We start from the raw sequence: 46,687 nt of genomic DNA on the forward strand, positions 1-46,687 counted from the left end.
GTTGAAGGAGAGGACGAAGCGTTTCTGGAATAATTTCAGGGGTAAAGACTGGAGGAGAGTTCATAGGTTTGTTTTTCTGTTTGCCTTCTGGTATAATTTTGTCAGAATTCATTCTAGGTTTGATAGGCCTCCGGGTGATGTGACTGAATGGCTTCAGGAGGTGATACCCCAGTTATCCTGACAGTATCAGAATAGGCAGAGAAAAGAAGAAAAGGTCACCCTATCTGGAAAGCTGTGCTTCTGAGCTCTCCCCTCTCAAAGCGGTGTGGGTCATACCATTCCCAGTCAAGCGGTACATGAGTTTTTCCTTTGACAATCAGCTCTGCTATTGCTTCTCCAACTCCCGGAGCCATCATGAAGCCGTGTCCGCTGAAACCAGCCGCAATATAAAACCCATCTATGTAGTTGATCTTCCCAATTGCGGGGTTGCTGTCTGGAGTCTTTGCATAGAAACCAGCCCACTGCCTTAGTACGTGGACGTATTTCAGTGCCGGGATTATTCTCGTTGCCCATTTGAGCACTTCCCTCAAGAAATCATAAGTGGGCGTCATGTCGTAAGTTGGCCCGTATTCTAAGCCCGTTCCGCAAAGGATTCCCCCATCTTCTCCGTCCTGAATTACGTAGGAATCGTTCCATGCCGGCGGACAAACAAGGGGCTCTATCTGTCCCTCCTTAATAGGCTCGGTTTTGACAAGCTGGTGCTTATAAGGCTTTATTGGGATAAACTCCCTATCCAACCCAGCCATCTCGTTTATTATCGGTGCCCAAGCGTTTGCAGCGTTAACAACAACGTCAGTTTTTATGGTCCCCCTGTTTGTTTTCACCCCTTTGACTTCGTTGTTTTCCACTATAATGTCAGTTACTTCCGTATACTCACAGATCTCCGCCCCGAGCTCTTTGGCTTTCCTTGCAAAGGCAAAGACTGTCTTGAAGGGATTTGCCTTCCCATCCGTTGGGTTCCACTGACCAGCTAAGAACTCATCCGCATTCAAAAGAGGTACTATCTCCTTAGCTTCTTCCGGTGTTATAAGCCTTGTTGGAGCACCAAACTTGTTGTGGAGCTTGATGTTTTGCTTAAACGCTTCAACTTCCTCCTCAGTTGTTGCGAGGAAAAGATAGCCGGTCTGCTTGAAGTTTATATCGTATCCAAGCTCTTCGCTGAGCTTTTTCCATCTTTCAATGTTATACTTCATGAGCTTTATGTTTGCTTCATCGGTAAATTGCTGTCTGATTCCAGTGGCGCACCTAAAAGTTGAGCCATTTCCAAGATAGCCCTTCTCAACGAGAACAACATCTGCACCGAGCTTTGCCAGATGGTATGCTATAGAAGTCCCCGTACTTCCTCCGCCTATGACAACTACATCCGCTTTACTCTTCATCCATCTCACCTACCAGAACTCCTATTGGGACTGGTCTAACCGGAATCCTCGTTGCGGGAAGTTTTATCTCGTCCGGGCTCTTTCCGGTTTTCCTTGCTATTATGCTTATCACCATTGGAATGCATGTTCTTCCCTGACAAGGCCCCATACCAATCCTCAAAAGGCGCTTTATCATCTCTATATCCGTAATTCCCTGCTCAATAAGTGCCTCAATTTCCTCAACGGTTACCTCGTTGCATCTGCATATTATCTTCTCGCCTCTTTCACTCATTCTCTCACCACCTTAACGGCTCTAACCTCCCATGCTAATTCAACTGGCATCTCCACGGTTATTATCGGCGTATCACCCTTGCTCTTTTCCCTTGGAATTACCGTGACCACTTTGCCCGTTCCAACCTCTTCACCAACCCTATTGAGCAGAATTACCTCTTCACCAACCTCTGGAACCGGAAGAACTTCGTGGGGCATTGTCACTCTAGCTTTATCTCCGATGTAGTGCACCATGAAGAATGCCAGTCCGGGACAAATCTGCACGCAGAGAGAACAGCCAATGCACTTTTCATAGTCCACAAGGGGGACAGCATTTGGATGCTCCATAAGAACAGCATTGGTGGGGCATACCTCCTTACACGGCGTACACGGGATTTCCTGAGGGCACTCTGGAACAGCCACCGGTCTTTGTCTCAGCCTTTCTTCGCTTGGCAGACCAATATACTTCTTCAGCTCTTCAACAGTCAGGTAACCTTCCCTTAAGTAGTGGGGAATCTCGTTCATTCTACCACCACCTTCTTAAGCCCTTCAAGAACCTTTCTTCCGAAGGGCCCGCTCCTGAATTCTTCAAGCTCCCTCTGGGTTTTTTCTACTTCCTTAAGCCATCCTGGAGAAGCCACTCCAGCAGCTAAAGCGGCACTTATCCCGGCTATCTTCCCCTCAAGCATAGCTGTGGTAGCCTCCTCAATTTCTGCAGAATCACCTGCAACAAAAATTCCCTTTATTGTCGTCTCCATCCTTGAGTCTCTGATTACAACATGCCCTCCAAGCTCCGGGACGTACTTTATCTGGCACCCAATTTGGTGGAGAAGCTCTATACTTGGTCTCAATCCAACGGCCAAAGCTATCACGTCAACTTCGAAAACTTTTTCACTTCCCGGAACAACGTTCCAGTTCTCATCGAGCTGGGCAACAACTGCTCTTTCAACTTTTTCTTTGCCCTCTGCCCGTAAAATTGTGTGTCTAGTCAGTATAGGAATACCGAGCCTTCTAACCTTAGCTGCATGAACGAAATAGCCCCCTATCTTCGGCATTGCCTCCACTATTGCTTCAACTTTCACTCCTGCTTGATACAGCTGGTAAGCCAGAATTAGCCCGACGTTGCCAGCCCCCACTATTAAAACCCTGTCTCCCGGTTTTACCCCATAGGTGTTCATTAGTGTTTGAATCGCCCCAGCTCCATAAACTCCGGGCAAATCGTTGTTCTCAAAGGGGATCATCCTTTCCATTGCTCCTGTTGCGACAACAACGGTCTTTCCTTTGAATTCTACCAGCTCTTTGTTCTTTCTAACTCCAACCACGAGCTTCTCGTCTCCATCTTGGAGGAGCATTATCGCAGAAGTCTCCAAGAAAACCTCTATATCCCTCTTTTTGAGCTCTTCGCTCAATATTTCAGCTATCTTTATTCCTCTAACTCCAGCAAACTGCTCTCTCTTTCCGAAGAACTTGTGAGTCTGCTTAACCAGCTGTCCTCCAAGCATTGGATTTTCATCCAAAAGAACAACCTTTGCCCCAGCATCGCTTGCGTTTATAGCGGCCATCATTCCTGCTGGTCCTCCTCCTATGACGACAACATCCGCTTCAATCCTCGGAGGCTCCTTCCATTTAGGCGGCTTGGACGTCTTGGGTAAAACCGGCTTTTCATCCTGCCTCTCTATCTGCATGCCCTCTTCAACAAGTGTTATACAGGTTCTTACGTTTGGGATGCCGTTTACCTTCATTAAGCAAGAGGAGCACTTTCCAATTGCACAGAAAAGTCCTCTCGGCCTGTGTTTCTTTGTGGAATGCTGAAAAATCCTTATGCCTGCAGCATGAAGTGCCGTTGCAATCGTTTCGCCCTCATATGCCTTTATTGGCTTTCCTTCGAAATAAATTGTGACTTCTCTTCCGCGGACTCTTTCGAAATCCAGAATAGGATGTTCAGTAAATCGCATAAAGTTTCACCGATGTAAACTAAAGTACAGCAATTTATGAAGATTTTTTCATAAAAAAGTTATACACCTTTGGTTAAAGAAAACAAAAATAAAAACATAGAGTAGAGAAATCAACCCATTTGCAAAGCTTTTTGTCTAAGCTCTCCACGTTCAAAGCGGTAAGGGTCATACCATTCAATCGGAAGCTTGCTCTTTCCTTTTGTTATCAAATCCGAGAGCATTTCCGCAACTGCTGGAGCCATCATGAAGCCGTGTCCACTGAAACCAGCCGCAATGTAATATTCATCTATTTCATTTATCCTGCCAATTGCGGGGTTGCTGTCCGGAGTCTTTGCATAGAAACCCGCCCATGTTCTCAAGATCAACAGCTCTCTAATTGCAGGAACTATCTTCGAGAGGTAGGTTGTAACTTCACGCAGGAATGTATAAGACGGGCTTAAATCGTAAGTTGGGCCCACCTCGTAGCCCACTCCTCCAATTATTCCACCGTGGTCAGTTTGAGTTAAGTAGGAGTCTTCATACTTGAAAGAAATCACCATCGGGTTTATTGTATCCCTCTTTATCGGCTGAGTTATTATCGCCTGGTGTTTGTAGGGCTCTATGGGAATACGTATGGGCACCTTGGCCATTGCATTGATGAGCTTGGCCCACGCATTGGTCGCGTTGACGACTATTCCCGTTTTTATAGTCCCTTTGTTGGTCTTTACTCCCTTAATTTCGCCTTTTTCTATAATTAGGTCTTTGACTTCGGTGTATTCGTATATTCTCGCTCCCATCTCCTGGGCATGTAAGGCAAAAGCTGTCGTTGCATGGAACGGGTCAGCTTTTCCGTCGGTTGGATTCCATGAAGCCGCCATGACTTCACTTACATCCAAAAGAGGTACTATCTCTTTTGCTTCTTCGGGGGTTATGAGTTTCGTAGGGACGCCAAAGCGGTTTTGAATTGAGATGTTCTCTTTGAATTGGCTTATTTCCTCTTCACTATATAACAGGAAAAGATAACCCGTCTGCTTAAATGGGAACCCATACTCTTCACTGTACTTTTTCCACAGCTCCACAGAGCGTTTCATAACTTGGACGTTTGCCTCATCACCAAACTGCTGTCTGATTCCAGTTCCACACCTAAAGGTAGATCCTGAACCTATGAACCTCTTTTCGAGAACCACTACGTCTTCTCCTCTTCTGGCCAGCTCATGAGCCAAAGCAATGCCTGTTATTCCCCCACCGATAATAACAATATCACCCTTCATAATATCACTCCCTTCTGGCAAGAGATTTCACTCTAACATTCTTAAGCGGAGGTCTTGCAACTGGAAGGTCTATCTTTGCCATGTCAACTCCAGTTCTCTGGCTAACAAGAAGTGCACCGTTGAACAGGCAAAACCTTCCCTGGCAGAAGCCCATTGCCAGGTGAGTGAGGCGCTTCACAATCTGCAGATCCGTTATTCCCTTCTTTACCACGTCATCAACTTTCTTTAAATTAACGTCACAGCCGCATATCTGCACGTCCTCTAGATTCATGTCCTTGAACTCTATCCTCTGCATGGGCATTGATTCGGGCTCATACTCCTCAAGCTTTTCTCTGTAAACGGCGGGGGTGACATCATGGCCAAACTCCTTCAGGATGTACGCCCCTACAAGTCTGCCCTCCAGATAGTTTGCGTAGTGAGGTTTTATTCCCGTTGCACTTCCAGCTACATATATTCCCTCCCTTATGCAGTTCTGTTCATCAAGAACCGGAACATAGTAGCCCCATTTGAACCTGAGCTTCCCCCCCGCTTGAGTGATTGGGTTTATGTCAGGCAAGCGGTAATCGCTCACAATAACAGCGTCAACCTCATACACATTGCCGTTAGTGTCTATAAGCCTCTCAACTTTCTCTTCTCCCTCAACGCGCTTTGGGTTCGGCACTACGATGTATTCAATGCCCCATTTTTCGAGCTCCGGTATTATTCTTTCGGGCTTTCTTCCAACGAGGGCAACCCTCTTGCCCGGTGCAACTCCCCACTTGTTGACGACCTCAAGGGCGAAGTCAAGTCTAAAGACACCCGGGAACTCGTTGTTCTCAAAGAGAAGTATGTTCTCCACAGCCCCTGTAGCCAGCACAACCCTTTTTGCCATGATCTCTATTAGCTGGTCTTTCTTAACTGCAGGAACTAAGAAGTATTCCCCTTCATCAAAAACCCCAAGAGCTATTGTGCCGGTAAAGACTTTAACGTTCTCGTTGAATTGGGAAGTCAGCTCCTTGATAACTTTCTTAGGTTCTCCCTCAAACCCTTCTTGCTGGATGCTCTCTAGGGACATTAAGCCCCCAAGCCATCCCCTCTCTTCGATTAGGGCCACTGTTAGATAATCCTGAAGCTCCAAAGCTGCACCTATTCCAGCGATTCCTCCGCCTATTATAGCGACGTCAACAACCTCCCTAAGAACTCCCTTACTTCCGTCTATTTCCACAGTTTCTTGAAACTCACCGTAGTTCTGCCTCTCTATCTTCATTCCGTCCTTAACGAGGGTTTTTCTTCCATCCATGTTTTTGATGCCATTTACAATGACCGGCAACGGGCCAAAAGTGAACGCACCCCTTTTCCTTCCCTGGAGACTGGTCGTTATCCAGTAAATACCATTTGCAAGCAGTGCCACTGGAAGTTTTTCTCCTTCATATGCTTCCAGAGCTTTGCCCTCAAAATATATCGTGACTTTCTTAGAAGCGTCTTTCTCATACAGATCCAGCGGACGCATGTTATCACCCATGAACAAGTTTTATCATGAAAGTTTACACATGTAAACTATTTAAACCTTTTGTTTAAACACAAAATTGTTGAACTTATGGTTATATAAATAACCTCCTCGATATTTTCATGTTGAAAGCAGAGAATATTTATACAACAAAGAACATTACAATATGGTGTTCGGCATGTTGCTCCTCAGCAGAAGTGATCTTGAGAAGTTGCTCTCAATGAGAGAAGTCATAGAATCCGTTGAAAGAGCATTCTTAGAGCTTTATAACGGAAAAGCAAAAGTTCCGTTAAGAACCATAATAGAGGTTGAGAAGCAAAACGGATTCATTCTATACATGCCAAGTTACTTAGAAGATTCTGAAGCCTTAGCTGTAAAGGTGGTTTCTTTATACCCTGAAAACCCCAAGAAAGGTCTGCCAAGTGTTTTAGCTTCAATTCTTCTTAACGATCCAAAAACGGGTGCTCCATTAGCATTGATGGAAGGTACCTACATAACTGCCATGAGAACTGGGGCTGCAACTGGTGTTGCCACAAAGTATCTTGCCAGAAAAGATTCAAAAATCGCGGGAATTATTGGCGCAGGAGTTCAAGCAAGAACTCAGCTCTGGGCAGTTTGCGAGGTTAGAGACATAGAAAAGGTGCTTGTCTATGACATTAACCCGGAAAATGCCAGAAAATTTGCCGAAGAAATATCTAAAAAGCTTGGAATCGAGATAAAAACAGTTGAATCTGCAAGGGAAGCTGTTGAGAAGTCCGATATCTTAATAGTGGCAACAACGGCAAGGGAACCAGTAGTTAAGGGAGAATGGATTAGGGAAGGCACACATATTAACTCTATAGGTTGGGTAGGCAGATATGCTAGGGAACTCGATTCCGAAACAGTAAGAAAATCTAAGCTGGTTGTTGATTCAAAAGAAGGCGTTCTAAACGAATCAGGGGACATAATAATTCCCATGAAAGAGGGAGTAATTGACGAGAGCCACATCTATGCTGAGCTCGGCGAAATTGTTGCGGGAGTTAAAGAAGGAAGGGAAAATGACAAGGAAATAACTCTTTTCAAGAGCGTCGGTTTGGCAATAGAAGACGCAATAACAGCCAAGTTAGCATATGAAAAAGCCCTTGAACATGGAGTTGGTACTAAAGTGGAGCTTTAGGAACTTTTATATACTTCTTTGCTTCTTTTGATACACTGGTGTTCCATATGTTTGCAGATCATGTCTTCCATGTTGTGGATACCCACACAGAGGGTGAACCTACAAGAATAGTCCTTTCTGGAGTGAATGTAAAAGGAGAGGACATCATAGAAAAGAGAGAATATTTTAAGGAGCATTACGACTGGATTAGGACTGCCCTGCTCCATGAGCCCAGAGGACATTCGGATCAATTTGGGGCAGTTCTAGTTCCTTCAGATATAGCGGACTTTGGAGTTATATATATGGACACCTCTGGCTATCTCGATATGTGCGGACATGCAACCATGGGAGTTGCCACAGTGCTGGTGGAACTGGGGATCATAGAGAAAAAAGAGCCATACACAACAGTAAAGCTTGAAACTCCTGCAGGACTCGTAGAGGCTAAAGCTAGGGTAGAGAATGGAATAGTTAAAGAGGTCACCGTTGTTGATGTGCCAAGCTTTTATGTCGGAGAATTTGAGATAGAATATCCAAGAAGAGGGAAGATAAAGGTAGATGTAGCATTTGGTGGCAACTTCTACGTTATTGCAGATGCCAGAGATTTGGGACTTAGAGTCAGACGGGAGTACATAAGGGAGTTAATTCCCACAGCATTGAAGCTCATTAAAGTGGCAAATGAACAGATAGACGTCCATCATCCAAGAAAAGGTGTCCAAAATAGAATAAATTTAGCAATGCTTACTGACGAACCTGAAAGAGAGAGTTCTGATGGAAAGAACGTTGTGATTTGGGGAGAGGGCAGTATTGATAGAAGCCCCTGTGGGACTGGAAGTGCTTCAAGGGTCGCAACTCTTTATTCCAAGGGGGTTCTTAAGGTAGGGGATACCTTTGTTCATGAAAGCATTCTCGGAACACAATTCAAGATCAAAATCGTTGACACGGCGAAAATCGGCGAATATACGGCAATAATCCCCGAAATAACGGGAAGCGCATACATAACAAAGATCTCTCAGGACATAATTTCTAAAAATGATCCCCTTTGGAAAGGCTTCCTGCTAAGATAAAGATAAAACAGAAAAGTGGAAAAAGTATCTGTCTATATTTCTGTTCATTTTTCTTCTGACGCTTCTGATATGTGATAATACTTTTTTGCATAGTATTCAATGCTGTATGCCCAAAGGAAAGTTCCTATAACAACTAAGACAAAAACCACCCAAGTTGGGACGGTTGGCAGAGCCATCTTTCACTCCCCCAATGCCCTTATTATTTTTTCTCTTTTTATTGCTGCATACCAGGTGTAAAAGCCCAGAATCTGGAAGACGAAGGTCAGGACAAGGAAGATTACCCAAACTCCCATCTCATTCACCTCCGCCTGTCATGTAATTAAGCACTCTGTTTACTGACCAGTAGATTATTGCACCTCCAATGATCAACATCAGGAATCCTGGGAAGGTGTAGTAGGCGTGCAATCCAGCTCCCCATCCTTGCATCCACTCTTTGTACCCTATCCACCAGAAGAAGAACACCGCAGCTATGATGGGTAGTAGCTTCAGCTCTATATCCCACCATGAACCCAAGCGTATTAAGGGCTTTGGCTCCACGGAGTTTATCTTTTCTCTTACTTCCCTTGCATTATGCCAGTAAGCCACAATTAGGGCAATGAACACTAGACCAACAGTAAGCCCTGCAATTCCCCACACTGTGTCATAGTAGTCAAGCCAGTCTCTTGTACCTGGCATTGTTGTTGGAAGACCAACTATTGTCCAGATTAGACCGAAAATAAGGGCTGCCTTAGCCTTAGGCACTCCAAGATCCTTGTAAATCTTCGAACCGACATCCCAAATGGTTATATAGCTTGTGAACGCTGCAAACCAGAAGGCTGTGAAGAAGAGGACTGCAAATGGCCATCCCCATGATTTTGGTGCTGTTGAAAGGAGCCTTGGGAGAGATACAAACGCCAATCCAGTTCCAGCCGCTTTGATATCCTCAAATGGAGTTGCCGAAAGGGCAAATATAATTGGGATAATAGCTAGCCCTGCAGTCCATCCAACTGCCGAGTCATTAGTTATATTCCCAAATGCCGCTAAAGTAACGTCATCTCTCTTTCTCATATAGGCGCCAGCGGTTATGAAGAACCCCCAAGCAATACCGGCACTCCATATAACCTGTGAGAGGGATTGCATCCAGGTGCTTGGATCCTTCAAAGCTTCAACTCTTGGGGTGTAGTAGAACTCTAAACCTTCCCTTGCCCCGGGCACTGTTAGGGCGTAGATACCCAAGATGATGGTGAATATATAGAGCAGCGGGAACATGGCTTTTGCAACTGTTTCAACTCCGCGAACTCCCTTTGAGAGAACTACCAGTCCCATAACAAACATAAGGATAAGGGCTACTAAAGCTGGTGTCTGATTGTAGATACTGTTCCAGAGGGCTAAAGCATCAAAGTCCGGTCTCCAGAAATATCCCGTCCATGAAAGTAGCATGTAAATGAATATCCATCCCACTACAACTCCATAGTAGGCATAGATAAGTGCTGTCGACCATGCCATCCACACGCCACCAAAACTTGCTAATTTCTTATGTCTCTTTGCGAAGTTGTAGGGACCAATTAAAACACCACCTTCACCATATTTACCAATAGCATACTCTGCAACAGCTGCTGCAAAGGCAAATACTATTAGCCAGACCAGGTATGTGAAGAGAAATGACCCACCACCGTAGTTTGCTGCCCTCCATGAAAAACGCCAGTAGTTCCCTGAGCCAACACTCCAACCTACTGCTGTCATTAATAGACCAAAAGTTGTAGCAAATTTCTCCAAACTACGACTTTTGAGTTCAACCATTGATACCCCCCGAGAGAGCTCAGGTCTTAAAATAAAATACCCAAAGTAGACAACATAACATAATTAAGTATTACGTTGATCTATATAAAGTTTGCTTCCGATAGTGCTGTGTTGATGTTAAGGAGAAAATAGAAAAAGAGTTAGAAAGGCGCAGAAGTTCTATAAGACCCATAAATGAGAGGGTTGCAAAGCTTAGAGAAGAAAGTGTAAATACTGCGGTCAAAATTTCCTCTGAAAGGGCCAAACTTATAACCGAATTCTATAAGAGTGATCTGGCAAAGGGAAAATCAATCCCAGTTCAGAGAGCCCTTGCTTTTAAATATCTCCTTGAACACTGTAGCTTGCCTGTTGAGGATGGACAACTTATTGTAGGGCTTAGAGGCACTGGAGTTAAGGAAGTTCCCACTTATCCGGAAATCTGCGTACACAGCATGCAGGATCTTGAAATTTTAAACTCAAGACAAAACATGCCCTACAAAGTTGATGAAGAAACTAAAGAACTCTATGAAAAAGAGATAATCCCCTTCTGGAAAGGGCAAGCAATGAGGGATATAATCTTTGAAAATCTACCGCAGGAGTGGATTGACTGTTATGAGGCAGGCATTTGGACCGAGTTTATGGAACAAAGAGCTCCAGGACACACTGCAGGTGGAGAGAGAATATTCAAGATAGGCGTTTTGGACATTAAGGAAGAGATCAGAAAGAAAATGGAAGAACTCGACCCTAGCGATCCGGATTATTACGAGAAGATGGAAGAGCTCAAAGCCATGGACATCGCTGCAGATGCGATCTTAATCTACGCCCAGAGATACGCTGAAAAGCTGGAGAAAATGGCAGAAGAAGAGACTGACCCCAAGAGAAAGGAAGAACTAAAGCAGATGGCTGAGATATGTAAGTGGGTGCCTGCACATCCACCAAGAACCTTCTGGGAGGCCTTGCAGCACTACTGGTTCATACACGTGGGAGTTACCTATGAGACGAACCCATGGGATTCCTTTAACCCAGGAAGAATAGATCAGCATCTCTACCCCTTCTATAAGAAGGACATTGAAGAAAGCAAGCTCACGAGAGAAAAAGCAAAAGAGCTTCTCCAGTGCTTCTGGCTCAAGTTTAACAACCAGCCAGCAGTTCCAAAGGTTGGGGTGACTGCGGAGGAGAGCTTCACATACAACGACTTCTCAAAGCTCAACGTTGGTGGACTAAAGGAGGACGGCTCCGATGGAGTTAATGAGCTCTCCTATTTGATCCTCGAAGTCCTCGGCGAGATGAGGACTTTGCAGCCAAACACCGCCGTGCTGGTGAGCGAGAAAAATCCTGACCGCTTTCTCATTGAAGCCCTAAAGGTCGTAGGGCCGGGATTCGGCGAGCCGCCGTTCTTCAACTTTGATGGAGTCATAGTAAAGATGCTCAGGCAAGGTAAGAGCCTTGAGGATGCGAGAACTTCGGGAGTTAGTGGCTGTGTAGAGAGCGGTGCCTTTGGAAAGGAAGCCTACATACTCACTGGCTACTTCAACCTGCCAAAAATCCTCGAGATAACCCTCAACAACGGTGTTGATCCAAGAACGGGCAAGAAGATTGGCCTTGAGACCGGCGATCCAAGAAACTTCAAGAGCTTTGAAGAGCTCTGGGAGGCCTTTATGAAGCAGGTGAAACACTTCATGGACATAAAAATGAAGGGCAACGACATAATTGAGACCCTATACGCAAAGTATCTGCCGGTGCCATTCATGTCTCTCTGGATAGAGGATTGCGTAAAGAACGCTAAGGACTACAACTGCGGGGGAGCTAGATACAACACTCAATACATTCAGGTAGTTGGGCTAGGAACTATAGCAGATAGCCTAGCCGCAATAAAGTACCACATCTTTGACAAGAAGACGTTCACGATGGAAGAGCTTCTTGAGGCATTAAAGAACAACTGGAAGGGTTATGAACTTATGAGGGAAATACTCCGCAATCCCGAGAAGACTCCAAAATTTGGAAATGACGATGACTACGTCGACGAGATAGCCAAGAGAGTCGTTGACGAAGTGGTCAAGCTCATCGAGAGTTATCCTCCTTCTCCAGTTAGGAAGGCCTCAAGAAGAGCCTACTTCCTCCCAACAACGGTTCACGTTTACTTTGGAAAAGTTACCGGAGCAACGCCCGATGGAAGGGAAGCAGGCTTTCCGGTTTCAGAGGGAGTGTCACCGGTCCAGGGGATGGACAGGAGGGGTATAGCTGCAGTGTTCAGGAGCGTTGCAAAGTGTGACTGGGATAAGACGGGAGGAGCATTGCTAAACCAAAAGCTGACACCCGACCTCTTTGACAGTGAGGAGAACATCAAAAAACTGGCGCAGCTGATAAGGACGTTCTTTAGGCTTGGCGGCCACCATGTGCAGTTCAACGTTATAAGCGCGGAACTCCTTAGGGAAGCCCAAAGAAGACCTCAAGACTTTCAGGATTTAATGGTTAGAGTGGCAGGTTATAGTGACTACTTCGTAAACCTGCCCAAAGGGCTACAAGAGGAGATAATAAGGAGGACAGAGCACAAAGAACTCTAAATTTCTCGATTTTTGATTTTTCAGGAAATTTGAGGTGAGATAATGTTCAAAAAGCTTGAGAACTATCATGTCCGAAAAAGAAATAAGGCACCCATTTGAGGAGGATTTAAGCTTTCTGTATGGGGCGATATTCATAGGAGAGCCGGAAGAGGAGGAGATAAGATAGATAAGGAGGACAAGCAATGGTCAAGGGTATAATCTTTGATATAAAGCGCTATGCAATCCATGACGGCCCGGGAATCAGAACTACAATCTTTATGAAGGGCTGTCCGTTGAGGTGCTGGTGGTGTCATAACCCAGAGGGGATATCCCCAAAGCCGGATATCATGTACTTCAGCTTTAAGTGCATCCACTGCCACACCTGCGTTAAGGCTTGCCCCGAAAATGCAGTTAGCTTTGATGAAAACGAAACCCAACACATCGATAGAGAAGAGTGCACAGGTTGTGGGATTTGTGCAGAGCTTTGCCCAACGAATGCCCTAAGGCTTGTGGGCAAAGTTGTTACTGTGGATGAGCTCATTCGTGAGATTGAGAAAGACATTAAGTTCCATGACAGCTCTAATGGGGGAGTAACGTTCTCCGGCGGAGAACCCCTTTTTCAGCCAGAATTCTTGGAAGATATCCTCAAGGAGTGCAAGAAGAGGTACATTCATACAACAGTCGATACCTCTGGATACGCCCCAACAAGAATTTTGGAGAAGATACTCCCTTACACAGACCTCTTCCTATATGACCTGAAACTTTTTGATGAAAAAGAACACATCAAATATACTGGAGTTCCAAATGAATTGATAAAGAAAAATTTAATTTTCCTTGTTGAAAAGAAAGCTAACGTAATCCTAAGGTTTCCAGTTATCCCAGGAATAACAGACACAGAATGGAACGTAAAAGGTTGGGCAAGATTCCTCTCGGAGCTTGACTTAAGTTCTATTCAAGAGATAGATCTGTTGCCATACCATGATGTTGGAGAGAAGTTCAACCGTTTGGGAAGGGAATACAAAATGGAAGTTCACCACGCGCCATCTGACGAGACATTAAAGTGGATTAAGGAAGAATTTAAAGGCTTAGGACTCCAAGTCAAAATCGGTGGATAAAAGAAAGTCTCTTTGCAGATGGAGATAATTTTTTCATTTGCGAGACTCCAATTCTGAGATGGTGTGTTTTTATGGAGAAAGAAACTGGTCTATCTAGCATGAATCTCAACTATATCTCCATCTTCAAGAACGTGATCTGCACCGACTCTCTGCCCCGGGAACTTTGCACTCTTTCCCCACACCCTTGCGTATTTAAAGTTCTTTGCTAGGTCTTTGTGAACTCTCTCCGCCACATCAAGAACGGTTGCACCTTTTTTGAGGGCTATGGGTGGATAAGCTGGCTCTTCACCCGGCGACTTTGTGAAGACTCTAATTATGCCAGCGAGATCATAAAGAGCTTCTTTAAGGGCTTCAAGGTTTGCCTTCTTTTCTGCCGAAACGGGCACTATTTTAAACCTATCCCCATAAGCCTCAACGAGCTTTTCATAGTTCTCTTTGCTTCCCGGCGCATCGCCTTTGTTGGCAATAATTATGGCCTTCCTCCATACAAGGCTCTCATCGAGGGCATCTGAGAATTCTTCAAGAGTGACAGGTTCTTTTACTGTAATCTCAGCACTGTGAATGCCTTCCTCCCTAAGCATTTTCATGACTTCACTTATATCCCCCTGAATCAAGTCCTGCCCGTTGATTACAATTCCACCCATTGGCATTCTCTTTACTTCAACTTTTGGCTTCCTTTTGTTTATTTTTATTCCAGCACGCTCAAATTCCCTCAACAGTATCTCCATCTGCTTTATTGGGTCTTGGGAAAGATCAACGACAATGGCTATTGCATCGGCATTTCTTATAACGCTCAAAAGCTGTGTTCCCATACCTTTGCCCAATGCAGCCCCCTCTACTAACCCCGGTACCTCCACGAGTTGAATCTGGACGTCCTTATACTTCATCATGCCCGGAATTGGTTCAACAGTCGTGAAAGCGTAATCAGCGACGTCAACATCAACGTCCGTGAGGACTTTAAGAAGTGAGGATTTCCCAACATTTGGCAAACCCGCAAGAACTATCTGGGCAGCTCCTTCTTTTTTAACGCTAAATGAGTAACCCCCACCTTTTCGCTGGCTCTGCTGTTTTTCCAGTTCTTTTCTCAGCTCTGATATCTTTCTCTTTATTTGGAGCCTGAGCTTCTCTGTTCCCTTGTGCTTCGGGACTGTAGCATACATTTTTTCCAAGGCCCTTATTTTTTCGGGTATCGTTTTAGCCTGTCTGTATTCCTCTTCCGCCGCTAGATATTCTGCTGTTACGTTTGTTGGCATCTCTACTCACCTCTCCTTCTCCAGCCCATTAGAGGTATATAGAGAGTTTTTATAAATCTATGGTGTGGATGCATCATCAACTTTATATATTATCCCGAAAAATTTTAGGGCGGTGAGAGTATGAAAGGATTTTTGGATGAAATTGACAAGGAAATCTTAAAGGTACTCCAAAAAAATAGCCGTACTCCCTTAAGAGAGATATCCAAACAGGTAGGACTTGCAGAGTCAACTGTCTATGAGAGGATTAAAAAGCTTAAGGAAAGGGGAATAATAAAGAAATTCACGATTATCCCCGATCCAGAGTCCCTTGGTTTTCACCTGCTGGCTTTCATACTGATAAAGGCAAAAGCCGGAAAATATAGTGACGTTGCCGAGAAGCTCATTAAATATCCAGAAATAGTGGAAATTTATGAAACTACAGGCGATTATGACATGATAGTTAAGATAAGAACGAGGAGCAGCGAAGAGCTCAACGACTTTCTCGATAGAATTGGAGAGATAGAGGGCGTTGTCGCGACGCATACAATGGTTGTGTTGAAGATACACAAAGAGACAACCGAGCTTCCTCTTTAAATCTTTCCGTCTGCATAAAGTTTATGATATGCCTTCAAAAGGGCATCTCTTACTCTTTTTGGCCCATACCTTCTTACGGCCTCTTTTAACCCCTCGGAATAAACTTTCCTAATTATCAAATCCACGTCGGGAGAATCTTTTAAGTTGTTTTCTATGTAAAGTTTTGCTATCTCCTCTGGATTTCTGTAGTTCAGCCCTTTGAGCCACTTCAGAGGAATTCCGCTCTCGAACTTCTCCACAACCTCAAACTCAATTACTGTCACTTCATCCTCTCCGTGGAGCTCTCCGTATATTTTGTTCAACGCTTTTACCAGTTCTTTGACGTCTTTGAAGCCATCTTTTTTTGCATCTTGATTTGTAAGCTCCTTAACCTTTTTCTTCCTCACTTTTGTGATTTTTACCTTTGCAACAGCGGTGTCGCTTGGTGTTATTACGAGATAGACCTCGCTTCCGGGTTTTGCCTCATACTCTCCAAATCTGATTGTGGTGGTCTTTTCCCCGCGGAGTATTCTTGATTTGTATGCCTCATCTATCAGCATGAACTTCCTTATTTGAACCATCCTTAAGCCCCTCCAAAATTTCCGGAAGTTCTAAGATGTCATTGATTTTGAAGTCTGCGTACTCCTCATATTCGAGATCCCTATCTGCATATTTCCCATACCGGAACCATACCGTGTGCATCCCTACTCTCTTCGCCCCATAGATGTCCGAATAAAGTCTATCTCCAACCATTACAGCCTCTTCCGGAGCCACTTTAAATATCTTTAAGGCTTTCTGGTATATCTTCGGGTGCGGCTTTTTCACGCCCTCAAAGTCCGAAACCACTACATGCTCAAAGAAGTCATCTAAATCAAGCCTTAGAACCTTTTCCCACTGCTTTATTGGATCACCATCTGTGATTATACCCAGCCGATATCCCATCTCTCTTAGTTTGATGAGGGTTTTTCTCGCGTTTTTAACTTCCCTTATATGGGCAAATTTGGTGTTGTGATATGCTATAACTCCAGCGGCAACCCATTTTGGGTTGTATCCCAAATCAAGCCTCCTGAGAAGGTAATCAAAGTGATGAGGAAAATTGCTCCCGTATTCATTTATGAGCTCCAAAAGTTCGTTATAAGCAGTATCAAAATCAACGGGCATTCCGTGCTGGATCATGTTCTCTATGGCATTTTTTCTAGCAAGCTCGGCTAAACGAGAGGTATCCACAAGAGTATCATCAAGGTCAAAAAACACAACGCTTACCATCCCAATCCCCAAACTTAAATAAAAAGACAAAGGTATTTAACTTTTCCCTATATCGAGATAGAAGGACTTCATCTTTTGTTTTTCTTCTCTCAACTTTCTAAAGTACTCATCCTCCCTAATGAGCTCATTGAGAAGGTCTTCAAGCTTCCACGTTAGGGAGGTAGGCGTTGTGGTTGCGAAAATTGGACTGATTCCCTGAGAGCGAACCACCTTAATAACCTTCTTTACCTCCTCATTTGAGAGGTCGTGCATTATGAGGAACTTTCTCCAGTGCCAGTTGCCGCTTCCCTCAAAGGTAGGTGCCTTTGCCACAACTTCCTCAACTATCCAGTCCCTGCAGTATTCTGGGACTTCATAAACATCGAACTCGCTGAGAGCATTTTTTACTCTAGAGACCTCCTCCTGCTCAAAGCCTATTAGGAGTATCATAACACCACCCTTAACACCCTTTGTCTTTCAGGCATCTCTTAACCTTTGCCAAAAGAGTCTCCATAACTTCTCCGGCAGGCCCCTTTAGGAATATGTCCGCTATTGGGGTTATACCGCTCTCCTTTACGTTTATCTCTATCACATACCCTTTGTTATCCTTTACGATATAGGGGATATACGCCGCTGGAAACACCTGGCCACTCGTTCCGATAACCAGACAAACGTCAGCCCTTTCGGCAAGCTTAAAGGCTTTTTGAAGGGCTTCTTGAGGAAGAGGCTCCCCAAACCAGACAACATCTGGCCTCAAGAGAGAACCGCATTCCGGGCATTTGGGTAAGTCCTCCTCTTTCAAGAACTCCTCAATCCTTCCCGATTCAAGAAGGTTCTCAGTATAAGCACAGCCGGTGCATTTAACTCGATAAATATTCCCATGGAGCTCTATAACATTTTTGTTTCCAGCTTCTCTGTGGAGATTGTCAATGTTTTGGGTTATGACCGCTTTTAAAAGCCCCATTCTCTCAAGCTCTGCCAGCGCCAGATGGGCCTTGTTGGGCTTTGCTTCCTTCATACGCTTCATCCTCATCTTGTAGAATTCCCACACCAGTCGCGGATTCCGTTTAAAAGCCTCCGGGGTTGCTACTTCCTCCACTCTGTAGTTTTCCCATAGGCCGCCCCTGTCTCTAAAAGTTGGTATTCCGCTTTCGGCACTTATTCCAGCGCCTGTGAAAGCTATCAAAAAGCGGGAATGAGCTATTAATTTTGCTGCCTCCTCTATCATAGGGCATCGGTTTTTACTTCTCCTTTGAAACTTTTAAAGATATTCTAACGGCAAGATTTAAATTACATGGATGTAAAATATCACATGCAACAAAGTACTGGGGTGATACAATGAGCTACCAGATGTATAGGGACAAGGTTTTAGAGTTTATTGAGATGCATGAAAAGTGGAGGTCATCAACGATAAACTTGATTGCAAGTGAAAACGTAACCTCCCCAAGCGTTACGAGAGCTGTGGCAAGCGGGTTTATGCACAAATATGCCGAAGGATGGCCAAGACAAAGGTACTACCAAGGATGTAAGTACGTCGATGAAGTTGAACTCATAGGGGTTGACCTCTTCTGTAAGCTCTTCGGTAGCGATTTTGCCGACCTTAGACCAATATCCGGAACTAACGCAAACCAGGCAGTGTTCTTTGGCCTAACAAATCCCGGAGATAAGGCTATCGTTCTTCACACATCTCACGGCGGACACATAAGCCACATGCCCTTTGGAGCTGCCGGCATGAGAGGGTTAGAAGTTCACACATGGCCATTTGATAACGATGAATTCAACATCGATGTCGACAAAGCCGCCCAGATGATTAGAGAGCTCGAGCCCAAGATAGTCGTCTTTGGTGGTTCATTGTTCCCATTCCCACACCCAGTCAAGGAGCTCGCTCCGGTGGCTAAGGAAGTTGGGGCATATGTAATGTATGATGCGGCCCACGTCTTGGGACTGATAGCCGGAGGAAAGTTCCAAGACCCACTTAGAGAGGGAGCAGACGTCATAACCGCTTCAACACACAAGACCTTCCCCGGGCCACAAGGTGGTGTAATAATTTACAAAGACCTCGGAGAAGACACAGCAAAACTGCAGTGGGCAATCTTCCCGGGTGTTTTGAGCAACCATCACTTACACCACATGGCTGGAAAAGTCATTACAGCTGCGGAGATGCTCGAATTTGGTAAAGCCTATGCTGAGCAGATCGTAAAGAACGCAAAAGCCCTAGCCGAGGCTCTTGCAGAGGAAGGATTCAAGGTCATTGGAGAGGACAAAGGCTACACAGAGAGCCACCAGGTTATCGTCGACGTTAGCGAGCTCCACGAGGCTGGAGGAGGATGGGCTGCTCCACTCTTAGAGGAAGCGGGAATAATCCTCAACAAGAACCTCCTTCCATGGGATCCACTTGAGAAGGTCAACACCCCAAGCGGTCTAAGAATTGGTGTGCAGGAGATGACGAGAGTTGGAATGCTAGAAGACGACATGAAGGAAGTAGCAAGGTTCATAAGAAGAGTCCTCATTGACAAAGAGGATCCAAAGAAAGTTGAGAAGGAAGTATTCGAGTTCAGAAAGCAGTTCCAGAAGGTTTACTACTCCTTCGACCACGGCCTGCCAATGAAGGAGTGAACTCCTTTTCTTGTCTTTTTTTCTTCTGCCATCAGGTTTTCAAAAAAGAAAGAATATTAGAAGCTCAAAGCCTTGCCCTTTCAAACTCATCTTTTCTGCCCAGGGGCTTGGTAGCGTCTATACCCATCTTTGCGGTAAAGCCCTTTTCTCCTGATGGGTCTAGAGAGCTTCCCCTTGCGTTTGGGATTATTACCAGGTCTTTATCGGCTTGGAATCTCGTGGCTATTGCCCATTCAACTTCCCTGTCGTCGTAGATATTGATGTCATCATCAACAACAACCACGTGCTTCAGGCTTGGATGCCCTGTAAAAGCCGCCAAAATGGCATTTTTCCCATCTCCATCGTGTTGCTTTGTTATACTCACAACTGCGTGGAGCCACATGCAGCCCCCTTCTGTCAGCCTTACGCCGTGAACCTTTGGGACTACCTGCTTAACGCTCTTGTATATCTGGGGCTCCTTGGGAAGTCCCATGAGCATGTAGTGCTCATATCCGCTGGAAAGCAATGCATGGAAAATCGGTTTTTTGACGTGGTACATCTTCTCAAAAACCACAACGGGCTGCTCCCTTACAATGTCATATGTCCCAGTTATATCAACAAAGGGCCCCTCTTTGTCAAGCTCTGGCAAAATTTTTGCCTCGAAGACAAATTCACTTTCAACTGGAACCGGAATTCCATTGAGGTCTACAACCTCTAAGGGCTTTCCAAATGCCATCTCGCTCATAGATGACGCAATGCTGAGCTCACTAACTCCATAAGGCGGGCTTGTCGCTGCCGCTAGGAGGATATGGATTGGGTTGCCAACAATTATTCTAACATCAAGCTCTTCACCGTGTTCTGCCCTATCCTTCCACATTGCATACAGATGCCTGGGAACTAATCTAACAGTCCCGGTTTTTTCATCTCTCACCATTGTTCTGTGATATGAAAGGTTTACAAATCCATTCTCGTCCTTTGCTATGTAGATTGCTGAGGTAAAGTACTGTCCCCCATCCTTTGGAAAGTAATGCGGAACCGGTAACTCTTTGAGGGAGAAATCCTTTGTGGAGTTCTTAAAAAATTCAGCAGTTTTTGCCTCTTTATATGGTCTAGGATTTTCTATAGCTTCCATTATGAAATGAATGAGCTCTTCCCTTTTTATGCCGAGGTACTTTGCTATTCTCTCCCGCGTGCTCCATATGTTGCCTGCAACTTCCCATCCATCGACATCTTTAAACAGAACGGGCTTAGTTTTATGCTGAAGAAGATAGTTTGTTATCTCAAACTTCTTGCTAACAGGTTTATCAACGACAATGAGCTCGTCCTGAAATTGGTTTAATATCTCACGTATCATAACACCACCCACTCAAAATCCTCCCGTGCTGTGATAAACTTTTTGGAGGTTTTCATTTTTTTGTGTTTATTTTTGAATATTTTTCAAAATGATAGAGAAAGAGCTATAAAGGGGGAATTCCAAAAATCTCTTTTGAGTTGCCATGAAGACCGTGGTGTTGAGAATCCCGGATAAATCTGCATTGGTGTATATTGAGAAGGCTGATCCTAAGATATACTTTATGATATATGAGGAGCTAACTTACCGAAAAAGTTTCGGCAAATGGGAGAAGCCTGAGAGCCTATATGACCCTCACACAAAGTCCTTCCCCGTGGGGTTAATTCCCCGTGTAAAGCAACTTTTGAACTCAAAAGGATACAGGGTTAGGGTAATTGACGAAAGGAAAATTGAAGGAGTAGAGATAAATGCAACATGGAACGAAGAGTATAAGCTAAGAAAGTATCAAGAAAAAGCCGTTAAAAAAGCATTAAAATCCGGTATGGGAGTCCTAGCGTTACCCGTGGGGAGTGGAAAAACAATAATAGGGCTGAGAATTATCTATGAGCTTAACCTATCAGCCCTCGTTGTTGTGCACACCAAGGAACTTCTTTATCAGTGGGCTGAGAATATAAGGCGAGTTCTTGGGATCGAGCCCGGACTTGTAGGGGATAACAACTGGATAGAAAAGCCGGTAACGGTAGCTATGATACAAACCCTTCTCTCTAGAGGTGTTGATAAGCTCCAGCTCCCATATGCGGTGGTTGTGTTTGATGAATGCCACAGAACGTCCGCTGCAGAAAAGTTTTATGAACTCGGAATAAGCCTTCCACAGAGGTTTAGGTTTGGTCTCTCCGCAACTCCGTGGAGGAGAATTAAAGGAGAAGAGCTAAAGATAGAAGGGGCAGTAGGACCAATAATTTATGAAGTTAAAGCCGAAGACCTGATAAAAGAAAAGTTCCTGGCAAAGCCAAGGTTTAAAATAATTGAATATGAATCCTTCATGCCGCCGTTGGCAGAGCGCTACAAGGAACTTTATGAAGAAATAATCATGGAAAATGAAGAGAGAAACAAGGTTATAGTTGAGACTGCATATAAGCTTGCGAAACAAGGCCACCGGGTTCTAATAGACGTCAAGAGAATCGAGCACGGAAAAATCCTTGTAGAAATGCTCAAACAGAGGGGCATAAATGCCGAGTTTTTGAGCTCCAAGAGTCCAAACAGGTGGGAGATTCTTGAAAAATTCAAAAATGGCGAGATTAAGGTTTTGGTATCAACACTTCTGAAGGAGGGCGTAGATATTCCAGAGATCTCAGCGATAATACTGGCCGGCGGAGGAAAGAGCGACATAATGACAATTCAGACGATAGGAAGGGCACTGAGGCCCAAAGGTGGAAGCGGTGCTGTCATAGTTGACGTGAAGGATGAAGACCCCTTGCTCTTCACGCACTTCATAGAGAGGCAAAAAGCCCTGAAGCAGTACTACGGAAAATATTATGATAAGGAGCTTGAGAGGGCTATAAAGAAGTGAACCAGTCCTCAAAAATTCTTGCTGTTATCAGGTGCTGTGTAAACCTTTTGAAGAATTCTCTTTTTGCCTTTTCAACTGCATAAGGATCTTTTTCAAAGAATATTTCATCGTACTTAACTTCCCACAGGACAAGGTTTTCTGGAGGGGCAGGAGGGAGCTTTTTATTAACTTTTTCGTTTAGCATTCTCCTCACTTCCTCCCTTGATAAAACACCCAAGCCGCAAAGCCTAAGAGCCGTTACAATCCTTCTCACCATTTCCCAGAGAAAGCTTTCTCCCTCGATTTCAACTGTGATTACATTCCCCTTAGAGAAGATTTCAATCCGGTCTATCTTTCTTATAGGGTCTCTGTTCCCTTCAAGCCGGGCAAAGTTTGAGAAGTCGTGAACACCTACAAACATCTCGGCACAGGATTGCATTTTCTCAAGGTCAAAGCCTTCATCGAAGAGGTAGTATCTGTAGACTTTTCCCTTGCTCCAGAATCTCGGATGAAAATCCTCAGAAACCCGCGCCCTTCCTAGAACCCATACATCATGCAGGTGATGGTTCAGAATTCTCGGATATGTGAGTTCGGGTTTCGAAGTGTTAAACGCGATGACGTTTCCAAAAGCGGAGACTCCTCTATCAGTCCTTGAGGCGCCCTTAAAACCGGCATCTTTCGGATCTTTGATTATTCCAAGCTTAGTTAGCACTCTGATTATCTCACCCTCGACTGTTTTCAGCCCAGGCTGTCTTTGAAAGCCGTAAAACCTTCTCCCATCGTAGGCAATTTTTAGAGCTATCCTCATGAGTGGAAATTCGAGGAAGGTTATAAAAGGATTGTCCGCCCATTTGTCTTTACAAATATCAAGTGAATGTGTCCATATGCCCGAACTAATTGGACAGTATTTTTGAATGTTTGACAATAAAAACAGGAAAAAGGTTAAAATTTCCACCCCCTAGAAAAAAATCGAGGTGAACAAATGATCGCTGAGATAGATGTGGAGACAATGGAGTGCTTAATCAACTTTGATATCATGTTTACATTTGCAAAGAAATTTTTCAAAAAGAAGGGTTCTCTTAATTCTTTCTTATTGTCAAAAAAGAAGAAATCAGAGAAAACTTCCCTTATAGAAAGGCCTTAAGAAAACCTCAAATGCCGCTATCGGCATTTCTATTCCCCAGTTTTCAAGCACCTGTGGATGTATTTCGCCTATTATCCCAACGGTCTTTCCACTGACTATTATCTCTCCCACTCTACCCGGAATGAAGGAGCCGTGTTCTATCTCTTTAATCTCGTATTCAGCACCAAGGTGACGCATCAGGCTGTCAAGAATCTCCTTTGCTTCTGTGAAGGTCACCTTTGGATGGGCAAGGGCAACGGCAAGCTTGCTCTCGCTGACGGTCTTTGTTTCTCTGCTTTCGTCTATGAGGGTCACCTTACCAACCTCAAAGATCTTCTGAGGATATTCCTCATGCGTATTCTGGCTTAGGAATTCCATCAGGCTTGGAAGGAGCCATTTTCTCAACGCAGACCATTTCTGGCTTATCGGATTCTCAATCTCCACGATGTCTTCTTCCGGGATGTTCATCTTATCGAACTGTGCTTCCTTATTCGTGAGGTTGAATGTCATAACCTCTTGGAGGCCAAAGCCAACCATGAGGTCCCTTAGAGCATTTTCGAAATCTACAAAGTCGTTTCCTTTCCCTTGAACGGCAAGCTTGGGCTCTTCAGGAACAATGTTGTTGTAGCCGTAGGCAATAAGGACATCCTCTAAAACATCCCTTGCGTGCATTATATCGTCTCTGAACGCTGGATACTTCAGCTTTGCCTTTCCATCCACGATTTCAACATCATACATCATGCGCTCAAGTAGGTCTTTTATCTCCTCATCGCTGAGCTCAACTCCCGCAAGTCTCTTGATGTAGCTGAGATCAACCTCGAACTCCTTGGGGGTTAAGTCGGGAGACTCTATCTCGAAATCCTTGTAAACTACCTTGACGCTTCTTATTTTTCCGCCACGCTCGGCTAGAGCAGTTACAATTACATTCAAAGCAAGCATAATCTTGTTAAGGTCCCATCCCGTAATGTCTATGAAGATGCTCCTAGTCTCTTCTGTAACTTTTCCATGGGTTTCGGAGTTTATAACAGGGGGCATTGAGAGAACGTTTCCTTCCCTGTCAACAAGCAATGGGTAATAGGGTTTTCCTTTAATCAAGTGACCGTATTCCTTCCCCTTTTCGTGCTCCTCAAGTATCTCATCAGCACTCATTTCCCGGTCGCTGTTTAGCGGAACAAATCTTATCTTATCTGGCTCAACAGCCTTGTAATAGAAGGGAGGCTTGATCTTGTCAAAGTCAAACGTTCCTATGGCAACTTCCCTTCTTCTCCTTCCGAAGGTGAGTGCTATTTTCTCCTGAAGCTGGATTATCTGCCTCAGTGCCTCCTCATCAAGCTTGAGGTTCTCGACTATGGCGTATACTCCATAGGGCCTTATGTCCTTCAACTTTTCATCTACGTAAACGACAACGTCACTTTTTTCGATTTCATATCTCGGCAAACCCTTCGCCATTCCAAGGGCCCATTTTACCTGTCTCGCTATTCCTTCGGCGCTCCATAAATCAGGCCTGTTCGTATCTTTGGCATCTGCTTTAAAGTATATTTTACCGTTCTCTTCCCACACATCGTCAAGCTCGCATTTTGCATAGAGGAATAAGTCTTCCCACTCTTCGACCGTGAACTCCTTTCCGACTAATCTCTCCAAGTCATGCTTGGCAACATCGAACTTCGGCATCTTTCATCACCACACCAGCTTGGCTTCCCTCAACCACTTCAGGTCATAGCTGAAGAGGTATCTTATGTCGTCTATTCCCAGCTTAAACATGGCCAATCTGTCGATACCGATTCCCCATGCAATTACTGGCACGTCTATTCCAAGCGGTTTTGTCATCTCTTCTCTGAATATTCCCGCTCCCCCGAATTCCACCCATCCGAGCTCTTCGTGATAGGCACTCATTTGAACGCTCGGCTCTGTGAACGGGTAATAATCTGGAAGGAACTTTACTTTCTTTGCCCCAGCGATTTCAACCGCAAACCTCTTCAGGATTCCGAGGAGGTGTTTGAATGTTAAGCTCTCATCAACAACGAATCCGTCCACCTGGTTGAACTCTATTAGATGCGTTCTGTCCAAAACATCCGGCCTGAAGACCCTTTGAATAGCGAAGTATTTGCCCGGGATTTGAACGCCTTTGCCAAGCTGTCTTGCACTTAGAGCTGTTGCATGCGCTCTGGGCATTAAAAGCATGGCCATTCTCGGATCCCACTTGTAGCCCCATCCTCTCGAGCCCGTTGTCCAGCCGTGCTCATGGGAAGCCTTAACCTTCTCCACAAGCTCCTCATCCGGGAGAGAGCCATATTTTGGATACTTTAACTGGTAGGTGTCTGTCCAGTCTCTTGCTGGATGATTCTGTGGCTGGAACAAAGCATCAAAGTTCCAGAATTGAGTCTCTATTAGGCTTTCTGCAGTCATCTCAATAAAGCCCATCTCTATAAGTTTTCTCCTTATCTTATCGAGGAAAACCCTATAAGGTTGCTTTTTGCCGGGATAGACTCTCCTCACAGGGGCTTGAATGTTAAAGCGTTTGAACTCAACCTTTCTCCATTCCCCACTCTTTATGAGCTCTGGAGTTAAAACTGAGACCTCTTCCTTGAGCTCAAGACCGCTTTCAGCGAGTTTCATCCCTTCCTCTGTGATCTCTACCTCTCTCTCTGCCTTAGTGTCTTCTTCCCCAATCTTTCTGCTCTTCAGCTCCTTAATAGGGATGAGCTTTTCTAGCTCCTTTGCATCAACTTCTCCCTTTTCTGCAAGGATTTTCAATGCTTTGTCAATTGGTCTCTCCTCAGAAATCGCTGCTTGTCCCTTTTCGGTAACCTCAAGAACAAGCTTTCCATCCTCCTTTCTGACATTCGCCCATCCTTCTCTCCTTAAGATTCCAACGATAGGCTTAAGCTCATCCTCACTCAGAACTTCCCTTAGCTCGTCAAGAGAAACTTTGCCTCTCTCCACAAGCAGCTTCAGGGCTCTCCTCTCTGGAAGTCCAATTTCTGCATATTTCCTTCCCAGCTCTGTTATCCTTACGATCGTCTTCTGCCTTTCGTGGAGCTTTGCAAGGCCCTTACTCTGGAGCCAGAGAACGGCTCTCATTACCGCTACCTGGTCAAGTCCGGTCTCTTTAACGAGGTCTTCAAATTTCGCCTTTTTTAAATCCCTGAGCTTGATGAGAGTTAATTTTTCTTGATAGCTTAATTCCATTATCAACCCCCCGAAAGAAGTCTCACAAGACTTACTTAAAAATTGCGGTGGTAAAGATAAAAGGGTTAGAAAAGTCAGTGCTTGTGGGGGAAGAACACGACCTTACCCGTTTTTCCAGCACGCATGAGCTCAAAAGCTTCCTCAAACTTATCGAATCCCTTGTACTTGTGCGTGATTATCGGGTCTAAATTGAGCTTTCCGCTTCTAAGGAGGTTGGAAACTGTATACCAGGTCTGCCAAAGGTGCCTTCCGGTAATTCCATGAACTTCCAGTGCCTTGAAGATAACGAGGTTGTTAATGTCGAATGTGACTTCCCTCGGGAAGAGACCTAGAAGACTAACCCTTCCCGCCGGCGTAACCGCTTGCAGTCCCTGTTCAAGAGCTTTTGGAGCACCACTGAATTCAAGAAAAACGTCAACTCCATTGCCATCTGTTAGGTCTTTCACTTCCTTAACAACATCCTCTTCCATGGGGTTTATAACCACATCAGCACCCACTTTTTTAGCCAGCTCTCTTCTGAATTCGCTCGGTTCGCTCACTATTACCAGAGAAGCTCCACTTGCCTTTGCCACCGTTATACCCAGAAGACCTAAGGGCCCAGCACCGGTTATGAGAACAGTTTTACCTGCAATTGGCCCGGCTAAAACAGTATCGACGGCATTACCCAACGGCTCTTGAAGTGTCGCGTATTCTGGGGGAATATCCCTCGGGTTCTTCCACGCATTCTGGGCTGGGACTATCGCATATTCCGCAAAGACACCATCGGTGTCTACTCCAAATATCTTGGTGTTCTGACAAACATGGTAGTTGCCGGTTTTACATTGGTAGCATTTTCCACAAACTATATGAGTTTCTGCAGAGATGTAGTCACCTACTTGAATGTCATCAACTCCTTTTCCAACTTCCACGACCTCTCCAGCGACTTCGTGGCCCATTATCTGGGGGGGCTTTATTCTGCTCTGTGCCCAATCATTCCATTCGTAGATGTGAAGGTCGGTTCCGCAGATGCTAGTTGCAAGAACCTTGATGAGAACTTCTCCTTCCCTTGGCTGTGGGACATCAACCTCAACAAGTTCAGCACCGTAAGCGGGCTTAGTTTTCATGATAGCGGTCATTTTTTCGCCCATGGTTACCATCTCCACAGGTTTTTTAACATTAATATCTTCATTGTTTTGTGATATAAAGCTTTTTGTCTCCATAAAATACTCGGCCGCTGGCCTCGGTTTTCAGAAGGAAAAAGCTAAATTAAGCAACAAAAGGTTTGAAAAAGTTGTGAAACCACCAAAAATTTTAAATACCTCCATCATCACAATTAAGATTGCAGATACTTGCTGGTGGTGTCTGAATTGGAGGACAGGAAATTTGGAAAGAAAAGGATGGAAAGAGGGGGTTCAAGACTGCCCCCAGTTAAGGTTGGAGAAAGATACAAGGTAAGGATAGAAGCCCTTGGAAAAGGTGGAGATGGGATAGCAAGAATTAAGGGCTTTGTGATTTTTGTCCCCAACACGAAAGTGGGGGACGAAGTGGAGATTGTCATAAATTCCGTGAAACAGAAGTTTGCATTCGGAGAAATTATTGGTTGATTATTTTCCTTTCTTCCCCTTTTATACGAAAATCTTATATTTCATTTTGTAATAGAAGTAGTGTGTCTATCACTGCGATGATTTAGTGACTTTGTCACTGCTTTAAAGACTCGCCTATCAAGGAAGTGTGAGTAATGCCGGTTATAATCGTTACCGGGAGAGGGGGAGCCGGTAAAACCACGACCACTGCAAATCTAAGCGTATATTTTGCTCAAAAGGAGTATAGGACTTTAGCTATAGATGGTGACCTATTCTTGCCCAATCTCGGCTTCCATTTTGCTTTGGAGAATGTCAACTATACTGTCCATTCCCTTCTCAAAAATCCCGATGTTGACCCGGAGTGGGCAATCTACAAACACGCAAAGACGGGAGTTAACGTGATGCCCGGTAGCACTAGGTTGCAGGATGTGATAGGTATATCACCCAAAAGATTAAGGGATATCGTCGAGCAGATGAGGTATAAGTTTCCGGTGGTTTTTGTTGATTCTCCCACCGGAATTCCCTTTGATACCCTTCCAACTTTTGAAGTTGCTGACTATCAAATAATAGTTGTTGAAGTTGAAAGATCACCGATTTATTCCTTTGAAACAATGGTGGAGAATGAGATTAACAAGCTTAAGGCAATAGGCGAGGAATATGGGTTAAAGATTGGGGTAGTGCTAAACAAGGTTAGGGAATCGGAGGATGTTATAGACCACATAATAGACGAGATTACTGAAAACGTTGGCCTGCCGGTTGTTGGGGTAATACCATTTGATGAGTATGTTCCGGAATCCATAAACGTGGGGATCCCAGTACTTGCATATAAACCAAGAAGCGATGCGGCTATAGCGTTTTATGAGGCCGGAGAGATATTAGAGGAATGGATATTTAGGAAGGTTAAAAAGATCTGAAATCTCTTTTGGGGGTAGGAAGATGAACTTGGAAGAACTTATCGAAAAGGTAGCCAGTGGAGAAATTAAGCTTCACCAAGTGGAAAAATATACCGGAAGCAAAAGGCTTGCAACTGAGATAAGAAGAAAAGCCCTTGAGAAAAAATTGGGGATATCACTCGAAAACATCGGGCATTACTCTATCGACCCCGAGGAAGTTATTGGAAAGAACATAGAAAACATGATTGGAGTTGTCCAGATACCAATGGGAGTGGCCGGGCCGTTGAAGATAAATGGAGAATACGCCAAAGGGGAGTTCTATATTCCCTTGGCGACAACTGAAGGAGCATTGGTTGCAAGCGTTAATAGAGGGTGCTCAGCCTTAACTGCCGCAGGCGGTGTGAAAACAACCATAATCGACGACAAAATGACAAGGGCGCCTCTTTTAAAATGCCCCGATGCAAGAAGGGCTAGAGAAGTTGCCCAATGGGTCGAAAAAAACCTAGAGTATCTCCAAGAGAAAGCGGTTTCAAAAGTAACTAGGCATGGAAAGCTTAGGGGGGTTAAGCCATACATCGTTGGCAACAATCTCTATTTGAGGTTTGAGTTCGAGACAGGCGATGCTATGGGTATGAACATGGTCACGATAGCAAGTGAAGAGATAATGAAGGTTATCGAAGAGCACTTCCCGGATGTTAAGTACCTAGCCCTTTCTGGAAACCTCTGCGTTGATAAGAAGCCCAACGCAATGAATTTCATCAACGGAAGGGGAAAAACAGTGATAGCCGAGGCGATCATTCCAAGGGAGATCGTGGAGAAAAAGCTCAAGACAACGCCGGAACTCATAGCGGAAGTAAACTATAGGAAAAATCTCGTAGGCTCAGCTCAGGCTGGAAGTTATGGATTCAACGCCCATTTTGGAAACATTGTGGGGGCAATATTCCTTGCAACTGGCCAGGATGAAGCCCAAATAACCGAAGGCTCCCATGGAATAACCCTTGCAGAGGTCACTCCTGAGGGAGATTTATACATAAGCATAACAATGCCGAGCCTCGAAATCGGAACGGTAGGTGGAGGAACAAGAGTAGCCACGCAGAGAGAAGCATTAAGCATTATGGGCGTTGCCGGCGGCGGAGATCCTCCTGGAGCTAATGCAAAGAAGTTTGCGGAGATTATTGCCGGTGCTGTATTGGCAGGGGAGCTCTCATTACTAGCCGCCATAGCGGCAAAACACCTTGCAAAGGCGCACAAAGAGCTTGGGCGTTAGGTTTGTCTACCCAAAATCTCTAATCCTCCCAGCTTCTCTTTTTGTAGCCTTTTTTGATGCTCTGCAGTGCAAAGATGAAAAACAGCACAAAGGTTACAATGTTGCTGAGCTGGGATAAGTCTACAACGTTTTCTAGTGCCATATAGCCGGCAACAAGTGCTAAAACACCCAAAGCAACTTGTACTGCCGTCACTACCAGTTCGAACGTGCCTTTCTTATCCAACTTGCCCTCGGCGATTTTCTTAAATATCTCTTCAAGGGCAGAGTCCTTTTTGATGAGAAACACCATGTATTTGTCCTTATTTTTGAACTTAATCCTCTCCTCACTCGGCACGAGATAAAACCAGCGGTTCATTCCATCAGTTAGCTCAACTACATAAAGCCTGTTCGATTTCGAGAAGAGGTTTTGGGCGTTCATCAAAAGGGTGTACTCGTCGGGGTTCACCACCCTGTTAAAGGACTTTTCCCCGAAAAGCCCCTCCAGCTCCTTGGCTTTTTCGCTTATCATTTGCTCGGGCTTTAATTTAATGAAAACGTAGACTAACTTCTTCTCTCTTTTTTGAGGGATAGTCTTTTTCTCCACTTTCTTTTTGTTCTCTGGTTTCCCTTTAGGCTTTCGTGGAATTATAATCGGGCCCGGAACAAAGGTCATTTCTCTTCCCGCCTAGAATACGACTTCAAATCTTAAAAAGTTATTGAAAAAGGAGAATTAAGAGCTGAGCTCCTGAATCTTTTTCCTTATGAGCTGGTTCACAAGCTTTCCGTCTGCCTTTCCTCTAAGCTTGGCCATTGCCCTTCCCATAAGCATCCCCATTGCACCCATGCCTTTTGCCTTCACTACGTCTATGTTCTCCTGGACTATTTCCTCGACTATTCTCTCAACTTCTTCCTCACTTAACAACGTTAGTCCTTTCTCCTCTGCAACCTGCAAAGCGGTCTTTTCTGGATGGAGTGCAAGCTCCTTAAATATTTCTTCAAATGCCTCCTTTGCTATCCTGTTGTCGAGGAAAAGTTTGAACGCATCTTTTATGTGCTTCTCCGTAATGTTCTCAATTGGAACTTCCTTCTTGAGACCCTTGAGAACCACAACGAGGACTGAAGCTGCCAGAGAGGGCTTGACACCCATTGCTATAAGTTCCTCAAATAGCTCATCCCTCTCGTCATCAACCAGCGTCTGGGCCAAGCTTTTATCTATGCCGTATTCCTTGATGTAGCGCTCAACTCTTGCCTGCGGGTATTCTGGAAGGTTCTCCAAGATTTCCTTCTTGAGCTCTTCACTGACAAATATTGGCGGAATATCTGTTTCGGGGTACATTCTGGCCTTTCCTGGGAGAGGACGCATATATTGTGTGTTTCCATCCGGCAAAGCCCTTCTCGTTTCCTCGGGGACGCCTCTAATGGCTTCTCTCGCCCTCTGAAGAACCTCCCTGAGAGCGTTCTTGGCGACTTCTTCCTCAGCCGCAACCAGAACAAAGGCATCTAGCTCGCCAAGGTTTAGCCTCTCAATGACCTTATCAACTTCTTCTTGACTTATACCGTAATTCGGCAGCTCATCAATGTGAAATATACCTTTTACGTACTTCTTAGCCCTGTCAGCCATTTCCGTTCCAAGCCTTCTTCCGGGCTGAATTTCGGACCCTATGAGTCCCCTGAACTTTGGAAGCTTGACGGCTAAAACTTTTCCTCCCCTCTTTAAGGTGCTGGCAATTATTTTTGAGCCAGTGTTGGCGAAGATGTCACTCACATCATAAAACTCCTCTTTTAGCTCTTCCTCCTTCGCTCCCCTCTTCTCGAGCTCCTCTTTAATCTTTATGAGATTGAGCTGTCTTTCAACTTCGCGCTCTATTATCACGGGTATCATGTCAAGCTCTTGGACACCCTTAATCTCAACCCTTGCTCCACCCTTGATAGAAACGTTTAAATCCTGCCTTATTGTTCCAAGACCGCGTTTTACTTTGCGCGTTGCTCTCAAAGCATCACCTATGAACTTCGCCACTACCTTTGCCTGCTCCGGATGGTGGATATCTGGAGTTGTGGAAATCTCAATTAATGGAATCCCCAGACGGTCAAGCCTGTATACTACCCTCTTATCTCCTTGCTCTATAATTCTGCACGCGTCTTCCTCAAGGCAGATAGTTGGAATTCCAACGCTTCCCCAGGGTGTGTCTACCTTACCGTTAACACCGACTATAGCGGTTCTCTGGAAACCGGAGACGTTTGAACCGTCTATGACAATCTTTCTCATAAAGTGGACCTCATCAACAGGAACGGCGTTTAAGAGATATGTAATCTGGAGAGCAACCCTCAAGGCCTCTTCGTCCGGCAGGTGGGGTGGTTCCTCGTCCAGATAGACCAGATCACTGTACTTGTAGTTCCCTTCATAGACAAAAGCCCTGCCCTTCTTGAACTCTTCAAGCGCGGCCTGGTCAATCTCCCCGAGCTCGCTCATAGTAGGCCTTAGCCTTCTCTCAACTGTAAAATCTACTTCCTCATGAAGTTCACTCGGTACAGGGGAGAACAGCTTTTTCGTATCGAGCTGTCTGTGAATTTCAAGGCCCACTTTAAGTCCAAGTGCTTTGTAATCAAACTCCATACTTATCACCTCAGATAAGTGTCAAATCTTGTGTAGGGGGTAATCTCTCCAGCATAGTTCGTGAGCATCATATTTCTAACTTCCTCAAGGTTCTGCGTATGACCAAGAACCCATATGAGCTTCACGTAAGCTGTCTCTGGAAGCATGTCCTCACATGGAATAACACCAGCTTTAAGAAGCCTTCTCCCAGTGGAATAGACGTTGAGGTTGACTCTACCGTAGAGGCACTGGCTCGTCATGCAGACTGCAACCCCTTCTTCAACTGCCCTCTCTATCGTGGGTATTATGTCATTTGATGTGTGGCCTAGGCCGGTACCTTCTATTACAATTCCCTTGTAGCCTTTATCCACTAAAAACTCTATGAGCTTTCCGCTCATGCCTGGATAAACCTTTATCAGGGCAACTTTTTCTTCAAGCTTGTCATCAACCCATACTTCGCTCTCCCTTCTTTTTCTGTAGTCGTCCCTTAAGTACTCAACTCTTCCATCAGACCATATCTTCGCTATGGGAACGTCGTTTATACTCCTAAAGGCGTCTCTCCTTGAGGTGTGCATTTTTCTAACCTTTGTCCCTCTGTGTGCTAGGCAGTAAGTATCGCCGCTTTCCCCGTGCATTACAACTGCAACCTCCCCAAAGTCTTCAACTGCCATCCTGGTGGAGCATATTAAATTCATCGCGGCATCACTTGAGGGCCTATCACTGCTCCTCTGGGAGCCAACGAAGATTACAGGTTTTCCTAAATCCCTCAGCATGAAGCTTAATGCAGCAGCAGAATACCCCATCGTATCTGTTCCGTGTCCTATTACTACCCCATCTTCTCCACTGTTGAGTGCCTTTGCAACCTCATGAGCCATCTTTTTCCAGTATTCAGGCCTCATATCTTCACTCATTATGTTAAAGAGCAACTTTGGTGTTATGTTGGCTATTTCAAAAATTTCCGGAACGGCTTTTGCGAGCTCCTCAGCTGTAAATGCCGCATGAACCGCACCAGTTTTGTAATCTATTTTGCTCGCTATGGTTCCTCCGGTTCCTATTATGGTAACGTTTGGAAGCCCAGGTTTTTTAGGTAAAACTTCTTTAAATGAAATCTCTTCTCTTGGCTTGGCTTTTTCGAGGATCTTCACTTCAACTATCTGGTCGATTAAAATCCCGATGTTGTACCCGTTGTCCAGCTTTATTGTAAGGGTTTCTCCCTTTGAAAGCTCATATGGGGGCATTACAATACCCCTGTGAGTAACTCTTGTGCCGTTTTCCTTTTCCACAACCTCAACATAATCGCCAATTTCAATGCCTTTTTCCTTCATGAAAAGCTCGACTTTTCTCATAGCGAAACCCCCTTTGAATCTTAAGCTAGATAGAGGTGAGAGGGATATAAACATTGTCTCCTTTCCCACCACAAGTATAGCTCCTATCGAGTCTCGATTTTAAACCTCGGCTCTTCAATCCACTCTGACCTGCACTTTGGACATTTGCTGGGAATTTTTATCTCCGGTTTAAATACGAAGCCACATTTCTTGCATTGGGCTGGCTGAATGAGGAGAGCCTTTCCTTCACGCTTTACGATATTTGCAATAGCTTTAAGGTCTTCAAGGATTACCTTTTTGCTCCCCTTGCCCCTCATCTCAAGGAGCATTGCGAGTTCACTTACACTGTAGTCCCTCTCCTCCAAAAGCTTTATTATCTTCTGTCTTCTCGTCATCATAGGGGAAAGTTTGAAAGGGCATTAAAAAGCTTAAGGGTGCGAGTGATGATAATAGAAAAGGCCGAAGAGATGCTCAAAGAGCACAAACTCTGTGATCACTGCCTGGGAAGGGCCTTTGCTCTGCTTGGGAAAGGAGACAATCACATCCGAGGGAAATCAATAAGGTTAGTCATTAATATGGAAAGAGAAGCTAGAGGCGAAGAGAGCTTTCAGGAGCCTCAAGAGTGTGAGCTTTGCGGAAATATCTTCAAAAAGACCGAATATCTTGCAAGGCTCTGCTACGATAAGGTTTCAAGGCTTGGGCTTGAGTTTGAGAGCTTTCTCGTTGGCTCAAGGGTTCCCAAGGAAATTGTAGAGAAAGAACGGGAGATAATTGAGAGGTTTGGGCTGAAGCATGCCGAACCAATAAACAGGGAACTGAACAGAGAAATTGGAAAGGTCCTTGAACTCATACTTCAAAAGCCCGTGAACAAAGGCAATCCAGATGTTGTTTTTATAGTGGAGCCATACAACGAGAGGGTGGAACTCCAGATAAAGCCTCTCTACATCTACGGTCGCTACAGGAAGCTAGTTAGGGGGATCCCTCAAACGCCATTAAGGGGATTCAAAGAAAGTGTTGCGTCAATAATCTGCAAACCTTTTTCAAAAGAGACAAAAGGAAAATGCATATTCCACGGAGCTGGAAGAGAGGATGTAGATGTGAGAATGCTTGGGAATGGGCGACCTTTTGTTGTTGAGGTTAAGAGACCAATAAAAAGGCATATTGACTTAGAGAAAATTGAAGGGGAAATCAACAAGAGCGGGAAAGTTGAGGTTTTAGGGCTTAGGTTTATAACCAAGGAAGAAGCCGAAAAGGTTCTCACGTCAAACCACAAAAAAGAATACGAGGCCCTTGTTTATGTTGAGGAGGGCATCAGCAGGGAAGAGGTTGAAAAAGTTGTCAAGACACTTGAAGGGGCCACTATTAACCAGAGAACACCCAGAAGGGTTTTGGGAAGAAGGGCTGATTTGGTGAGGGTGAGAAAGGTTCACAAAGCTGAAGGCGAGCTTATTGATGAGAAACACTTTAAACTCCGCCTGATAACCGACGGAGGGCTCTACATAAAAGAACTAATTTCGGGAGACAAGGGGAGGACAACCCCTTCGGTGAGCGAGATATTAGGAAAGAAGGCTTGGTGCGAAAAACTTGATGTGCTGAATATCCTAGATGAGCAGTGAAAACTTTATAAATGGTTGAGCACATGAGCTTATGGTATTGGGAAAGACCCATAGTTGATAAAAGCTTGTTCCTAAACGTATAAGTTGTTGAAACTCCTAAATAAGCTCTAAGAGGTGATTGATATGGTTCAAAAAGCCCATACTGTTAGAAGGAAAACCAGAGGTAAGCTTAGCAAATCACCAAGGAGGAGAGGTCTTCCTCCATTAACAAGGTTCCTTCAGGAGTTTGAAGTTGGTCAGAGAGTCCACATAGTGATTGAGCCAAGCTACCACAAGGGAATGCCAGACCCAAGATTCCACGGAAGAACAGGTACCGTGGTTGGAAAGAGGGGAGATGCATATATCGTCCAGATCAATGACGGTAGTAAGGTTAAGACCTTCTTCATTCACCCAGTTCACTTAAGGCCCCAGAAGTGAGAACTATGATAGGGCGCAAAAAGCTCAAGGAAGAATACATCTCAATTCCGGAGGCAAAGGAGCTGCTGCTTAAAAGGAGAGAAGAAGGGCTAGAGGAAAACCCAGAGGAGCCAATATTCTATGAAGCAAGGGTTAGCATTGAGCACGCAGAGAAGTTCTCAAAGCTCTCAGCAGAAAAAGCAAAAGAGCTCAGAGAAAAGCTAATAGGCCTCTTTGAATGGCTTGATGAAAGGATAGCGACGAAAATTGTCGACATAATGCCCGAGGACTACTTTGACATAAGGGTTATCTTTGCCAAGGAAGAGTACACGCCCACTAAAGAGGAGGCAGAAAAGATACTCGAAATCCTCGCAGAATATAGGGAGTAGCACTCTCTTCTTCTTTTTCAAAATTTCTCGAAAAGTATTAAAAGCCTTAGGCAGTATATTCTTGGGGGGAGAGACCATGGATTATTATCGTAGAAGACATTCCTACGCACAAAGCGCCGATAAAAAGAAGCATAATGTAGAGTATGAAGAATATGCGTATGTGTTAGATTACCTTCCCACCGGTTATCTCGATCTTGAACACCGAAACCTTAGGGACAACAAGCCGGTAGCACAGGTTATTGGGGAGAAGGCTTTTACCCTGCTCGAGGTAATTCCGAAGACAGACCTCATGCTCTATGAGAGGGTCTTTGTTGGAAAGGGACAGAGAGACAAGATACTTATGATAAGTAGAAAACTCAACTATGATGAGCTGACTCCAACAGCGAAGGCCGAGCTTCCGTACGTCCTCGAGGAGATTGTAAAGAACAACGAAGAGCGTTTTGTGAAGTTCTTTAACGTTGCCCCGCCAATTACAAACAGACTCCACAGCCTGGAACTGCTCCCGGGAATAGGAAAGAAGCACATGTGGGACATTTTGGAGGAGAGGGAAAAAGAGCCCTTCAAGAGCTTTGAGGACTTGAAGCACAGGGTAAAGGGGCTCCCGGACCCTGTAAAAATGATAGCGAGAAGAATATTGGATGAGCTTGAGAACAAAGACCGCTACAGGCTTTTCGTAGGTTCAAGAAGAATATTCAGGGAGTAAATATGCACTCCAAAGTCTTTTCTTTAATTTCTAAATATAACCTAAGGCCGAATTCTGATCTTGGCCAGAACTTCCTCATAGTAGAGGATGTTATCCAAAGGGAAGTAGAACGGGCAGATATAAAGGAAAATGAGACCGTCCTCGAAATAGGGCCCGGTTTGGGCGTGCTGACAGACAAGCTGGCAAAAAGGGCAAAGAAAGTTTACGCCATAGAGACGGACGCGCGGATTATTGAAATACTAAAAAAGGAGTACAATTGGGACAACGTGGAAATCATACACGGCGATGCCCTTAAGATAGACTTTCCCGAGTTCGATAAGATAGTTTCCAATCTCCCCTATCAGATATCTTCTCCAATAACCTTCAAGTTTTTGAAGTATGAGTTTAAGAAAGCCGTGCTCATTTATCAGCTTGAATTTGCCCAGCGAATGGTGGCAAAGCCGGGGGATAAAAACTATTCCCGCCTCTCGGTAATGGTGCAGGCTAAGGCAGATGTTGACCTTGTTGAAAGAATCGGCAGAGGAGCGTTCTACCCAAGACCAAAAGTCGATTCTGCGGTAATAGTAATGACGCCCAAACCCAAAGAGGAACAGATAGCTCTAAATGAGAACCTCGTGAAGGCCCTCTTCCAGCACAGAAGAAAGCTTGCGAGCAAGGCCCTAAAGGATTCCTACCACATGCTGGGCATTACGAAGGATGAGTTCAAAAAGCTCAAACCTGTTATTGAGAGTATTCCCCACTCCCAGAAGAGAGTCTTTCAGCTTTCAATTGAGGAGATAAAGGATATAGAAGAGTTTCTAAGAAGCCAAAACCTCATTGAGTAGCATTGTCTTTTAATGAGAGGTACTTCTCTTTCAGGGCTTTTATGTGGTTGTAGTGTCCCCACTCAATCTCCGCCAGCCATTTTGCTACCTCTTTAACCTCGGGGTTTTCACTCAGCTTCGAGAGGTACTCGTAAGCCTCTGCCGCCATCTTTTCGTTCTCCATTAAGATGTCAAAAAGCTCCTCTGCCCTTCCCTTTTCTAAGAACCTCTCAAGTTCAGGCTCGGCCAAAACTACCTCTAAGGGAGGTAAATTAACCGGGATAGGTTTTTCACCCGGAAACAGCTTTTTGTAAAGTCGAAGCAGCTCTTCTGCATGCTCCAAGCTCTCTTCGCTGAGCTTACGAAAAACCTTGGGTACTTCTTCAATCCACGTCAATTCCTTGCTCAGCTCATAGAGGCGATGATACATCTCAGCCTCCTCAACCTCCGCGTTTATCCAGTAGGAAAGAATTTCCTTCATGCTTAATTTAGGAAGTGTTTGGAGAAGCTTCTTTATATTTTCTTTAACAGTTAAGGATACCTCTCTCATAACAACACCTCATGTTCACTTTTTGGTTACCCGCTCATTGAAAATAAAAATCATTGAGCAGCCTGATTGTTCTTTACTGCAAGATATTCTTCTTTCAGGTTTTTTAGTTTATTGTATCGTTCCCGCTCAATATCCGCCAGCCTATTTATTTCTATTTCAAAGTTTAAAAATATTGCATATCCCCTTCGCTGGGTTTTTAAACCCCCGGCCAAATTCTCACACATGATAGTTGCAATAATAGACGGCTACACCGACGAACCAGCGGGACTTGGAGTGCCCCCTTATTTGGGAATCTATCCAAGATACGCCTACGGTGCAATAAAAAAAGCCAGAAAAGATGCGAGAATTTTTTACCTCACAATAGATGACCTGCGCTTTACTTTTGAGGGCGAACAGGGGATAAAGACCAAAAATAAAACTCCCAACGTACATAAAACAAAAGAGATTCTTGAGAAAGCAGATGTGATTGTATATATCGGTGGACTGCACACTCCGGGAAAATACCTTTCTGCAGTCCCTTCTCAGGTGGAAGAGGTTGCAAAGTTTATAAAGCCATTCAAGGGCATTAAAATTCTCGGCGGACCGGCATTTATGGGCTCGGCCCATGAGGGCGGAACAAAGATAAGCTCAAAGGAACTAACCCTTGCTCAGGCAGTTTTTGACCACATCGCTTACGGCGACCTGGAGGCTTTTCTCTATGACTTCTTCACAAACCCCAAAGAAGCGAACCCCCTCCGCTTCAGGGACTATTCGGAATTGAGGGACTACGCACTCTTAGGTGCCGAAGTGGTGAAGCAGTTCCCGGATTACCCCGATTTTGTCATAGTGGAGATCGAGACCCAGAGGGGATGTCCCAAAGCTGCGGGCATAGGAGGGTGTTCCTTCTGCACTGAACCCGTGAGATACAAATCAATAGAAGACAGACCTATTGAAGACATCGTCAAAGAGGTCGAAGTCTTCTATAATCTCGGAGTGAGGCACTTTAGAATAGGACGACAGAGCTGTATCTTCTCTTACATGGCGAAGCCTAATGATAGAGTTCCGGTTCCAAATCCTGAGGCAATTGAAAAGCTTTTTAAAGGAATTAGGAGCGTTGCACCGGAAGTAAAGACCCTCCACGTAGACAATGCCAACCCCGCGGTCATAGCGAACTACCCTGAGGAGAGCATCAGGATAGCGAAGACACTCATAAAATACGGCACGCCCGGAAATGTCGTTGCCTTCGGGCTTGAAACTGCTGATCCGAAGGTAGCGAAGCTCAACAACCTGAACTCCACACCGGAAGAGACTTACGAAGCCGTTAAGATTCTAAACGAGGTTGGCGCTAAAAGGGGTTACAACGGGATGCCATGGCTCCTGCCCGGAATTAACATTCTCTTCGGTCTCCCCGGAGAGACCAAGAAGACCTATGAGCTCACCTACGAGTTTTTGAAGAAAATACTCGACGAGGGACTGCTGGTGAGGAGGATAAACATAAGGCAGGTGGTTGTATTCCCGGGAACGCCTTTATGGCACATGAGGGACAAGGTAAAGACCGAGAAGCACAAAACCCTGATCAAGCACTATAAGTACAAAATAAGGCACGAGATAGACTATCCAATGCTCAAACGCCTCGTTCCCGTTGGGACAATATTGAGGGATGTTAGGGCTGAAGTGTTTGACAACGGCTTAACATACGGGAGGCAGATAGGAAGCTACCCCCTAATAGTGGGCATCCCAAAGGAGATTGAGCTGAACAGGTTTTACGACGTTCTCATTGTTGACCACGGCTTCAGGAGCATAACGGGAGTCCCAATACCGATAAATCCAAACACCGAAAGCCCCAAGGTTTTAACTTATCTGCCCGGGATTGGAAAGAAGAAGGTCGTAAGAATTCTCGCAAAGAGGCCGTTCAAAACCAAAGAGGAGTTTTTGGAAATAGTTGAGCCGGAGAAAAGAGAAATATACAGAGATATTGTGGTCATTTGACCCTTGAGCCTATGATGGCCTTTAACAGCAAAACCTCCGCAAAGAGCGTTTGTTCATTTGTGGCTTCAAGCACTACAATGCCCTCCTTCGGCGAATATATGCGGTCTATTTTTCCTCCCTCTGCGGGCCCCCTTAGCATAACGAGCAGGTGTTTTTTGTTTCCTATGAGTCCAAGCCCAATTTCAACCCTCTGAATGAAGCCAAGGGATGTTACGTGTATTTTTTCAACATCGGCCTGAGCTCTAGCCATGGACTCATTGTCGTCGTATCCCTTTCCTTTGTAATACCAGTACCTGTTTGCGGTGAACACTGGCGACAGTACTGCTGATATCTCTGTTGCGGTTCTTGTTCTCCACACGCACACATCACCAAGAGTTCTAGCATCACAGTTTCTAAACATAGGGTCCCCAACGATGAGGGTCATGCCTTCGTATACAGTCCCCCTAAGGGTTAAATTCAAATCTAAGATGGGATCGCCGGTGTTGTAGCTTTCAAGAAGGATTTTGTGGTCAACCCCATTATAAGGAACTTTAACAAGAACTTTTCTCAAGGGTTCTTTATCCGGATAAACATTACTCGAAAAGTGCAGATATCCATAACTAATGACAGCCAAGGGGGCGACCACAAGGATAAGCAACAGAAGTAGTGCAGCTAATTTTTTATTCAATCCCAAAACCTCCAGAAAAGTTAATTAAAAAAGAAGGGAAAAGCTTCAGAGCCCAGCCAAGTGCTCCATGAGCTCCTTGGCTGCTTCTCTTGTGGCGTACCTGTCCTTACCGGCAACGATGAGGACGTCGTATGTTCCGAAGGCGTCCTCTATGTACTCGAGGTCACCCTCGCTGTTCTCCCAGTCAACTGTGCTGAGTCCTTGCTCGACGAGGTATGCGGTGACTGCGTTTGCAACTGGTCCACCGACGAGGATGAGGTTGCTGTCGACTGCGTTGAGGTCAAGCTCGCTGTCAAGGACTGTGATTGGCTCGGCTGGAACCATTGGTGTAACCTTGGTGTAGGCCTCGCCCTTGATTGCCTCAATTGTCCATCCTTCGAACTCGTCGCCAACCTTGAGCTCCTTGGGCTCCCAGGTCTTCTCAACTGGCTCAACTACGATGTATGACTTAACTGCGTACTCTTCCTTGTCATCGTCGTCAACGTCCTTTGTGTAGACCTCGGACTTGTAGTACATCTTGTACTTGCCGAGAATGTCGAGCTCTTTGCCCTCAAGGTCGTTCTTGTTTGTGAGTGTAACCTTCACTATCTTTCCGCCTGAGAAGTCAAAGTCAACTGTCCATCCTGAGATGAGCTCGTCTCCGGTCTCTACGGTCTTCTGGTTGGTTACGACTTTGATTGTTGCTATGAGGTTTCCGTCGATACCGACGAATGTGTCTGTTAGAGTAAGGATTATTCCACCGTCGCCAAAGACATCCTTCTCTTCGTCCTTGTTGAGTATAACGAGCTTGTCAACTCCCTCTGGGCTTGTAACCTCTACCAGTGCCCTGTTCTCGTTAACGCTTATGTCAACTGCCTTGACCTTGTAACCATCGTAGTCCTTTATGTCTCCAAGCTGGAACCAGGTTTCTCTGTGGTCTTTACCGAAGGTCATGCTCTCTTCTGTCGCATTGATCTTCAATACATAGTAGCTGTTTCCGAGGATTGTGAAGGTGTCACCTTCACCAACGCCATCGTAAACGGTATCAACTGCCGTGTATCCTCCTGGGTTGTCATCGTCTACAACTGTGTAGGTCTTTGTTGTTGAGTCGAGGCTTCCCCATATGTCACTTGGAGTTGTTGTGTTCTTCTCCCACTTTTGTATGACGTAGTTGAGTGTAACAATGAAGTTGCCAGCTGGGATCTTAAGGGTAGCTTCCTTTGGTGGGTATGCAATTGTCTCCTGGTTCTCGTCAACAAGCTCTATGTCCAAAATCGTGAAGTCCCAGTCGATCTGGGCGTTGCCATTTATTCGATCCATGTTTTCAATCTCACCTACGAACTTTGGCGTCCAGCTGTCCCATGCTGAGTAAGCACCGTTGTAGGCACTTCCGTTCCACCAGAATTGGTCATCTGAGAGGTCTGAGAGCTCCTCGTTTGTGGTGTTTGGATCAACACCAGTGTCCTTGTAAAGGTTGCTGTAAACCGGGATTGGGTCTGGGTATTGTGTAGTTTCTCTCTTAACAACTACACTAACACCGCTTGCCTCGACTTCCTCAGATGTGTAGAGCAAGCTTCCAATTGCAAGAGCCACGTCAGCAGCGCTGGCAACGTCCATGGTTGATGGTGCGTTTGCACCGACTACGATTTTAACGTTTGGCATTCCATCCTTAACAAAGAACTCCTTCCCTGGTAGTGCAGCGTTTGCATATCCAAGGGTCGCTCCAACCATTGCGGCACCAACGGCAAGGGCCGCGATCTTTCTTACCTTCATGTCTTCACACCTCCGATACCTTGTGGGGGGCTAAACCCCCAACTATGGTATTCTTCAATACCTCTATGTAGTCTAGGGTTTATATACTTTTCGCTTTTAGACCCTTTCTAACGATTAGAAAAGCCTTCTTTTTGCCCAGATGGTCAAAAGTGGCATTTACCTACTGCCTACACCCAATTCGCCTTTTGCCGATAATATCTCGACAAAAGTTGAAGGGAGAGCATAGATACCCAATCCGCAATCACGGCCCTTACTTATAAGCTTTCTCATCAATAAATTAAAAGGTTGAGCAGAGGGTCAGGAGAGCCTGAATTTGAAGGTGTCCTTTTCTATGAGCTTCTTCTTAAGCGGTCTGTGAGTGAGCTCATGGACAAAGCCCCCAAGGTCTGTGAGAGCATTTTGAAGTTCTGTTGCAGAGATATCAACTATCTCTGGCTCGATTATCGATATTGCAACCGGGGCATATTTTGCCGTAAGCTGGAAAAGAACCTCAAACGGCGATATCAGCTCGCTAGCCACAAGGGCATATATTCTGTCCCCTCTTTCCTCCTGCACCTTAACAGCAATTTTGTTGACCTTGCAGCCCTCATATGCGAAGGCCTTCAGCATGGTCTCCTCTATCGATTCTTTGTCCTTTCCAAAGGTTTCTATAACGAAGCGGTAGAGAATTTCTTTGCCATCTATTATCATCTCTTCAATCTCTTCCCTGCTGTAGCCAACTCTCGGCTTTGGAATCTCGTCAAGCGGAGGATACGCCACAAGTCCACCAAACTTCTCCATGAGCTTGCCCATGAACAAAGAAACTTCCCCGAGGATTTTCATAAGGTCTTTGGCATCTATTTCGATTTTAGCGGGAGACACAACCTCAACCAGCGCGGGAGCATATCTCATCGTGGCCTTCACTATTTCCTCAAAAGGCCCCTCCAATTCAGCTTCAACCATGCTCGAGTATTTAAGCACATCATCTTCGGGGTTTTCAAGGATCTCCTCGGTGATTATGTCCTCAACTTTTACAGTGCTCTCGTTCTTTAGGGATTTCACGATCTCCTCAACAGCCCTTTCCAAAGCTTTCCTATCGTTTGAGAGAGCTTCTATATAAAATCTAACCTTCATTATCGCCATATTACCACCACATTCCTCTGTAATATCTTTTTCTATATTCACCAACTATGGGTATGGGCTCACCACAGTATTCGCACTTTCCGTCTTTTATGTGGTACTCCTCTATGGTAAAGCCCCACCTCACTATTAAAGGTTTTCCACACTTCGGACAGTAGGTGTTTTCTCCCTCATGTCCCGGTATATTTCCAACGTACACAAACTTAAGCCCTTCTTCCCTTGCTATGCGGTAGGCTTTCTCAACGGTCTCAATCGGCGTGGGAGGTAAATTAAGGAGCCTGTAGTACGGGAAAAAGCGTGAGAAGTGCACTGGTGTATCACCACCAAGCTCCTCAACAACCCACCGTGCAAAGGCCCTTATTTCCTCTTCGCTGTCGTTCAGCGTGGGTATTATGAGGTAAGTAAGCTCAACGTGAATCCCAAACTCCTTCTTGGCTATAACCGCAGTTCTCTTGCTTGGCTCCAAACTTGGCACCTTTGAAATCTTTCTGTAAAACTCATCACGGAAGGCCTTTATGTCAATGTTCATGGCATCTATATAGGGAGCAAGTTCTCTGAAGGGTTCCTCGTTTATGTAGCCGTTCGTCACAAGGATGTTCTTCAGGCCTTCTCCTTTGGCAAGCTTTGAAGTTTCAAGAACGAATTCATACCACACCGTCGGCTCGTTGTAGGTGTAGGCTAAGCTCTCGCATTCATAGTGCTTTGCCAGCCTTACAATGGCTTCTGGAGTGGCTTCCTCAAGGTAAGGAAAGGTTTCATCTGCCTGGCTTATCTCCCAGTTCTGGCAGTGGAGGCAGTGCATATTACATCCCACGGTACCTATGGAGAAGGCACAGGAGCCCGGATAGAAGTGGAAAAGGGGTTTCTTCTCAACCGGATCAGCGGCTATAGAGGATACCTTTCCATAGTTGAGCGTGTAAAGTTTACCTCCAATGTTTTTCCTGACCCTGCAGGAACCTCTCCGCCCCTCATCTATAATGCAGTTTAAGGGACATAAGCGGCATCTCACCCTGTTGCCCTCTAAGGGTTCCCAGTACATAGCCTCTCTCATAATCTCACCATTGTAAGATAGTACCGGCTATAGTTTAAGCTTTTGGTTCAGGAAGAAAAATTGGGTATTGCTCACTTGGCACCAACAAAGTCCAATCATCCTCCTGCGGCCACGGGCATTATTATAACTCTATCCATGTCCTTAAGCTTAGCTTCAATGCCCCCCAGGAACTCCACAGAGCGGCCGTTTATTAGAATCACTACGTCTTTCTTGCTAAAATCTACCTTAATCCCTTTTTCAGCTTCTAATTTCTGCAGGAGATCCTTTAGAGTAGAGCCATCTTCAAGAAAGACCCAGAATTCAGGTTTATCCACTTCTCCAGCAACTTGAGCGACAAGCTTGACAAACACCTTCATAGCCTCACCTACAAAATAAATTGGGAAAATTGAAAAATTCAAAGCTGCTCTGCAACTTCATCGAGCCCGAGTTCCTTGAGCTTCTCCTTTGTCGGCACCCCGTTTTCGTCCCAGCCCCTGGCTTTGTAGTAGTCTTTTAGAAGAATCTCCTCCTCAAATACCTGCCCCTTGGAAGGCTCTCTCGGCACGGGCTCTTTCACAATCCTTTCAGGCATCCTGTCGTACTTTCCATCAATGCCTTCTCTAACGTTTATGGCTCTCTCGAGGTTGAATATCCTCTCTCCGACAAGCCAGAGGTACTTTGGATCCCTAAACTCTTCAATACCCGTCGCAGCATAGAGCATCTTGGCATACATATCAACTGTAATCATTTCGGTGTTGAATGGGAATATACAGAATACAGCAGTTTCCGCAATCGCAGTTTCATCTTGAACATACTTTGTTATCTCGCCTTTACTTTTTCTTCTGAAAGCCTCGCCCTTTAGGGCGGGGATGCAGTAAACTACCCAACAGCCCTCAAACAGGAAAGCGAAAAGCATTTAAGCAATAATGCAGACCATACATTAAGGGGTTCACAATGAAACCCGAATCACCAAGAATCAAAAGAACAAGACACGCAAAACACTTCATAACCTACCATTTCGTCTGGATACCAAAATACCGGAGAGACATTCTCACCGGAAAAGTCGTCGAGAGACTCAAAGAAATGTTCAAAGAATACTCGGAAGAAATCGGGTGCGAGGTTATTGCCCTCGAAGTAATGCCCGACCACGTTCACGTCTTCCTTCAGGCAAAGCCCAACCTCTCGCCAGCCCAAATAGTGAACCACTTGAAAGGCAAAACCGCCAGAAAACTCCTCCAAGAGTTTCCAGAACTGAGGAGCAAGACGACACACGGTAGGTTATGGTCTCGCTCCTATTTCGTCGCCTCAGTCGGCTACATAACGGACGAGATTGTGAAGCACTAC

At 45.0% G+C, this 46,687-nt stretch carries 47 protein-coding genes and 1 pseudogene; 18 read left to right on the plus strand and 30 right to left on the minus strand.

All coding sequences use genetic code 11. The features are described 5' to 3' along the window. Positions 1-181, plus strand: a pseudogene (locus THEPK_RS13120) (IS6 family transposase); the annotation flags it as partial. Positions 182-215: 34 nt separating this feature from the next. Here the strand turns inward: THEPK_RS13120 and THEPK_RS08305 are convergent. From THEPK_RS08305 to THEPK_RS08330, 6 genes are all read right to left on the minus strand, one after another. After that, positions 216-1,379 (minus strand): NAD(P)/FAD-dependent oxidoreductase, encoded by a 1,164-nt coding sequence (locus tag THEPK_RS08305; RefSeq protein WP_042700931.1) that lies wholly within the window; start codon positions 1,377-1,379, stop codon positions 216-218. Further along, positions 1,369-1,650, minus strand: a complete 282-nt coding sequence (locus tag THEPK_RS08310) for a (2Fe-2S)-binding protein (RefSeq protein ID WP_042700934.1) — start codon at positions 1,648-1,650, stop codon at positions 1,369-1,371. Before THEPK_RS08310 ends, THEPK_RS08305 begins: the two co-directional genes overlap by 11 nt. After that, entirely contained in the window at positions 1,647-2,153 is a 507-nt protein-coding gene (locus THEPK_RS08315; protein WP_042700937.1) for a 4Fe-4S binding protein, read from the minus strand. Before THEPK_RS08315 ends, THEPK_RS08310 begins: the two co-directional genes overlap by 4 nt. After that, positions 2,150-3,583, minus strand: a complete 1,434-nt coding sequence (locus THEPK_RS08320) for an FAD-dependent oxidoreductase (protein WP_042700939.1) — start codon at positions 3,581-3,583, stop codon at positions 2,150-2,152. Before THEPK_RS08320 ends, THEPK_RS08315 begins: the two co-directional genes overlap by 4 nt. Before the next feature lie 110 nt (positions 3,584-3,693). Next, positions 3,694-4,833, minus strand: coding sequence for an NAD(P)/FAD-dependent oxidoreductase (locus tag THEPK_RS08325; protein WP_042700941.1), 1,140 nt, complete (start codon positions 4,831-4,833; stop codon positions 3,694-3,696). 4 nt (positions 4,834-4,837) lie between these two features. Continuing rightward, a complete protein-coding gene (locus THEPK_RS08330) occupies positions 4,838-6,322 on the minus strand; it encodes an FAD-dependent oxidoreductase (RefSeq protein WP_042700946.1) in 1,485 nt (494 codons plus the stop codon). A gap of 175 nt (positions 6,323-6,497) precedes the next feature. On the opposite strand from THEPK_RS08330, the gene THEPK_RS08335 reads away from it, so the two are divergent. Both THEPK_RS08335 and THEPK_RS08340 read left to right on the plus strand, forming a co-directional pair. Then, positions 6,498-7,475, plus strand: a complete 978-nt coding sequence (locus tag THEPK_RS08335) for an ornithine cyclodeaminase family protein (RefSeq protein ID WP_042700949.1) — start codon at positions 6,498-6,500, stop codon at positions 7,473-7,475. A gap of 47 nt (positions 7,476-7,522) precedes the next feature. Continuing rightward, positions 7,523-8,518 carry a proline racemase family protein gene (locus tag THEPK_RS08340; RefSeq protein WP_042700952.1) on the plus strand — a complete coding sequence of 332 codons (996 nt, stop codon included), beginning with the start codon at positions 7,523-7,525 and terminating at the stop codon, positions 8,516-8,518. A 44-nt stretch (positions 8,519-8,562) separates the two neighbouring features. Here THEPK_RS08340 and THEPK_RS13685 read toward each other — a convergent pair whose 3' ends face one another. Beyond that, a complete protein-coding gene (locus THEPK_RS13685) occupies positions 8,563-8,694 on the minus strand; it encodes a hypothetical protein (RefSeq protein ID WP_255346967.1) in 132 nt (43 codons plus the stop codon). Between the two features lie 118 nt (positions 8,695-8,812). After that, positions 8,813-10,297, minus strand: coding sequence for a sodium-dependent transporter (locus tag THEPK_RS08345; protein WP_042700955.1), 1,485 nt, complete (start codon positions 10,295-10,297; stop codon positions 8,813-8,815). A 128-nt stretch (positions 10,298-10,425) separates the two neighbouring features. Between THEPK_RS08345 and hypD the strand changes: the two genes are divergently transcribed. Next, a complete protein-coding gene (hypD, locus tag THEPK_RS08350; RefSeq protein WP_042700958.1) occupies positions 10,426-12,840 on the plus strand; it encodes a trans-4-hydroxy-L-proline dehydratase in 2,415 nt (804 codons plus the stop codon). A 182-nt stretch (positions 12,841-13,022) separates the two neighbouring features. After that, entirely contained in the window at positions 13,023-13,934 is a 912-nt protein-coding gene (locus THEPK_RS08355) for a glycyl-radical enzyme activating protein (protein ID WP_042700961.1), read from the plus strand. Positions 13,935-14,023: 89 nt separating this feature from the next. Here THEPK_RS08355 and THEPK_RS08360 read toward each other — a convergent pair whose 3' ends face one another. After that, entirely contained in the window at positions 14,024-15,187 is a 1,164-nt protein-coding gene (locus THEPK_RS08360) for an OBG GTPase family GTP-binding protein (RefSeq protein ID WP_042700964.1), read from the minus strand. A 120-nt stretch (positions 15,188-15,307) separates the two neighbouring features. On the opposite strand from THEPK_RS08360, the gene THEPK_RS08365 reads away from it, so the two are divergent. Further along, on the plus strand, positions 15,308-15,760 hold the full coding sequence (locus THEPK_RS08365) for an Lrp/AsnC family transcriptional regulator (RefSeq protein ID WP_042700966.1): 453 nt from the start codon (positions 15,308-15,310) through the stop codon (positions 15,758-15,760). Here THEPK_RS08365 and THEPK_RS08370 read toward each other — a convergent pair. The 4 genes from THEPK_RS08370 to cobB are packed head-to-tail and all read right to left on the minus strand — an operon-like array spanning position 15,757 to position 18,212. Continuing rightward, positions 15,757-16,320, minus strand: a complete 564-nt coding sequence (locus THEPK_RS08370) for an ASCH domain-containing protein (protein WP_042700968.1) — start codon at positions 16,318-16,320, stop codon at positions 15,757-15,759. The two genes, THEPK_RS08365 and THEPK_RS08370, sit on opposite strands and share 4 nt — an antisense overlap. Continuing rightward, positions 16,286-17,005, minus strand: a complete 720-nt coding sequence (locus THEPK_RS08375) for a TIGR02253 family HAD-type hydrolase (RefSeq protein WP_042700970.1) — start codon at positions 17,003-17,005, stop codon at positions 16,286-16,288. Before THEPK_RS08375 ends, THEPK_RS08370 begins: the two co-directional genes overlap by 35 nt. Positions 17,006-17,041: 36 nt before the next feature. Beyond that, positions 17,042-17,434, minus strand: coding sequence for a DUF3783 domain-containing protein (locus tag THEPK_RS08380; RefSeq protein WP_042700973.1), 393 nt, complete (start codon positions 17,432-17,434; stop codon positions 17,042-17,044). Between the two features lie 10 nt (positions 17,435-17,444). Beyond that, positions 17,445-18,212, minus strand: a complete 768-nt coding sequence (cobB, locus tag THEPK_RS08385; RefSeq protein ID WP_042700975.1) for an NAD-dependent protein deacetylase — start codon at positions 18,210-18,212, stop codon at positions 17,445-17,447. Positions 18,213-18,322: 110 nt separating this feature from the next. Between cobB and glyA the strand changes: the two genes are divergently transcribed. Beyond that, entirely contained in the window at positions 18,323-19,600 is a 1,278-nt protein-coding gene (gene glyA / locus THEPK_RS08390) for a serine hydroxymethyltransferase (RefSeq protein WP_042700977.1), read from the plus strand. 64 nt (positions 19,601-19,664) lie between these two features. Here the strand turns inward: glyA and THEPK_RS08395 are convergent, their stop codons facing one another. Continuing rightward, positions 19,665-20,933 (minus strand): UbiD family decarboxylase, encoded by a 1,269-nt coding sequence (locus THEPK_RS08395; RefSeq protein ID WP_042700980.1) that lies wholly within the window; start codon positions 20,931-20,933, stop codon positions 19,665-19,667. Positions 20,934-21,075: 142 nt separating this feature from the next. Here THEPK_RS08395 and THEPK_RS08400 point away from each other — a divergent pair, with 142 nt between their 5' ends. Then, positions 21,076-22,440 (plus strand): DEAD/DEAH box helicase, encoded by a 1,365-nt coding sequence (locus THEPK_RS08400; RefSeq protein WP_042700981.1) that lies wholly within the window; start codon positions 21,076-21,078, stop codon positions 22,438-22,440. Here the strand turns inward: THEPK_RS08400 and truA are convergent. The 4 genes from truA to tdh form a co-directional block, all read right to left on the minus strand. Continuing rightward, complete coding sequence (truA, locus tag THEPK_RS08405) at positions 22,427-23,227, minus strand: tRNA pseudouridine(38-40) synthase TruA (RefSeq protein ID WP_042700984.1); 801 nt, start codon at positions 23,225-23,227, stop codon at positions 22,427-22,429. The genes THEPK_RS08400 and truA overlap by 14 nt on opposite strands. A 303-nt stretch (positions 23,228-23,530) precedes the next feature. Continuing rightward, positions 23,531-25,213, minus strand: a complete 1,683-nt coding sequence (gene pheT, locus THEPK_RS08410) for a phenylalanine--tRNA ligase subunit beta (RefSeq protein WP_042700985.1) — start codon at positions 25,211-25,213, stop codon at positions 23,531-23,533. Between the two features lie 6 nt (positions 25,214-25,219). After that, positions 25,220-26,731, minus strand: coding sequence for a phenylalanine--tRNA ligase subunit alpha (gene pheS, locus THEPK_RS08415; protein WP_042700986.1), 1,512 nt, complete (start codon positions 26,729-26,731; stop codon positions 25,220-25,222). Positions 26,732-26,805: 74 nt separating this feature from the next. Continuing rightward, on the minus strand, positions 26,806-27,858 hold the full coding sequence (gene tdh / locus THEPK_RS08420) for an L-threonine 3-dehydrogenase (protein ID WP_042700987.1): 1,053 nt from the start codon (positions 27,856-27,858) through the stop codon (positions 26,806-26,808). 249 nt (positions 27,859-28,107) lie between these two features. Between tdh and THEPK_RS08425 the strand changes: the two genes are divergently transcribed. From THEPK_RS08425 to hmgA, 3 genes are all read left to right on the plus strand, one after another. Then, positions 28,108-28,314, plus strand: coding sequence for a TRAM domain-containing protein (locus THEPK_RS08425; protein ID WP_042702170.1), 207 nt, complete (start codon positions 28,108-28,110; stop codon positions 28,312-28,314). A gap of 134 nt (positions 28,315-28,448) precedes the next feature. Next, complete coding sequence (locus tag THEPK_RS08430) at positions 28,449-29,207, plus strand: MinD/ParA family ATP-binding protein (protein ID WP_042700989.1); 759 nt, start codon at positions 28,449-28,451, stop codon at positions 29,205-29,207. A 22-nt stretch (positions 29,208-29,229) separates the two neighbouring features. Continuing rightward, positions 29,230-30,453: a hydroxymethylglutaryl-CoA reductase (NADPH) gene (hmgA, locus tag THEPK_RS08435; RefSeq protein WP_042700991.1), complete on the plus strand. Its 1,224-nt coding sequence runs from the start codon at positions 29,230-29,232 to the stop codon at positions 30,451-30,453. Positions 30,454-30,472: 19 nt separating this feature from the next. Here hmgA and THEPK_RS08440 read toward each other — a convergent pair whose 3' ends face one another. The 4 genes from THEPK_RS08440 to THEPK_RS08455 all read right to left on the minus strand — a co-directional run bounded on the left by THEPK_RS08440 (position 30,473) and on the right by THEPK_RS08455 (position 34,748). After that, entirely contained in the window at positions 30,473-31,036 is a 564-nt protein-coding gene (locus THEPK_RS08440) for a hypothetical protein (protein WP_232194568.1), read from the minus strand. A 126-nt stretch (positions 31,037-31,162) separates the two neighbouring features. After that, on the minus strand, positions 31,163-33,052 hold the full coding sequence (gene gatE / locus THEPK_RS08445; protein WP_042702172.1) for a Glu-tRNA(Gln) amidotransferase subunit GatE: 1,890 nt from the start codon (positions 33,050-33,052) through the stop codon (positions 31,163-31,165). After that, positions 33,052-34,371: a Glu-tRNA(Gln) amidotransferase subunit GatD gene (gene gatD, locus THEPK_RS08450; protein WP_042700994.1), complete on the minus strand. Its 1,320-nt coding sequence runs from the start codon at positions 34,369-34,371 to the stop codon at positions 33,052-33,054. Before gatD ends, gatE begins: the two co-directional genes overlap by 1 nt. Positions 34,372-34,454: 83 nt before the next feature. After that, positions 34,455-34,748, minus strand: coding sequence for a transcriptional regulator (locus tag THEPK_RS08455; RefSeq protein ID WP_042700996.1), 294 nt, complete (start codon positions 34,746-34,748; stop codon positions 34,455-34,457). 45 nt (positions 34,749-34,793) lie between these two features. Between THEPK_RS08455 and THEPK_RS08460 the strand changes: the two genes are divergently transcribed. The 5 genes from THEPK_RS08460 (at position 34,794) to rsmA (ending at position 38,278) form a co-directional block, all read left to right on the plus strand. Beyond that, on the plus strand, positions 34,794-35,966 hold the full coding sequence (locus tag THEPK_RS08460; RefSeq protein WP_042700997.1) for a tRNA pseudouridine(54/55) synthase Pus10: 1,173 nt from the start codon (positions 34,794-34,796) through the stop codon (positions 35,964-35,966). A gap of 123 nt (positions 35,967-36,089) precedes the next feature. Next, positions 36,090-36,383 carry a 50S ribosomal protein L21e gene (locus THEPK_RS08465; protein ID WP_042700999.1) on the plus strand — a complete coding sequence of 98 codons (294 nt, stop codon included), beginning with the start codon at positions 36,090-36,092 and terminating at the stop codon, positions 36,381-36,383. A gap of 5 nt (positions 36,384-36,388) precedes the next feature. After that, the gene (locus THEPK_RS08470) at positions 36,389-36,751 is read left to right on the plus strand and encodes an RNA polymerase Rpb4 family protein (RefSeq protein ID WP_042701000.1); all 363 of its coding nucleotides are present in this window, start codon (positions 36,389-36,391) and stop codon (positions 36,749-36,751) included. Positions 36,752-36,827: 76 nt separating this feature from the next. Then, positions 36,828-37,454: a DUF655 domain-containing protein gene (locus tag THEPK_RS08475; RefSeq protein WP_042701002.1), complete on the plus strand. Its 627-nt coding sequence runs from the start codon at positions 36,828-36,830 to the stop codon at positions 37,452-37,454. A 2-nt stretch (positions 37,455-37,456) separates the two neighbouring features. Next, entirely contained in the window at positions 37,457-38,278 is an 822-nt protein-coding gene (gene rsmA / locus THEPK_RS08480; RefSeq protein ID WP_042701004.1) for a 16S rRNA (adenine(1518)-N(6)/adenine(1519)-N(6))-dimethyltransferase RsmA, read from the plus strand. Here rsmA and THEPK_RS08485 read toward each other — a convergent pair. Continuing rightward, entirely contained in the window at positions 38,268-38,807 is a 540-nt protein-coding gene (locus THEPK_RS08485) for a ferritin-like domain-containing protein (RefSeq protein WP_042701006.1), read from the minus strand. The two genes, rsmA and THEPK_RS08485, sit on opposite strands and share 11 nt — an antisense overlap. A 50-nt stretch (positions 38,808-38,857) precedes the next feature. Then, positions 38,858-39,019 (minus strand): hypothetical protein, encoded by a 162-nt coding sequence (locus THEPK_RS13125; protein WP_156882172.1) that lies wholly within the window; start codon positions 39,017-39,019, stop codon positions 38,858-38,860. 10 nt (positions 39,020-39,029) lie between these two features. On the opposite strand from THEPK_RS13125, the gene THEPK_RS08490 reads away from it, so the two are divergent. Then, entirely contained in the window at positions 39,030-40,775 is a 1,746-nt protein-coding gene (locus THEPK_RS08490; protein WP_042701008.1) for a radical SAM protein, read from the plus strand. Here THEPK_RS08490 and THEPK_RS08495 read toward each other — a convergent pair. The 6 genes from THEPK_RS08495 to THEPK_RS08520 form a co-directional block, all read right to left on the minus strand. After that, the gene (locus tag THEPK_RS08495; protein WP_042701010.1) at positions 40,768-41,442 is read right to left on the minus strand and encodes a hypothetical protein; all 675 of its coding nucleotides are present in this window, start codon (positions 41,440-41,442) and stop codon (positions 40,768-40,770) included. The genes THEPK_RS08490 and THEPK_RS08495 overlap by 8 nt on opposite strands. 45 nt (positions 41,443-41,487) lie before the next feature. Beyond that, positions 41,488-43,194, minus strand: a complete 1,707-nt coding sequence (locus tag THEPK_RS08500) for an S-layer protein (protein WP_042701012.1) — start codon at positions 43,192-43,194, stop codon at positions 41,488-41,490. A gap of 297 nt (positions 43,195-43,491) precedes the next feature. Continuing rightward, on the minus strand, positions 43,492-44,316 hold the full coding sequence (locus THEPK_RS08505) for a hypothetical protein (RefSeq protein ID WP_042701013.1): 825 nt from the start codon (positions 44,314-44,316) through the stop codon (positions 43,492-43,494). A gap of 1 nt (position 44,317) precedes the next feature. Then, the gene (gene amrS / locus THEPK_RS08510; protein ID WP_042701015.1) at positions 44,318-45,364 is read right to left on the minus strand and encodes an AmmeMemoRadiSam system radical SAM enzyme; all 1,047 of its coding nucleotides are present in this window, start codon (positions 45,362-45,364) and stop codon (positions 44,318-44,320) included. 95 nt (positions 45,365-45,459) lie between these two features. Continuing rightward, entirely contained in the window at positions 45,460-45,720 is a 261-nt protein-coding gene (locus tag THEPK_RS08515; protein WP_052315931.1) for a MoaD/ThiS family protein, read from the minus strand. Between the two features lie 38 nt (positions 45,721-45,758). After that, entirely contained in the window at positions 45,759-46,259 is a 501-nt protein-coding gene (locus tag THEPK_RS08520; protein ID WP_042701017.1) for an aldehyde ferredoxin oxidoreductase C-terminal domain-containing protein, read from the minus strand. Between the two features lie 38 nt (positions 46,260-46,297). On the opposite strand from THEPK_RS08520, the gene tnpA reads away from it, so the two are divergent. Then, the coding region (tnpA, locus tag THEPK_RS08525; RefSeq protein WP_042701019.1) for an IS200/IS605 family transposase at positions 46,298-46,687 on the plus strand (390 nt) is incomplete at its 3' end.

Source organism: Thermococcus sp. PK (assembly GCF_000430485.1).
In the GTDB taxonomy this organism is placed as follows: Archaea; Methanobacteriota_B; Thermococci; order Thermococcales; family Thermococcaceae; genus Thermococcus_A; species Thermococcus_A bergensis.

What these genes read in the sequence shown, in the direction of transcription:
- THEPK_RS08305 (WP_042700931.1), bottom strand. Translation starts at nt 1,379, where the DNA reads ATGAAGAGTAAAGCGGATGTAGTTGTCATAGGCGGAGGAAGTACGGGG.
- THEPK_RS08310 (WP_042700934.1), bottom strand. Translation starts at nt 1,650, where the DNA reads ATGAGTGAAAGAGGCGAGAAGATAATATGCAGATGCAACGAGGTAACC.
- THEPK_RS08315 (WP_042700937.1), bottom strand. Translation starts at nt 2,153, where the DNA reads ATGAACGAGATTCCCCACTACTTAAGGGAAGGTTACCTGACTGTTGAA.
- THEPK_RS08320 (WP_042700939.1), bottom strand. Translation starts at nt 3,583, where the DNA reads ATGCGATTTACTGAACATCCTATTCTGGATTTCGAAAGAGTCCGCGGA.
- THEPK_RS08325 (WP_042700941.1), bottom strand. Translation starts at nt 4,833, where the DNA reads ATGAAGGGTGATATTGTTATTATCGGTGGGGGAATAACAGGCATTGCT.
- THEPK_RS08330 (WP_042700946.1), bottom strand. Translation starts at nt 6,322, where the DNA reads ATGCGTCCGCTGGATCTGTATGAGAAAGACGCTTCTAAGAAAGTCACG.
- THEPK_RS08335 (WP_042700949.1), top strand. Translation starts at nt 6,498, where the DNA reads ATGTTGCTCCTCAGCAGAAGTGATCTTGAGAAGTTGCTCTCAATGAGA.
- THEPK_RS08340 (WP_042700952.1), top strand. Translation starts at nt 7,523, where the DNA reads ATGTTTGCAGATCATGTCTTCCATGTTGTGGATACCCACACAGAGGGT.
- THEPK_RS13685 (WP_255346967.1), bottom strand. Translation starts at nt 8,694, where the DNA reads ATGGCTCTGCCAACCGTCCCAACTTGGGTGGTTTTTGTCTTAGTTGTT.
- THEPK_RS08345 (WP_042700955.1), bottom strand. Translation starts at nt 10,297, where the DNA reads ATGGTTGAACTCAAAAGTCGTAGTTTGGAGAAATTTGCTACAACTTTT.
- THEPK_RS08355 (WP_042700961.1), top strand. Translation starts at nt 13,023, where the DNA reads ATGGTCAAGGGTATAATCTTTGATATAAAGCGCTATGCAATCCATGAC.
- THEPK_RS08360 (WP_042700964.1), bottom strand. Translation starts at nt 15,187, where the DNA reads ATGCCAACAAACGTAACAGCAGAATATCTAGCGGCGGAAGAGGAATAC.
- THEPK_RS08365 (WP_042700966.1), top strand. Translation starts at nt 15,308, where the DNA reads ATGAAAGGATTTTTGGATGAAATTGACAAGGAAATCTTAAAGGTACTC.
- THEPK_RS08370 (WP_042700968.1), bottom strand. Translation starts at nt 16,320, where the DNA reads ATGGTTCAAATAAGGAAGTTCATGCTGATAGATGAGGCATACAAATCA.
- THEPK_RS08375 (WP_042700970.1), bottom strand. Translation starts at nt 17,005, where the DNA reads ATGGTAAGCGTTGTGTTTTTTGACCTTGATGATACTCTTGTGGATACC.
- THEPK_RS08380 (WP_042700973.1), bottom strand. Translation starts at nt 17,434, where the DNA reads ATGATACTCCTAATAGGCTTTGAGCAGGAGGAGGTCTCTAGAGTAAAA.
- cobB (WP_042700975.1), bottom strand. Translation starts at nt 18,212, where the DNA reads ATGATAGAGGAGGCAGCAAAATTAATAGCTCATTCCCGCTTTTTGATA.
- glyA (WP_042700977.1), top strand. Translation starts at nt 18,323, where the DNA reads ATGAGCTACCAGATGTATAGGGACAAGGTTTTAGAGTTTATTGAGATG.
- THEPK_RS08395 (WP_042700980.1), bottom strand. Translation starts at nt 20,933, where the DNA reads ATGATACGTGAGATATTAAACCAATTTCAGGACGAGCTCATTGTCGTT.
- THEPK_RS08400 (WP_042700981.1), top strand. Translation starts at nt 21,076, where the DNA reads ATGAAGACCGTGGTGTTGAGAATCCCGGATAAATCTGCATTGGTGTAT.
- truA (WP_042700984.1), bottom strand. Translation starts at nt 23,227, where the DNA reads ATGAGGATAGCTCTAAAAATTGCCTACGATGGGAGAAGGTTTTACGGC.
- pheT (WP_042700985.1), bottom strand. Translation starts at nt 25,213, where the DNA reads ATGCCGAAGTTCGATGTTGCCAAGCATGACTTGGAGAGATTAGTCGGA.
- pheS (WP_042700986.1), bottom strand. Translation starts at nt 26,731, where the DNA reads ATGGAATTAAGCTATCAAGAAAAATTAACTCTCATCAAGCTCAGGGAT.
- tdh (WP_042700987.1), bottom strand. Translation starts at nt 27,858, where the DNA reads ATGGGCGAAAAAATGACCGCTATCATGAAAACTAAGCCCGCTTACGGT.
- THEPK_RS08425 (WP_042702170.1), top strand. Translation starts at nt 28,108, where the DNA reads ATGGAAAGAGGGGGTTCAAGACTGCCCCCAGTTAAGGTTGGAGAAAGA.
- THEPK_RS08430 (WP_042700989.1), top strand. Translation starts at nt 28,449, where the DNA reads ATGCCGGTTATAATCGTTACCGGGAGAGGGGGAGCCGGTAAAACCACG.
- hmgA (WP_042700991.1), top strand. Translation starts at nt 29,230, where the DNA reads ATGAACTTGGAAGAACTTATCGAAAAGGTAGCCAGTGGAGAAATTAAG.
- gatD (WP_042700994.1), bottom strand. Translation starts at nt 34,371, where the DNA reads ATGAGAAAAGTCGAGCTTTTCATGAAGGAAAAAGGCATTGAAATTGGC.
- THEPK_RS08455 (WP_042700996.1), bottom strand. Translation starts at nt 34,748, where the DNA reads ATGATGACGAGAAGACAGAAGATAATAAAGCTTTTGGAGGAGAGGGAC.
- THEPK_RS08460 (WP_042700997.1), top strand. Translation starts at nt 34,794, where the DNA reads ATGATAATAGAAAAGGCCGAAGAGATGCTCAAAGAGCACAAACTCTGT.
- THEPK_RS08465 (WP_042700999.1), top strand. Translation starts at nt 36,090, where the DNA reads ATGGTTCAAAAAGCCCATACTGTTAGAAGGAAAACCAGAGGTAAGCTT.
- THEPK_RS08470 (WP_042701000.1), top strand. Translation starts at nt 36,389, where the DNA reads ATGATAGGGCGCAAAAAGCTCAAGGAAGAATACATCTCAATTCCGGAG.
- THEPK_RS08475 (WP_042701002.1), top strand. Translation starts at nt 36,828, where the DNA reads ATGGATTATTATCGTAGAAGACATTCCTACGCACAAAGCGCCGATAAA.
- rsmA (WP_042701004.1), top strand. Translation starts at nt 37,457, where the DNA reads ATGCACTCCAAAGTCTTTTCTTTAATTTCTAAATATAACCTAAGGCCG.
- THEPK_RS08485 (WP_042701006.1), bottom strand. Translation starts at nt 38,807, where the DNA reads ATGAGAGAGGTATCCTTAACTGTTAAAGAAAATATAAAGAAGCTTCTC.
- THEPK_RS08490 (WP_042701008.1), top strand. Translation starts at nt 39,030, where the DNA reads ATGATAGTTGCAATAATAGACGGCTACACCGACGAACCAGCGGGACTT.
- THEPK_RS08500 (WP_042701012.1), bottom strand. Translation starts at nt 43,194, where the DNA reads ATGAAGGTAAGAAAGATCGCGGCCCTTGCCGTTGGTGCCGCAATGGTT.
- THEPK_RS08505 (WP_042701013.1), bottom strand. Translation starts at nt 44,316, where the DNA reads ATGGCGATAATGAAGGTTAGATTTTATATAGAAGCTCTCTCAAACGAT.
- amrS (WP_042701015.1), bottom strand. Translation starts at nt 45,364, where the DNA reads ATGAGAGAGGCTATGTACTGGGAACCCTTAGAGGGCAACAGGGTGAGA.
- THEPK_RS08515 (WP_052315931.1), bottom strand. Translation starts at nt 45,720, where the DNA reads ATGAAGGTGTTTGTCAAGCTTGTCGCTCAAGTTGCTGGAGAAGTGGAT.
- THEPK_RS08520 (WP_042701017.1), bottom strand. Translation starts at nt 46,259, where the DNA reads ATGCTTTTCGCTTTCCTGTTTGAGGGCTGTTGGGTAGTTTACTGCATC.